General features: G+C 74.6%; 53 protein-coding genes, 1 tRNA gene and 1 pseudogene (2 of these 55 only partly in view). 13 read left to right on the top strand and 42 right to left on the bottom strand.

The window, feature by feature from the left end; genetic code table 11:
- On the bottom strand, positions 1-1,503 hold the 5' portion of the coding sequence (gene polA / locus BLT72_RS05360; protein WP_091410825.1) for a DNA polymerase I. It extends 1,260 nt beyond the left edge of the window; the window shows 1,503 of its 2,763 coding nt (coding positions 1-1,503); the start codon lies at positions 1,501-1,503; its stop codon lies off the left edge, out of view.
- A gap of 55 nt (positions 1,504-1,558) precedes the next feature.
- Here polA and BLT72_RS05355 point away from each other — a divergent pair, with 55 nt between their 5' ends.
- Positions 1,559-1,975 (top strand): PaaI family thioesterase, encoded by a 417-nt coding sequence (locus BLT72_RS05355; RefSeq protein WP_342587389.1) that lies wholly within the window; start codon positions 1,559-1,561, stop codon positions 1,973-1,975.
- 1 nt (position 1,976) lies between these two features.
- Here BLT72_RS05355 and BLT72_RS05350 read toward each other — a convergent pair whose 3' ends face one another.
- The 7 genes from BLT72_RS05350 to BLT72_RS05320 all read right to left on the bottom strand — a co-directional run bounded on the left by BLT72_RS05350 (position 1,977) and on the right by BLT72_RS05320 (position 9,155).
- The gene (locus BLT72_RS05350) at positions 1,977-2,750 is read right to left on the bottom strand and encodes a DUF427 domain-containing protein (protein WP_197677208.1); all 774 of its coding nucleotides are present in this window, start codon (positions 2,748-2,750) and stop codon (positions 1,977-1,979) included.
- 70 nt (positions 2,751-2,820) lie between these two features.
- Positions 2,821-3,528: an ABC transporter ATP-binding protein gene (locus tag BLT72_RS05345; protein ID WP_425349235.1), complete on the bottom strand. Its 708-nt coding sequence runs from the start codon at positions 3,526-3,528 to the stop codon at positions 2,821-2,823.
- A 5-nt stretch (positions 3,529-3,533) separates the two neighbouring features.
- Positions 3,534-4,370: an ABC transporter ATP-binding protein gene (locus BLT72_RS05340; protein ID WP_091410817.1), complete on the bottom strand. Its 837-nt coding sequence runs from the start codon at positions 4,368-4,370 to the stop codon at positions 3,534-3,536.
- Positions 4,367-6,079 carry a branched-chain amino acid ABC transporter permease gene (locus BLT72_RS05335; protein ID WP_091410814.1) on the bottom strand — a complete coding sequence of 571 codons (1,713 nt, stop codon included), beginning with the start codon at positions 6,077-6,079 and terminating at the stop codon, positions 4,367-4,369. Before BLT72_RS05335 ends, BLT72_RS05340 begins: the two co-directional genes overlap by 4 nt.
- A complete protein-coding gene (locus tag BLT72_RS05330) occupies positions 6,076-7,020 on the bottom strand; it encodes a branched-chain amino acid ABC transporter permease (RefSeq protein WP_091410812.1) in 945 nt (314 codons plus the stop codon). The genes BLT72_RS05335 and BLT72_RS05330 overlap by 4 nt, the downstream gene beginning before the upstream one ends.
- Before the next feature lie 154 nt (positions 7,021-7,174).
- The gene (locus BLT72_RS05325) at positions 7,175-8,383 is read right to left on the bottom strand and encodes a branched-chain amino acid ABC transporter substrate-binding protein (RefSeq protein ID WP_231930360.1); all 1,209 of its coding nucleotides are present in this window, start codon (positions 8,381-8,383) and stop codon (positions 7,175-7,177) included.
- A gap of 154 nt (positions 8,384-8,537) precedes the next feature.
- Positions 8,538-9,155 (bottom strand): ANTAR domain-containing response regulator, encoded by a 618-nt coding sequence (locus BLT72_RS05320; protein WP_091410807.1) that lies wholly within the window; start codon positions 9,153-9,155, stop codon positions 8,538-8,540.
- A gap of 130 nt (positions 9,156-9,285) precedes the next feature.
- Between BLT72_RS05320 and BLT72_RS05315 the strand changes: the two genes are divergently transcribed.
- Positions 9,286-9,371: transfer RNA gene (locus BLT72_RS05315), tRNA-Leu, on the top strand.
- 323 nt (positions 9,372-9,694) lie between these two features.
- On the opposite strand, the gene pyk is transcribed toward BLT72_RS05315, so the two are convergent.
- The 21 genes and pseudogenes from pyk to mraZ all read right to left on the bottom strand — a co-directional run bounded on the left by pyk (position 9,695) and on the right by mraZ (position 31,947).
- Positions 9,695-11,110 (bottom strand): pyruvate kinase, encoded by a 1,416-nt coding sequence (pyk, locus tag BLT72_RS05310; RefSeq protein ID WP_091410805.1) that lies wholly within the window; start codon positions 11,108-11,110, stop codon positions 9,695-9,697.
- Between the two features lie 70 nt (positions 11,111-11,180).
- Positions 11,181-12,110 carry an RluA family pseudouridine synthase gene (locus tag BLT72_RS05305; RefSeq protein ID WP_091410802.1) on the bottom strand — a complete coding sequence of 310 codons (930 nt, stop codon included), beginning with the start codon at positions 12,108-12,110 and terminating at the stop codon, positions 11,181-11,183.
- Positions 12,103-12,756: a signal peptidase II gene (locus BLT72_RS05300; RefSeq protein ID WP_231930358.1), complete on the bottom strand. Its 654-nt coding sequence runs from the start codon at positions 12,754-12,756 to the stop codon at positions 12,103-12,105. Before BLT72_RS05300 ends, BLT72_RS05305 begins: the two co-directional genes overlap by 8 nt.
- Positions 12,729-13,181: a TraR/DksA family transcriptional regulator gene (locus BLT72_RS05295; RefSeq protein ID WP_231930562.1), complete on the bottom strand. Its 453-nt coding sequence runs from the start codon at positions 13,179-13,181 to the stop codon at positions 12,729-12,731. Before BLT72_RS05295 ends, BLT72_RS05300 begins: the two co-directional genes overlap by 28 nt.
- A gap of 242 nt (positions 13,182-13,423) precedes the next feature.
- A complete protein-coding gene (locus tag BLT72_RS05290; RefSeq protein WP_091410797.1) occupies positions 13,424-14,332 on the bottom strand; it encodes a DivIVA domain-containing protein in 909 nt (302 codons plus the stop codon).
- Positions 14,333-14,442: 110 nt separating this feature from the next.
- On the bottom strand, positions 14,443-14,739 hold the full coding sequence (locus BLT72_RS05285; RefSeq protein WP_091410795.1) for a YggT family protein: 297 nt from the start codon (positions 14,737-14,739) through the stop codon (positions 14,443-14,445).
- Between the two features lie 129 nt (positions 14,740-14,868).
- Positions 14,869-15,153: pseudogene (locus BLT72_RS23475) on the bottom strand (cell division protein SepF); the annotation flags it as partial.
- Between the two features lie 473 nt (positions 15,154-15,626).
- Entirely contained in the window at positions 15,627-16,865 is a 1,239-nt protein-coding gene (gene ftsZ / locus BLT72_RS05275; protein ID WP_091410791.1) for a cell division protein FtsZ, read from the bottom strand.
- Between the two features lie 237 nt (positions 16,866-17,102).
- On the bottom strand, positions 17,103-17,864 hold the full coding sequence (locus tag BLT72_RS05270) for a cell division protein FtsQ/DivIB (RefSeq protein WP_091410789.1): 762 nt from the start codon (positions 17,862-17,864) through the stop codon (positions 17,103-17,105).
- Positions 17,861-19,309: a UDP-N-acetylmuramate--L-alanine ligase gene (gene murC, locus BLT72_RS05265; protein ID WP_091410787.1), complete on the bottom strand. Its 1,449-nt coding sequence runs from the start codon at positions 19,307-19,309 to the stop codon at positions 17,861-17,863. The genes BLT72_RS05270 and murC overlap by 4 nt, the downstream gene beginning before the upstream one ends.
- Entirely contained in the window at positions 19,309-20,412 is a 1,104-nt protein-coding gene (murG, locus tag BLT72_RS05260) for an undecaprenyldiphospho-muramoylpentapeptide beta-N-acetylglucosaminyltransferase (RefSeq protein WP_091410785.1), read from the bottom strand. Before murG ends, murC begins: the two co-directional genes overlap by 1 nt.
- Positions 20,409-21,734 carry a putative lipid II flippase FtsW gene (ftsW, locus tag BLT72_RS05255; protein ID WP_231930356.1) on the bottom strand — a complete coding sequence of 442 codons (1,326 nt, stop codon included), beginning with the start codon at positions 21,732-21,734 and terminating at the stop codon, positions 20,409-20,411. Before ftsW ends, murG begins: the two co-directional genes overlap by 4 nt.
- A gap of 23 nt (positions 21,735-21,757) precedes the next feature.
- Positions 21,758-23,257 (bottom strand): UDP-N-acetylmuramoyl-L-alanine--D-glutamate ligase, encoded by a 1,500-nt coding sequence (gene murD, locus BLT72_RS05250; RefSeq protein ID WP_091410783.1) that lies wholly within the window; start codon positions 23,255-23,257, stop codon positions 21,758-21,760.
- 82 nt (positions 23,258-23,339) lie between these two features.
- Positions 23,340-24,428, bottom strand: coding sequence for a phospho-N-acetylmuramoyl-pentapeptide-transferase (gene mraY, locus BLT72_RS05245; protein WP_091410780.1), 1,089 nt, complete (start codon positions 24,426-24,428; stop codon positions 23,340-23,342).
- Positions 24,425-25,900 (bottom strand): UDP-N-acetylmuramoyl-tripeptide--D-alanyl-D-alanine ligase, encoded by a 1,476-nt coding sequence (locus tag BLT72_RS05240; protein ID WP_091410778.1) that lies wholly within the window; start codon positions 25,898-25,900, stop codon positions 24,425-24,427. The genes mraY and BLT72_RS05240 overlap by 4 nt, the downstream gene beginning before the upstream one ends.
- A complete protein-coding gene (locus tag BLT72_RS05235; protein ID WP_091410776.1) occupies positions 25,897-27,507 on the bottom strand; it encodes a UDP-N-acetylmuramoyl-L-alanyl-D-glutamate--2,6-diaminopimelate ligase in 1,611 nt (536 codons plus the stop codon). The genes BLT72_RS05240 and BLT72_RS05235 overlap by 4 nt, the downstream gene beginning before the upstream one ends.
- Positions 27,501-29,498, bottom strand: a complete 1,998-nt coding sequence (locus tag BLT72_RS05230) for a peptidoglycan D,D-transpeptidase FtsI family protein (RefSeq protein WP_091410774.1) — start codon at positions 29,496-29,498, stop codon at positions 27,501-27,503. The genes BLT72_RS05235 and BLT72_RS05230 overlap by 7 nt, the downstream gene beginning before the upstream one ends.
- A complete protein-coding gene (gene ftsL, locus BLT72_RS05225; protein ID WP_091410772.1) occupies positions 29,498-30,148 on the bottom strand; it encodes a cell division protein FtsL in 651 nt (216 codons plus the stop codon). The genes BLT72_RS05230 and ftsL overlap by 1 nt, the downstream gene beginning before the upstream one ends.
- Positions 30,145-31,146 (bottom strand): 16S rRNA (cytosine(1402)-N(4))-methyltransferase RsmH, encoded by a 1,002-nt coding sequence (gene rsmH / locus BLT72_RS05220; protein ID WP_280949245.1) that lies wholly within the window; start codon positions 31,144-31,146, stop codon positions 30,145-30,147. The genes ftsL and rsmH overlap by 4 nt, the downstream gene beginning before the upstream one ends.
- 13 nt (positions 31,147-31,159) lie before the next feature.
- Positions 31,160-31,309, bottom strand: coding sequence for a hypothetical protein (locus tag BLT72_RS22070; RefSeq protein ID WP_157720304.1), 150 nt, complete (start codon positions 31,307-31,309; stop codon positions 31,160-31,162).
- Between the two features lie 212 nt (positions 31,310-31,521).
- Entirely contained in the window at positions 31,522-31,947 is a 426-nt protein-coding gene (mraZ, locus tag BLT72_RS05215) for a division/cell wall cluster transcriptional repressor MraZ (RefSeq protein ID WP_091416771.1), read from the bottom strand.
- Between the two features lie 344 nt (positions 31,948-32,291).
- Between mraZ and BLT72_RS05210 the strand changes: the two genes are divergently transcribed.
- Genes BLT72_RS05210 through BLT72_RS05200 form a run of 3 tightly spaced genes read left to right on the top strand, consistent with a single transcriptional unit; the run spans position 32,292 to position 36,696 of the window.
- Positions 32,292-33,212, top strand: coding sequence for an AAA family ATPase (locus BLT72_RS05210; protein WP_091416768.1), 921 nt, complete (start codon positions 32,292-32,294; stop codon positions 33,210-33,212).
- 2 nt (positions 33,213-33,214) lie between these two features.
- Positions 33,215-34,477: a DUF58 domain-containing protein gene (locus BLT72_RS05205; protein WP_091410770.1), complete on the top strand. Its 1,263-nt coding sequence runs from the start codon at positions 33,215-33,217 to the stop codon at positions 34,475-34,477.
- Positions 34,477-36,696, top strand: a complete 2,220-nt coding sequence (locus tag BLT72_RS05200; RefSeq protein ID WP_091410768.1) for a transglutaminase TgpA family protein — start codon at positions 34,477-34,479, stop codon at positions 36,694-36,696. The genes BLT72_RS05205 and BLT72_RS05200 overlap by 1 nt, the downstream gene beginning before the upstream one ends.
- 36 nt (positions 36,697-36,732) lie before the next feature.
- Here BLT72_RS05200 and BLT72_RS05195 read toward each other — a convergent pair whose 3' ends face one another.
- From BLT72_RS05195 to BLT72_RS05170, 7 genes are all read right to left on the bottom strand, one after another.
- Positions 36,733-37,662 (bottom strand): alpha/beta hydrolase family protein, encoded by a 930-nt coding sequence (locus BLT72_RS05195; protein ID WP_197677207.1) that lies wholly within the window; start codon positions 37,660-37,662, stop codon positions 36,733-36,735.
- Between the two features lie 43 nt (positions 37,663-37,705).
- Positions 37,706-38,122 carry a DUF3040 domain-containing protein gene (locus tag BLT72_RS05190; RefSeq protein ID WP_157720303.1) on the bottom strand — a complete coding sequence of 139 codons (417 nt, stop codon included), beginning with the start codon at positions 38,120-38,122 and terminating at the stop codon, positions 37,706-37,708.
- A gap of 181 nt (positions 38,123-38,303) precedes the next feature.
- Positions 38,304-39,488: a DNA polymerase IV gene (gene dinB / locus BLT72_RS05185; protein ID WP_231930347.1), complete on the bottom strand. Its 1,185-nt coding sequence runs from the start codon at positions 39,486-39,488 to the stop codon at positions 38,304-38,306.
- A 13-nt stretch (positions 39,489-39,501) separates the two neighbouring features.
- Positions 39,502-40,239 (bottom strand): methyltransferase domain-containing protein, encoded by a 738-nt coding sequence (locus BLT72_RS05180; protein ID WP_091410765.1) that lies wholly within the window; start codon positions 40,237-40,239, stop codon positions 39,502-39,504.
- A gap of 101 nt (positions 40,240-40,340) precedes the next feature.
- A complete protein-coding gene (locus tag BLT72_RS05175; RefSeq protein ID WP_231930345.1) occupies positions 40,341-40,796 on the bottom strand; it encodes an SAV_6107 family HEPN domain-containing protein in 456 nt (151 codons plus the stop codon).
- Positions 40,793-41,131 carry a hypothetical protein gene (locus BLT72_RS22480; RefSeq protein WP_172826025.1) on the bottom strand — a complete coding sequence of 113 codons (339 nt, stop codon included), beginning with the start codon at positions 41,129-41,131 and terminating at the stop codon, positions 40,793-40,795. The genes BLT72_RS05175 and BLT72_RS22480 overlap by 4 nt, the downstream gene beginning before the upstream one ends.
- A gap of 361 nt (positions 41,132-41,492) precedes the next feature.
- Entirely contained in the window at positions 41,493-41,834 is a 342-nt protein-coding gene (locus BLT72_RS05170; RefSeq protein ID WP_091410763.1) for an Rdx family protein, read from the bottom strand.
- A gap of 43 nt (positions 41,835-41,877) precedes the next feature.
- Here BLT72_RS05170 and BLT72_RS05165 point away from each other — a divergent pair, with 43 nt between their 5' ends.
- Positions 41,878-43,188, top strand: coding sequence for a phytoene desaturase family protein (locus BLT72_RS05165; RefSeq protein WP_157720302.1), 1,311 nt, complete (start codon positions 41,878-41,880; stop codon positions 43,186-43,188).
- A gap of 190 nt (positions 43,189-43,378) precedes the next feature.
- Positions 43,379-45,550, top strand: coding sequence for a HelD family protein (locus BLT72_RS05160; RefSeq protein WP_091416757.1), 2,172 nt, complete (start codon positions 43,379-43,381; stop codon positions 45,548-45,550).
- On the opposite strand, the gene metF is transcribed toward BLT72_RS05160, so the two are convergent.
- A complete protein-coding gene (gene metF / locus BLT72_RS05155) occupies positions 45,495-46,424 on the bottom strand; it encodes a methylenetetrahydrofolate reductase [NAD(P)H] (protein ID WP_091410760.1) in 930 nt (309 codons plus the stop codon). The two genes, BLT72_RS05160 and metF, sit on opposite strands and share 56 nt — an antisense overlap.
- A gap of 111 nt (positions 46,425-46,535) precedes the next feature.
- On the opposite strand from metF, the gene BLT72_RS05150 reads away from it, so the two are divergent.
- Positions 46,536-47,630: a polyprenyl synthetase family protein gene (locus BLT72_RS05150; protein ID WP_425349234.1), complete on the top strand. Its 1,095-nt coding sequence runs from the start codon at positions 46,536-46,538 to the stop codon at positions 47,628-47,630.
- 16 nt (positions 47,631-47,646) lie between these two features.
- On the opposite strand, the gene BLT72_RS05145 is transcribed toward BLT72_RS05150, so the two are convergent.
- From BLT72_RS05145 to BLT72_RS05130, 4 genes are read right to left on the bottom strand one after another with little or no spacing between them, the layout of a single operon-like run.
- On the bottom strand, positions 47,647-48,003 hold the full coding sequence (locus tag BLT72_RS05145; protein ID WP_091410758.1) for a barstar family protein: 357 nt from the start codon (positions 48,001-48,003) through the stop codon (positions 47,647-47,649).
- Positions 48,000-48,464, bottom strand: a complete 465-nt coding sequence (locus BLT72_RS05140; protein WP_091410757.1) for a guanyl-specific ribonuclease — start codon at positions 48,462-48,464, stop codon at positions 48,000-48,002. Before BLT72_RS05140 ends, BLT72_RS05145 begins: the two co-directional genes overlap by 4 nt.
- Complete coding sequence (locus BLT72_RS05135; protein WP_091410754.1) at positions 48,461-49,171, bottom strand: thiamine phosphate synthase; 711 nt, start codon at positions 49,169-49,171, stop codon at positions 48,461-48,463. Before BLT72_RS05135 ends, BLT72_RS05140 begins: the two co-directional genes overlap by 4 nt.
- Before the next feature lie 50 nt (positions 49,172-49,221).
- On the bottom strand, positions 49,222-50,244 hold the full coding sequence (locus BLT72_RS05130) for an LLM class flavin-dependent oxidoreductase (protein ID WP_091410751.1): 1,023 nt from the start codon (positions 50,242-50,244) through the stop codon (positions 49,222-49,224).
- 94 nt (positions 50,245-50,338) lie between these two features.
- Here BLT72_RS05130 and BLT72_RS05125 point away from each other — a divergent pair, with 94 nt between their 5' ends.
- The 5 genes from BLT72_RS05125 (at position 50,339) to BLT72_RS05105 (ending at position 56,510) form a co-directional block, all read left to right on the top strand.
- Positions 50,339-51,202 (top strand): NAD(P)-dependent oxidoreductase, encoded by an 864-nt coding sequence (locus BLT72_RS05125; protein WP_091410750.1) that lies wholly within the window; start codon positions 50,339-50,341, stop codon positions 51,200-51,202.
- Positions 51,203-51,423: 221 nt separating this feature from the next.
- Positions 51,424-53,493: a Stk1 family PASTA domain-containing Ser/Thr kinase gene (gene pknB / locus BLT72_RS05120; protein ID WP_091416750.1), complete on the top strand. Its 2,070-nt coding sequence runs from the start codon at positions 51,424-51,426 to the stop codon at positions 53,491-53,493.
- A 34-nt stretch (positions 53,494-53,527) separates the two neighbouring features.
- Positions 53,528-54,475, top strand: coding sequence for a DMT family transporter (locus BLT72_RS05115; RefSeq protein WP_231930344.1), 948 nt, complete (start codon positions 53,528-53,530; stop codon positions 54,473-54,475).
- Entirely contained in the window at positions 54,472-55,782 is a 1,311-nt protein-coding gene (locus tag BLT72_RS05110) for a hypothetical protein (RefSeq protein ID WP_091410749.1), read from the top strand. Before BLT72_RS05115 ends, BLT72_RS05110 begins: the two co-directional genes overlap by 4 nt.
- Positions 55,779-56,510, top strand: a complete 732-nt coding sequence (locus BLT72_RS05105; protein ID WP_091410748.1) for a VOC family protein — start codon at positions 55,779-55,781, stop codon at positions 56,508-56,510. The genes BLT72_RS05110 and BLT72_RS05105 overlap by 4 nt, the downstream gene beginning before the upstream one ends.
- Positions 56,511-56,514: 4 nt before the next feature.
- Here BLT72_RS05105 and BLT72_RS05100 read toward each other — a convergent pair whose 3' ends face one another.
- Positions 56,515-56,941, bottom strand: the 3' portion of a protein-coding gene (locus BLT72_RS05100) for an SDR family oxidoreductase (RefSeq protein WP_231930343.1). Its footprint extends 257 nt past the window's final position; only the last 427 of its 684 coding nucleotides appear in the window; its start codon lies beyond the right edge, outside the window; its stop codon occupies positions 56,515-56,517.

Here is a 56,941-nt window from a genome sequence, read left to right as displayed (position 1 = left end):
GGCGAGGTCGATGACGGCGCGCGCCCGGACCATGGCCGCCTCGGCGGCCAGCCGGGTGCCCGAGTCGTCGTCGCCGAAGTCGAGCACCAGCTGGTCGGTCTCCAGCGCGTCGGGCAGGCCCTCGACCTTCAGCTCGCGCTTGAGGTAGCGCACCGTGAGGTCGGCGAGGTCGAAGGTGCGCTGGTCGGGGCGGGTGAGGTAGGCGGCCAGCTGGGTGTCGGAGGTGAGCCCGTCCAGGTCCCAGCCGCGGGCCCAGATGGCCAGCAGCGGCCCCTTCGCGTCGTGCATGGCCTTGCGGTGCGTGGGATCGGCCAGCCAGCGGCTCAGGGCCTGGTCGTCGGCCGGCGTCAGCTGCTGGACGTCGACCTGCGCGGCGGCCCCGTCCGCGGCGGCGAGGGCCAGCGCGCTGATGTCGCCCGTCCCGGAGCCCCAGTGGCCGACGACGTCGACCCCGGTCCGCTCCCCGGCGGCGTGCTCGACCAGCCAGGCCGCCAGCGCGTCCTGCGCCAGCACCTCCCCGGTCAGCTCGAAGCCGCCCTCGGCCACGAGCTCCTCCTCGTTGGGCAGCGCCTCCAGCAGCCGGTCCCGCAGGACCCGGAACTCGAGCCCGTCGAACAGCGTGTGGGTGGCCTCGCGGTCCCAGGGCTGCCGCTCCAGGTCGTCCACGGTCAGGTCCAGCTCGAGGTCGCGGACCAGCGCGTTGATCTGCCGGTTCCGGAGCACGTCCTCGGTCCGGGCCTGGAACTCGGCGGCGGCCTTGCCCTTCAGCTCGCCCGCGTGCGCCACGAGCTCCTCCAGGCTGCCGTACTGCTGCAGCCACTTCACCGCCGTCTTCGGCCCGACGCCGGGGACGCCCGGCAGGTTGTCGCTGGTCTCCCCGACCAGCGCGGCCAGGTCGGGGTACATCGCCGGGGTCGCGAAGTACTTCTCCTCCACCGTCGCCGGGGTCATCCGGGCGAGGTCCGAGACGCCCTTGCGCGGGTAGAGCACGGTGACGTTGTCGGTGACCAGCTGGAAGGCGTCGCGGTCGCCGGTGCAGATCAGCACGTCGAAGCCCTGCGCCTCCGCCTGGGTGGCGAGCGTGCCGATCACGTCGTCGGCCTCGAACCCGGGCTTCTGCACGTAGGGGATGTTGAGGGCCTTCAGCACCTCCCGGACCAGGTCGACCTGACCCTTGAACTCGTCGGGCGTCGCGCTGCGGTTCGCCTTGTACTCGGTGTAGATCTCGGACCGGAAGGTCTGCCGGGAGACGTCGAAGGCGACGCCCACGTGCGTCGGGGCCTCGTCGCGCAGGACGTTGATGAGCATCGAGGTGAAGCCGAACACGCCGTTGGTGTGCTGGCCGGTCGCCGTCGAGAAGTTCTCCACCGGCAGGGCGAAGAAGGCGCGGTAGGCCACCGAGTGGCCGTCGATGAGCAGCAGCTTGGGGCGCGACGGCGGGGCCGCGGCCGCGGCGGCGGCGTTCTTGGCGGCTCGGGAGGAGGGAGCGGTTCGCGCGGGCACGGCCCGACTCTATCCGCGGCCGCTGACAACGCCCGGGCATGCTTAGGCTGAGCCGGTGAGCACCCCCGACCACCCGCCCGTCCCCGCCTGGTACGCCGGGATGACCAGCGCCCTGGACACCAAGATGGGACTGCAGGTGCTCGAGCTGACGCCCGAGCGGATCGTCGGGCGGATGCCGGTGGAGGGCAACACGCAGCCGATGGGGCTCTGGCACGGCGGTGCCTCGTGCGTGCTGGTGGAGACGCTCGGCTCGATCGGGGCCGCGGCGCACGCCCAGCCCGACCGGGTCGCGGTCGGCGTCGACCTCAACGCCACCCACCACCGCTCGGTCCGCAGCGGCTGGGTGACCGGCACCGCGACGGCGCTGCGGCTCGGCCGCTCCGTCGCCAGCTACGAGGTGGTGCTGGTCGACGACGAGGGCCGCCGGGTCTGCACGGCACGGCTGACCTGCCAGCTGGTCGACCCCCGCTGAGTCAGCTGGCGGGGCGGTGGGCGGCCGTGCTGAACGGGGACGTGGGCCGGGGCTGGCGGACCCCGTCGACGGTGACGTCGACCAGCTCGTCGTAGAAGGCCACCCGGTCCCGGATCCGCGCGACGGCCGGGTACGGGTCGGTGTACGACCAGGCCAGGCCGGCGCCGTCGGGGTGGTCGGTCACGTCCCAGTAGCGGTCCGCGTCACCCTTGTACGGGCAGTGGCTGCGGGTGCGGCTGGGGGTGAGGGCGTCGAGGTGGACGTCCGCCGGCGGCAGGTAGTACCGGGTCGGCAGTCCCGTCTCGAACAGCAGCACCGGCGACCGCGAGTCCGCCAGCACGACACCGTCGAGGCTCACGACCACGTGCCGGCTGCTCGGCAGCGCGTCGACCCGCTTGTGCGGGTCGCGCGGGTGGCCGGCCACCTCCTCGTCCTCCTCCAGCCAGCGGTCGAGCAGGCCCGGCTGCCAGCTCACCACCAGCCGGTCCGCCACCGCCGGGTCGTCCCGCGTCCAGGCGGCGTGCGGCAGGGTGCGGCCGTCGACCACCAGGTCGTACCAGACCGACACCGGGCCCTGGGGCAGGAAGAACCAGGGCTGCTCCGGCGGCGGGACGGTCGTCGGACGCAGCAGGTCCTCCCGGACGTCGGCCCGGTCGTAGGCGTAGCCCGGGACCGGGAACGCGTCCTCCCAGAACAGCAGCGGCGTCCGGGTGTCCACCACGGCGACGTCCCCGACGTAGCCCCGGACCCACCGCTGGCTCGGTTCCGTGCGCACGGCGTCCTCCCTCCCCCGCCGCCAGGCTCGCACCGACCGACGACGGGGACAAGGTGAGGGTTCGGCCCGCTCAGTCCTCGCCGAGGTAGGCCTTGCGGACGTTGTCGTCGGTCAGCAGCTTCGCCCCGGTGTCCTCGAGGACGATCGAGCCGACCTCGAGCACGTACCCGTAGTCGGCCAGGGACAGCGCCGCCTGCGCGTTCTGCTCGACGAGCAGGATGGTGACGCCCTCCGACTTCAGCTCGGTGATCGTCGACATGATCCGCTGCATCATCAACGGGGACAGCCCCATCGACGGCTCGTCCAGCATCAGCAGCTTCGGGCGGCTCATCATGGCCCGGCCGATGGCGAGCATCTGCTGCTCCCCGCCGGAGAACGTGCCGGCCGGCTGGGCGCGCCGGGCCCGCAGGATCTCGAACAGGTCGAAGACCCGCTCCAGGTCCTGGGCGATGCCCGCCTTGTCCTTGCGGGCGAACGCGCCGAGCCGCAGGTTGTCCTCCACCGTCAGCCGCGGGAAGATCCGCCGGCCCTCGGGTGAGTGGGCGAGGCCGCGCGTGGTGACCTCGTGGGCCGGCACCGCGTCGATGCGCTCGCCCTCGAACCAGATCTCGCCCTCCTCCGGGCGCAGCAGCCCGGAGATGGTGCGCAGGGTGGTGGTCTTGCCGGCGCCGTTGGTGCCGACGAGGGTCACCACCTGGCCCTGCTCGACGCTGAAGCTGATGCCCTTGACCGCGCGCACCCGGCCGTAGGCGACCTTCAGGTTCTTGACCTCGAGCATCGCGGTCACGACTCCAGCTCCTTCTCCAGCTCGGACGCGTCGTCCGGGCCCGTCCCGATGTAGGCCTCGATGACCCGCGGGTCGGACTGCACCTCGGCCGGCGTGCCCTCGATCAGCGCCTTGCCCTGCACCAGGCAGAGCACCCGGTCGCAGAGGGTGAAGATGAACCGCATGTCGTGCTCGATCACCACGATGGCCAGCCCCAGGTCGCGGATCTTGAAGATCAGCTCCTCGGCCTGCCGGGTCTCCTGCGGGTTCATCCCGGCGGTCGGCTCGTCGAGCAGCAGCAGCTTCGGGTCCGTCGCCAGGGCGCGGGCGATCTCGAGGCGGCGCTGGTCGCCGTAGGGCAGGTTGCGGGCCAGGCTGTCCGTGGTGTGGCCGAGCCCGACGAAGTCGAGCAGCTCCTGCGCCCGCTGCCGGGTCGCCGCCTCCTCGCGCCGGAACTTGGGGCCCCGGATGATGGAGGTGAACGGTCCCGCGGACGTGCGGCAGTAGCGGCCGACCATGACGTTCTCGAGCGCCGTCATGTTGCCGAAGAGCCGGATGTTCTGGAAGGTGCGGGCCATGCCGGCCAGCACCACCTTGCGCGGCTTCGGCGGCAGCACGGCCCCGTCGAACACGACCCGGCCGCTGGTCGGCAGGTAGAGCCCCGTGAGGCAGTTGAAGAACGTCGTCTTGCCGGCGCCGTTCGGCCCGATCAGGCCCATGATCTCGCCGCGGTTGACCCGGAAGTTGACCGAGTCGACCGCCGTGAGGCCGCCGAACCGCATCGTCACGTCCTCGGCCACCAGCATGGCCTCGCCGGTCCGGCCGTCGGCCGGGGCCGTGTCCACCGCCGTCATGTCGTCGCCCCCTTCAGGGTGCTGGGTTGGATCTGGTCGTCGATGCGCTCGGCGAGCTCGTCGTCGTCCTCGTGGAACTCCAGCTGCCGTCGGCGGCTGGCGATCAGCCCCTCGGGCCGGAAGCGCATCATGACGATCAGCGTCAGACCGAACAGCAGCAGCCGGAACTCGCTGACGAACCGGAGCTTCTCGGGCAGCAGGATCAGCAGCGTCGCGCCGACCAGCACCCCGAGGACCGTGCCCATGCCGCCCAGCACGATGGCCGCCAGCAGGAAGGCCGACTGCAGGAAGTTGTACTGGTCCGGCGTCACCGAGACGTCCTGGTGAGCCTTGACCGACCCCGCGACGCCGGCCAGGAACGCGCCGCCCGCGAAGGCGAAGAGCTTGAGCCCGAAGACGTTGACGCCCATCGCCTCGGCGGCCTTCTCGTCCTCGCGGATCGCGACCCAGCCGCGCCCGATGCGGGAGTTGTTGAGCCGGGTGAACACCAGGATGATCAGCGCGATCACCACGAGGAGCAGGAAGTAGTAGTTGGAGAACCGGCCCAGCGGGATCCCCAGCAGCACGTGCGGGTCGCCGAAGTCGAACCCGAAGAGCTCGAGGTCCGGGATGGCCGGGATGCCGTTGGAGCCGCGGGTCAGGTTCGGGCCCGCCTCCCCGTCCAGGTTGATCATGGTGATCCGGAAGATCTCCCCGAACGCCAGCGTGACGATGGCCAGGTAGTCACCGGACACCCGCAGGGTCGGGGTGCCGATGATGAGGCCGAGGGTCGCCGAGACCAGGCCGCTGATCAGCACCACGACGATGAAGGGCGGGTGCCAGTCCAGCGTCGAGAACGCCGACCGGGAGAGGATGGCGGCCACGAAGGCGCCCGCCCCCAGGAAGGCGATGTAGCCGAGGTCCAGCAGTCCGGCGAGACCGACGACGATGTTCAGGCCCATGGCGGCCGCCGCGAAGATGATCACCTGCGTGGCGATCGACATGTTGGCGTCCGAGCCGTCCTGGGTGAACGGGAACAGGAAGGCCACCAGGAAGGAGGCCAGGATCAGGACCTTCCGGTGCCGCTGCGACACCGCGGACAGCCAGCCCATCACGCCGAGCGCGAAGAGCGCGGCGATCACGGTGCCGGCGAAGGCGATGAAGCTGACGAAGGCCCCGGCGTCGTCGGTGTCCAGCGCGTAGGCGATGCCGAACAGCGCGGCCGCCATCACCACGACGATGGCGAGCAGCTCGAGCCAGTCCCGGGTCTGCGCGGTGTAGAGCGTCGGGAGCGGGTCGGGGGCGACGAGCCGGGTGCCGGCGAAGGCCAGCAGCGCGCCCACGAGGGCGATCCAGCCGCCGTAGTTGACGTTCACGAGCCCGCCGAGCTCGGCGGCGATCGAGGCGACGATGAGGAGGGTGAACACCAGGGCGCCGGCCGCGGCCGCCCGGGCGGCACGCAGCCAGCCGACGCGGGGTCGTCCGCGGCGGGCCGGCAGGAACCGCGGGCCGAGCAGGCCGGCGAGGACGAGCAGCCCCAGGACCATGCCCATGACCTGCAGGGGCGAGGGGTTGCCGAGCAGCGTCATGCCGTCGAGGGCGTCGAAGCTGTAGGCCCAGGGCAGCAGGCCCGACACGACCAGGACAGCGCCGCCGACGAGGGCGAGGAGACGGCCACGGGACCCGTGCCGTTCCTGCAGCGCGGGGGTGACCAGCACGGGACGCCTCATGCCCGGTCCACCACCCTCGCACCGAGCAGACCTTGCGGACGGAAGACCAGCACGAGGATGAGCAGCACGAAAGCCCACACGTCCTTCCAGGCCGAGCCGCCGAAGGTGCCGGGGATGTACGAGGTCGCGAGCACCTCGACCACGCCGAGCACCAGGCCGCCCACGACGGCGCCGTTGATGTTGCCGATGCCCCCGAGGACGGCGGCGGTGAACGCCTTCAGGCCGGCGAGGAAGCCGATCTTGAAGTCGATGTTGGTGTAGCGCAACCCGTACGCCAGCCCGGCCACCGCGGCCAGAGCAGCGCCGAGCGCGAAGGCGACCATGATGATCTTGTCGACGTTGATGCCCATCAGGCGCGACGTGTCCGGGTCCTGCGACGTGGCCTGCATGGCCCGTCCCAGCCGCGTCTTGTTGACGAAGAAGAACAGGATCGCCGCGCACACGACCAGCGAGATCAGGGTGAACAGGGCCGCCCGCTGGATGACGACGCCCCCGGGGGTGAACGCCGGGCCGGTCACGACGTCGATCTGCGGGAACGAGATGGCCCGCAGGGAGTCCGGGAAGGTCGGGATCCGGCCGAAGAAGAGCCGGACGAACTCCTGGAGGAAGATGGAGACGCCGATGGCGGTGATCAGCGGGGCCAGCCGCGGGGCGTTCCGCAGCGGCCGGTAGGCGAAGCGCTCGGTGAGCAGGGCCACCCCGACGGCGACGGCGATGCCGCCGATGAGCATCAGGGGCAGCAGCCAGAGGCCGGTCGACCCGCTCTGCCGGCCGAGGACGAGCCACACGGTGAGCGAGCCGAAGGCGCCCATCATGAAGATCTCGCCGTGCGCGAAGTTGATCAGCTGGACGATGCCGTAGACGACGGTGTAGCCCACCGCGATCAAGGCGTACAAGGCTCCCAGCGAGAGGCCGTTGATCAGCTGTTGCAAGACGTCCACCCGTGCCCCCTTCCGTTGCGTGGTTGTCGTGTGCAGCCGCGGCGGTGTCCGCCCCGGACAGAGCACGAGGAGGCAGCGAGCACGTCGACTGCCTCCTCGTCTGGTGCAGGAGTGAGGAAGGCGGATGGTGCTGGGCACCGTCCGCCGCTCCGGACTAGCTACCGGTCTTGTCGGCCTTCCACTTGCCGTCCGTCACCTTGTAGACGGTGAGGATCTTGGTCGTGTTGTCCCCGAACTCGTCGAACGCGACGGGGCCGGAGGCGCCGTCGAAGGACACCTTGCCGATCGCGTCGATCGTGGCCTGCCGGGCGGACTTGGCGTCGGCGGCACTGGCCAGCGACACCTTGAGGCCGTTGATGATGGCGTTGGCCGCGTCGTAGGCGTAGGCGCCGTACGCCTCGTAGGGCTGGTCGTAGCCACCGGCCGCGTAGTCGGTCACGAACTGCTTGGCCGAGTCGAGGGTCTCGACCGGGGCGCCGACGGAGGTGGCGAGGTCACCCTCGGAGGTCTTGCCGGCCAGCTCGATGTAGCTGGGGGTGTACATGCCGTCGCCGCCCATGACGGGGACGTCGAGGCCGGCGGCCCGGGCCTGCTGCGCCAGCGGGCCCGACTGCGGGAACTCACCGCCGTAGTAGACGGCCTCGGGGCCGGCGCCCTTGACCTTGCTGATGACCGCGGAGAAGTCCTTGTCGTCCGGGTTGATCGTCTCGGCCTGGACGATGGTGCCGCCGCCCGACTTGAACGCGTCGGTGAAGGCGGCGACGAGGCCCTGGCCGTAGGCCTTCTTGTCGTGGATCGTGGCGACCTTCTTGATGCCCTGGTCGAGGAGGTACCGGGCCGCGAACGGTCCCTGCACGTCGTCGGTGGTGCAGGTCCGGAAGTAGCCGGGGTACGAGCGCTTGGGGCTGGCCGGGTCGGCGCCCTTGGTCAGCGTCGGGTTGGTGTTGGCGGGCGAGACCTGCGCGATGTTCGCGCCACTGAGGACGGGCTGCACCGACTGGGCGACGGAGGAGTTCAGGGTGCCGACGACGCCGACCACCTCGTCGTCCCCGGCCAGCTTGGTGGCCGCGTTCTTGCCGGTGTCCGGCAGGGCCTGGTCGTCCTGGGGGTCGATCTCGAGCGTCCAGCCCGGGATGGTGCCCTTCTCGTTGGCCTGCTTGACCGCCAGGTCGACCGCGTTCTGGATGCCGAGACCCAGTGCGGACAGGTCACCGGAGAGCGGGGCGATGACGCCGATCTTCGCGACCTTGGTCGCGGTCTCGCCGCTGCCGCCGGTCGCCTCTTCGGCCCGGGTCCCGCAGGACGAGACGGCCAGGACGGTCGCCAGCAGTGTGGCCCCCGTGAGCACGAGTTGCTTACGCACATTTCCTCCAAGTTGAGCTGCTACGTGGCGCAGGGTCCGTCCGGGCAGGGCCCGGCGAACTGGACGGAACCCTACGTCCGCCTCCCCCTGTTGAGGGCCCTGATCCCCTCGTGTTGCATGTTCGTTACCTGCCTGCGCGGTGGCGGGCGGGGCGCTACTTCTTCTTGCCGCCGGACCCGTGCTCGATGACTCCTTCGGCCACCTCGCGCATCGACTTGCGGAGATCCATAGCCGTCTTCTGGATCCAGCGGAAGGCCTCGGGCTCGGTGAGACCCAGTCCGGTCTGCAGCAGACCCTTGGCGCGGTCGACCGCCTTCCGCGACTCCAGCCGCTCGGTCAGGTCGCTGACCTCGGCCTCCACCGCCTGGATCTCGGCGAACCGGGCGCGCGCCACCTCGATGGCCGGCACCAGGTCGGACTTGCTGAAGGGCTTCACCACGTAGGCCATCGCCCCGGCCGCGCTGGCCCGGTCCACCAGCTCCCGCTGGCTGAACGCGGTCAGCATGACCACGGGGGCGATCCGCGCGGTGGCGATCTGCTCGGCCGCGCTGATGCCGTCCATCTTGGGCATCTTCACGTCCATCACCACGAGGTCGGGCTTGAGATCGGTGGTGAGAGCCACCGCCGCCTCCCCGTCGCCGGCCTGGCCGACCACCTCGTAGCCCTCTTCGGTGAGCATCTCGACCAGGTCCAGACGGATCAGGACCTCGTCCTCCGCGACGACCACGCGCGTCTTCGCACTGTCCGTCGTACCAACTTCTGCGTTCGTCACGCAGGACACCTTAGCCAGGCCGTGTTACGGGTTTGTCGCGGTCGAGCCCGCCGGAGGACGCCGGAACGGTCCGTCCCGCTGTGGCAGAATGAGGCGCTCCCGCGTCGGCCACGGCCCGCGCGCTCCCCTCGCCGGGGTGGCGGAAGGGTATACGCGGACGGCTCAAAACCGTCTGTCTGCAAGGACATGGGGGTTCGAATCCCCTCCCCGGCACCAGATCGTGCACCGCGCTGCGTGGGTCATCTCCGCCGGCGGTGCGGACCACGAGGGCGCCCCGCCTGCTCGGGCCCCAGCGCGGCTTCGTGCCTGGGTGCCGGGGGTCGAACCTCCTGGTCTGCGAGGCTCCTCGGCCGCGACGAGCAGAACGCCCCCGGTCCCTGACGGGACCGAGGGCGTTCAGCGATCTGATCACTGCCGGGGCACACGGATCGGGCGCCCCTGTCGAGAGGAGGAGGGCGTGAACACGCTTTTCCGTTCACGCCCGACGACGTCGACAGGGGTCACGGCCCGATCCGCGTCCGAGCGGAGCGAGGACAGAATTACAGCGGAGCGCCGATCCGCCGCACCCGCACCATGTTGGTGTGCCCGGCGACGCCGGGAGGTGAGCCGGCGACGATGACGACCCGCTCGCCCTCGGCGATCATGCCGGTCTCGATGAGGGCCTTGTCGACCTGCCGGATCATGTCGTCGGTGTGGTTGACCATCGGGACCAGGAAGGACACGACGCCCCAGCTGAGGGTCAGGGCCGCCTGGGTCTGCTCCACCGGGGTGAAGGCCAGGACGGGGATCTCGGAGCGCAGCCGGGCCAGCCGGCGGGCCGAGTCGCCCGAGTGGGTGAAGGCCACGAGGAACTTGGCGTCGATCCGCTCCCCCACCTCGGCCGCGGCCTTGGTGATGACGCCGCTGGTGGTGTGCGGGTCCCAGTCGATGTCCTGCATCTGCTCCTGGCCGTGCGCCTCGGTGGTCGAGACGATCCGGGCCATGGTCTCGACGGTGACCACCGGGTACTCGCCCACGCTGGTCTCGCCGGAGAGCATGACCGCGTCGGCGCCGTCGAGGACGGCGTTGGCGACGTCGGAGGCCTCCGCGCGGGTGGGGCGGGGTGCGGAGATCATCGACTCGAGCATCTGGGTGGCCACGATGACCGGCTTGGCCCAGCGCCGGGCTGCGGTGACGATCCGCTTCTGGACCAGCGGCACGTCCTCGAGCGGCAGCTCGACGCCCAGGTCGCCGCGGGCCACCATCAGCGCGTCGAACGCGTCGATGATCTCGTCGAGGTTCTCGACGGCCTGCGGCTTCTCGATCTTGGCGATGACGGGGACGCGACGTCCCTCCTCGTCCATGATCTGGTGGACGATCTCGACGTCCTGCGCGCTGCGGACGAAGGACAGCGCGACCATGTCGACGCCGTGCCGCAGGGCCCAGCGCAGGTCGTCGCTGTCCTTCTCGCTCATGGCGGGGACGCTGACGGCCACCCCGGGCAGGTTGATGCCCTTGTTGTTGCTGACCGGACCGCCGACGATGACCTCCGTGACGACGTCGGTCGCGGTGACCGAGGTGGCCTGCAGCATCAGCCGGCCGTCGTCGATGAGGATCCGGTCGCCCGGGTTCACGTCGCCGGGCAGGCCCTTGAAGGTGGTGGAGCAGCGGGTCACGTCACCGGCGATGTCGTCGACGGTGATGGTGAAGGTGGCGCCGACCTCGAGCACCTCCTTGCCGCTGGCGAAGCGGCCGAGGCGGATCTTCGGCCCCTGGAGGTCGGCCAGGACGCCGACCGGACGACCGACGGCGGCCGCGGCCACCCGGACGTTCGCCAGGTTGGCCTCGTGGTCGGCGTACTCACCGTGGCTCATGTTCAGACGGGCGACATCCATGCCGGCCTGGACCAGCTCGATGAGGCGCTCGGGCGCTGAGGACGCAGGCCCCAGCGTGCAGACAATTTTGGCTCTACGCACGGCCTGACCCTAGCCGGACCCCCTGGGCCCGGCGAGACCAACCGGGGCACTGGTCCGTTGCGCGGTCGCGTCAGGCGGCGCGGACGACGTCGAGCGCGTGCTGCAGGTCCGCCGGGTAGGGCGAGGTGAACGCGACGGGCTCGCCGGTGGTCGGGTGCACGAACCCGAGCCGGACGGCGTGCAGCCACTGCCGCTGCAGGCCGAGCCTGGCGGCGAGCACCGGGTCGCCACCGTAGGTGGGGTCGCCGGCGCAGGGGTGCTTGATCGCCGCCATGTGCACCCGGATCTGGTGGGTGCGACCCGTCTCCAGCGTGACCTCGAGCAGCGTGGTGCCGACGAAGGCGTCCAGGGTCTCGTAGTGGGTGACGCTGTGCCGGCCGCCCTCGACGACCGCCATCTTGTAGTCGGCGCCGGGGTGCCGGCCGATGGGGGCGTCGACGGTGCCCGTGAACGGGTCCGGGTGGCCCTGCACCAGCGTGTGGTAGGTCTTGTCGACCGTCCGTGACTTGAAGGCACGCTTGAGCACGGTGTAGGCGCGCTCGCTCTTGGCCACCACCATGAGCCCCGACGTGCCGACGTCCAGGCGCTGCACGATCCCCTTCCGCTCGGGCACACCGGAGGTGGAGATGCGGAAGCCGGCCCCGGCCAGGTGCGCCAGCACGTCCGGGCCGTCCCAGCCCACGCTGGGGTGGGCGGCGACGCCGACCGGCTTGTCCACCACCACGATGTCCTCGTCGTCGTGCACGATGCCGACGCCCTCGACGGTCCGGGGGACGACGCGAGCGGTGCGCTCCTCCTGGTCGTCCAGCTCGACCTCGAGCATGGCACCGCCCAGCACGCGGTCGGACTTGGCGACGGTCGTGCCGTCGACCCGGACCTGACCGCGACCGATCAGGTCGGCCGTCCGGCTGCGCGAGAGGCCCAGCATCCGGGCGACGGCTGCGTCGACGCGCTCCCCCTCGAGCCCGTCGGGGACGAGGACCACGCGGGTCTCAGGCATCCTCGACCTCGCGCCGCGGCCCGTCGTCGACGACGGCCCGGCCGGCCGACGGGGCGGTGGCCGCCGACTGGGCGGGGGTGGCCCCGCGCGGGTAGCGCTCGCCGCCGATCCCCACGTTCTTGACCACGGCCAGCACCATGATCAGCACCGCGGCCGCGGTGATGCACATGTCGGCCACGTTGAAGATGGGCCAGTGCGGCAGCTGCAGGAAGTCGACGACGTGGCCCCGCAGCGGCCCCGGCTGCCGGGCGAACCGGTCGACGAGGTTGCCCGCCACGCCGGCGGAGAGCAGCCCGAGGGCCACCGACCAGGCCGGGTGGCCGAGCTTCGGGACCAGGCGGGCGACGACGAAGACCAGCACCGCGCAGGCGGCGAGCGCGAACACCGGGGTGATCCCCTCCCCGGTGCTGAAGGCGGCGCCCGGGTTGCGGATCAGCAGCAGGGTCAGCAGCCCACCGAGCAGCGGGACCGGCCGGCCCGGCTCGAGCTGGCCGACGGCGACGACCTTGGTCACCACGTCGAGGACGAGCCCGGTCAGGGCCACGACGGCGAACAGCCCCCGCAGCCGGCGGCGGTGCGCCGCCGTCAGGACGGGGGCCGCGGGCTGCGGCGGAGGCGCTACCGTCGCTCCTCGCGCTGCTTGCACTTCACGCACAAGGTCGCGCGGGGGAACGCCTGCAGACGCCCCTTGCCGATGGGCTGGCCGCAGTTGTCGCAGCTGCCGTAGGTGCCCAGCTGGATGTGCCGCAGGGCCAGCTTGGACTGGTCGAGCATCTCGCGGGCGTTGTTGGCCAACGACATCTCGGCGTCCCGCTCGAAGTTGGCGGAGCCGACGTCGGCGGGGTCGCGGCCGGCGCCCTCGGTGCCGTCGCGCAGCAGCCCGACCAGCTCGGCGGTGGAGGTCGCGAGCTGCTCGCGGAAGCGGACGATGTCGGCCTCGAGCACCTCGATCACCTCGGCGAGCTCCGCCTCGGTCCAGGGGTCCTCACCCTCGCGCACCGGCAGCTCGGCGGCGTTCGCAGCCTCGACGTGGTCGGCGATCACGGTCTCGTTGACCGGGAGTGCGTGGATCGCGGGGGCCTGCCGCGCACCGGTGCGGGTCGTGGTCGCAGCGCCGTCGCCGGCGGTGGTCGCCTTGGCGGTTGACATGGGGTTCCCCCTGAGGGTTGGAGTGACGCAGAGACAGTAGGCGGTGATCGGCCGCAACTCAATGTCCGGAGGACCCGCGGGACCACCGGAGGGCGAAGAATCTGCTGAGCGGGACACCGGGCAGCGCACAGGGCCCGTGGTTCCGGGCCGTGTGCGTGCCGGGGTCAGCGCTGGTCGCCGAGCAGCGCGTCCAGGCGCGGGGTGTCGCTGCTGGTGGCCGATCCCCCACCGGCGGTGGGGGCGTCGTCCGCGGCCGGGTCGGCCCCCGGCTCCGCGCCGTCGGCGGCGGACGCGCCACCGGTGGTCCGCGGAGCGGTCGGGGCGGCGTCCAGCGCGGCCGGCGGGTCGGCCGGCTCCTCGTGGCCGCTGGCGAGCACCTCGATCTGGCTCTGCAGGTGGCGGGTGAGGTTGCTGCGGTAGGTCGCCTCGAAGCTGCGGAGCGCCTGCACGGTCGCGGTGAGCTCGTCGCGCTGCTTCTCCAGCTCCCCGAACATCTGGGTGCGCCGCGTCTCGATCTCCCGGTCGAGCGACTCCGCGCGGCCCAGCGCGTCGGCCTGCAGCCGCTCGGCGTGGGCGCGGGCCTCGGTCTCGACCTTCTGGGCGCGGGCGTGGGCCTCGGACGTCTCCTCGGCGGCGGCCGTCGAGGCCTGCTCGCGGATCTGGGCGGCCTCGGCGGCGGCCTCGGCCACCAGCCGCTCGGCCTGGTCCGTCGACAGCTCGACCAGCCGGACGACCGCGGAGCTGGCCTCCTTGCTGGCGGTGACGACGAGCCGCTCGACGGGCTGCGCGGGGGCGCTGACGACCGGCGCGGGAGCCGTGCCGGGGGCCGGGCTGCTGGCGGCCGGCTGGCGCTCGGCCACCACGGGCTTCGCGTCCTCGGCGGGCGTGCTGGCGGCCGAGCCGGTCGACTTCAGCGACTCGACCTGCTTCTTGAGGTTCCGGTTCTCCTCGAACAGCTGCTCGAAGGTGGCCTCCACCTCGTCGACGAACTCGTCGACCTCCAGGACCTCGTAGCCGGACTTGCGGGCCATCCGGAAGCGCTTGTTGCGCACGTCGTCCAACGACAGAGTCATCGTCCACCTCGCGATCTCACAGGGGCGCTGGGCAGGTTCACCCAACCGGGTCACCCTACCGGCTGGCTCCGGGGATCACGCAGCAACGGGCCGCGCCGGGCGCGGCCGGGTCACAGACCGAAGAAGACCAGCGCGACGACCCGCATCAGCAGGCTCACCAGGATGAACAGCCCGATGAAGGCGAGGTCGAGCATGACCGTCCCGATCCGGACGGGGCGCAGCACCTTGCGCAGGGCGCGCAGCGGGGGGTCCGTGACGGAGTAGACGAACTCGGCGGCCACGAGGAGGGGGCCGCGGGGCTCCCAGTCGCGGACGAGCACGGGGACCCAGGAGAGGATCATCCGCGCGAAGAGGAACACGAGGAAGATCCTCAGCACCACGAGGATGAGCGATCCGACGATTACCACGGTGAGGAACCCTGTTCTGCTACGGCCAGTCGAGGTCGAGCGGCACTCCGTTGCTCCCAGGGTAGGCCCCCGGGCAACGGGTGGCACGGGTGCGCGCCGGCCGGGCGGACCGGACCGGCCGCGGCCGGCTCAGCTCTGGTTGAAGAAGCCCCCGGCGGCGATCCGCTCCTTGTCCTCGGCGGTCACGGTGACGTTCTGCGGGGACAGCAGGAACACCTTGCTGGTGACGCGCTCGATGGTGCCGCGCAGGCCGAAGATCAGCCCGGCGGCGAAGTCGACGAGACGCTTGGCGTCCACGTCCTCCATCTCGGTCAGGTTCATGATCACCGGGACGCCGTCGCGGTAGTGCTCGCCGATGGTCCGCGCCTCGTTGTAGGTGCGCGGGTGGACGGTGATGATGCGGGACACGTCGGCCGTCCGGGGGGTCGGGTTGGGCGCCGGGGCGGCGCTCGGGATCGAGACGGGGGTGGAGCCGTGGGCCGCCGGCGGGGTGGTGCGCCGGGTCTCGAGGGGCGTGACGCTGGCGGGCCGCTTCTCCTGCGCCCCCAGCAGCTCCTCGCGGCTGATGCCCTCGGTGCGCTCCGTGGCGTCGGCGTCGTCGTAGTCCGCGTACCGGTCGTCGGTGACCAGACCCAGCCACGCGGCTGCCCGCTTCAGTTTCTCCGCCATGTGGTCGTCCTGCCTCTGCCGTCTCGAAGGTGCTCGTGCTGGACCAGCCCTCGCGGGCCGGTCGGGTGGGGGACGGGTCCGGCGTCGCCGGCCGGGTCCCCCGCGTCGCTGCCGCCGACGCTACCGGCCGGTGGCCGCGAAGCGAGCCAGGTCCTCCCCGACACGCGGGTCCACCCCGGTCCGCCGGACCGGGGTGGGCGCGCCGCCGGGCGACCGGCTCACTTCATGAAGTCGGGGATGTCCAGGTCGTCGTCGTCGGCCGGACGGGTCGACCGCGGGGCGGCCGCCTGCTGCTGCGGCGTCGGCCGGAACACGGGTGCACCGGCGGGGCCGGTGGGGGCGTGGCCGGCGGGCGCTGCGGCCGGGGCCGGCTGCGGGGCGGGGGCGGGGGTCGGGGCACCGCCGTTCTGCGGGGCGGTGGGCGCCGGGCCGCCGCCCGGGCGCGCGCCCTGACCGCTCGGTCGGAGGTCGGCGTTCCGGCTGATGCCCGGCTGCCGGCGCGGCGGCTGGCCGCCCTCGAAGCCCGCCGCGATGACCGTGACCTTGACCTCGTCGCCGAGGGCGTCGTCGATGACCGTGCCGAAGATGATGTTCGCGTCCTCGTGCGCGGCGGCCTGGATCAGGTTGGCCGCGGCCGAGACCTCGAACAGGCCGAGGTCGGAGCCACCGGCGATCGAGAGCAGCACCCCGCGGGCACCGTCGATGCTCGCCTCCAGCAGCGGGGACGAGACGGCCATCTCGGCCGCCGCCCGGGCGCGGTCCTCGCCCCGGGCCGAGCCGATGCCCATCAGCGCGGACCCGGCGTTGGACATGACCGCCTTGACGTCGGCGAAGTCCAGGTTGATCAGGCCGGGGGTGGTGATGAGGTCGGTGATGCCCGAGACACCCTGCATCAGCACCTGGTCGGCCTGCTTGAAGGCGTCGAGGATGGCGATCTGGTGGTCGACCATCTGCAGCAGCTTGTCGTTCGGGATGACGATGAGGGTGTCGACCTCTTCGCGGAGGCCGGCGATGCCGGACTCGGCCTGGGTGGCGCGGCGCTTGCCCTCGAAGGAGAACGGCCGGGTGACCACGCCGATGGTCAGGGCGCCGAGGGCGCGGGCGATGCGGGCGACGACGGGCGCCCCTCCGGTCCCGGTCCCACCCCCCTCGCCGGCGGTGACGAAGACCATGTCGGCGCCCTTCAGCGCGTCCTCGATGTCCTGGGCGTGGTCCTCCGCGGCCTGGCGGCCCTTGTCCGGGTCGGCGCCGGCCCCGAGGCCGCGGGTGAGCTCGCGGCCGATGTCCAGCTTGACGTCGGCGTCGCTCATCAGCAGCGCCTGGGCGTCGGTGTTGACGGCGATGAACTCGACTCCCCGAAGTCCGGCCTCGATCATCCGGTTGACGGCGTTGACGCCGCCGCCGCCGACCCCGACGACCTTGATGATGGCCAGGTAGTTCTGTGATGCAGAGACCACGGGTATTCCGCCTCGACTTCCGTGCTGACGACATGGGGGGCGCGCGGAGAAGTCTCGACCTTCAGTCAACGGGGAAGGGGCCTGGGACGGACGGACCGGCGTGGCACGAGGCTATCCGAGACCGGCGGGCGGCTGTCCACCCGCAGGCGCCAGACACGCCCGGCATCCGCCAAAACGCCCCGAATGCTCGACCTGAGGTATACCTTCACGCCCGCTCGCGCAGGACGCTCCCGCGGCTCAGCGGACGGCGGGCGTGTGCGGGGCCGAGACGTCGATGGTGCGGGTGGTCTTCGTGCGGAGCGCGTCGACGATCTGCGCCTTGAGCGGGGACTCCCGCGCGTCACCCCAGCGGACGGTGGTCCCCGACCGCAGCTCCAGCACGATGTCGTCGGCGGAGGTCGCCCGGATCCGCTGCACGTCGTCGCGCAGCTCCGTGGGCAGCGACTCGGCGACCACGGCGAGGTCGGTGAGCAGGGGCACGGCGCCCGGGTCGGCGTCGGCGCGCAGCACCCCGTCGGGCACCGCGGACCGCGTCTCGTAGGCGACGCCGCGGAGGTCGACCAGGGCGAAACCGTCCGGCTGCCGGATCGCGAGCAGCGGCTCGCGCTCGACGACCGCCACCTCGACGGTGTGCGGCCAGCGGCGCTCCACGGTGGCCGAGGCGACCTGCGGCAGCGTGGTGGCCCGGCGGGCGATGGCGTCCACGTCCTGGCGGGCCAGCGGCACACCGAGCGGGACGGCGACGGCGTCGCGCACCTGGGTCTCGGTCAGCTCGCGCTGCCCGGTGACGGTGACCTCCCGGGCCGCGAGCACGGACGAGGCGGTGACCAGCCACACCAGCACGCCGGCGAGGACCACGACCAGGGCCACCACCCCGGCGGCCACCAGCCGCCGTCGGGTGGCCCGGCGCCGGTCGAGCTCGCGCCGCAGGTCGGGCCGGGGCCGTGGGGTCGGCGGGCTGGACGGCCGGGCCGGGGTCCCGGTGGCGGTCGGGCTCATCGGCCTCCTCCTGCGCGCTGCTCCAGCTGGGCGACGATCTGCGGGGCCACCTTCGTGACGTCCCCGCAGCCGACGGTGATGACCAGGTCGCCCGGCCGGGCGAGGGCGGCGACCGTCGGCGCCGCCGCGTCCCAGTCGGGCACGTAGGTGACGTGCGCCGTGCCCGGGCTGACGGCGTCGGCGACGAGGGCCCCGTCGACGCCGGCGATGGGGTCCTCCCGGTCGCCGCAGACGTCCATCACGACGGCCTCGTCGGCCAGCTCGAGGGCCGCGGCCAGCTGGGGCCAGAAGTCCCGGGTCCGGGTGTAGAGGTGGGGCTGGAAGCAGACGACGACCCGGCCGTGCTCCCCCACCCCCGTCCGCGCCGCGACCAGGGTGTGGTGCACCTCGGTCGGGTGGTGGGCGTAGTCGTCGTAGACCCGGACGCCGTCGACGGTGCCGACCAGCTGGAAGCGGCGGTTGGTGCCCGCGTAGCCGCCGAGCTCGGTCCGGACCCGGGCCTCGTCGGCGCCCAGCCAGGTGGCGACGGCGTAGGTGGCGGCGGCGTTCAGCACGTTGTAGTGACCGGGCACGGCCATCGCCACGGGACCGCCCGCCCCCCGCCGGTGCAGGCTGAACTGGGAGCCGGTGCCGGCGAAGGCGGTGCCCGCGATCCGCACGTCGGCGTCCGGCGACACGCCGAAGGTGACGACCTCCAGCCCCTCCGGGGCCCGGCCGTCGGCCTGGGCGCGGCGGACGCGCTCGGTCAGCAGGACCGCGCCCGGGTCGTCAGCGCTCACCACGAGCAGCCGGACGGCCGGGCCGGTCGCGAAGCGCAGGAAGCCGTCGGCGTAGTGCTCCGCGGTCCCCCAGTTGCTGAGGTGGTCGGCGTCGACGTTGGTGACGACGGCCACCTCGGCCGGGTACTGCAGGAACGAGCCGTCGCTCTCGTCGGCCTCGACCACCATGACGTCGCCGCCGCCGAGGTGGCCGCCCGTCTTGGTGCCCGTCAGGGCGCCGCCGATGACGAAGGACGGGTCGAGCCCGCAGCCGGTGAGGACGTGCGCGAGCATGCCCGTCGTCGTCGTCTTGCCGTGGGTGCCGGCGACGGCGACCCCGCGGCGGCCGAGCATCAGCGAGCCGAGGGCGGCGCTGCGGTGCAGCACCCGCAGCCCCCGGCGCCGGGCCTCGGCGAGCTCCGGGTTCTCGGGCCGGATGGCGGAGGAGGCGACGACGGTGCGCGCGTCGCCCAGCTGCTCGGCCGCGTGGCCCACGTGCACCCGGGCGCCGGCCGCCTCCAGCGAGCGCAGGTAGGCGGAGTCGTTGCGGTCGCTGCCGCTCACCTCGACGCCCAGCTGGACCAGCATCGAGGCGATGCCGTTCATCCCGGACCCGCCGATGGCGATGAAGTGCACCGGACCCAGCTCCTGGGCCGGCACCAGCTCGACCGGTTCCACCAGCGCCATCAGGCCACCACCTCCAGGGTTCTGCGCGCCAGCTGCGACGCGGCGTCCACCCGGGCAACGCCGCGGAGGGCGTCCGTCATCCCGCGCAGCCGCGCGGCGTCGGCCAGCAGGGCCGGCACCGTCCGGGCGACCCACGTCGCCGTGCACGCGGCGTCGGGCAGCAGCAGGCCGCCCCCCGCGTCGACGACGAGGGCCGCGTTGCGAGCCTGCTCACCGTTGCCGTGCGGGTAGGGCACGAACACGGCGGGCAGGCCGACCACGGCGGTCTCCAGCACCGTGCTGGCCCCGCAGCGCCCGAGCATCAGGTCCGCGGCCGCGTAGGCGTCCTCCATGGCGTCGACGTAGCCGACGGGGTGGTAGCCCGCGCCGGTGGCGAGGTCGACCGTCGGCCGGGTCTCGTCGGTCAGGTTCTTCGGCCCCAGCACGTGCAGCACCTGGATGCCCGCGGCCAGCAGGGAGTCGCGGGCGCCGAGCACGGCGCGGTTGATGCTCGCCGCACCCTGCGAACCGCCGCTGACCAGCAGCGTCGTCCGCTCGGGGTCCAGCCCGGCCCGGCTGCGGGCGTCGGAGCGCGCGGCCGCGCGGTCCAGCTCGGTGATCCCCCGCCGCAGCGGCAGGCCCAGGTAGCGGGCGTGCGGCAGCGGGGTGTCCGGGAAGGCGGTGTACACGTGCCGGGTGAGCCGGGCGGCCAGCTTGTTGGCCAGCCCCGGCACCGCGTTCTGCTCGTGCAGCACGATCGGCAGGCCCAGCCGGCGGGCGGCCAGGTACACCGGGGTGGAGACGTAGCCGCCGAACCCGAGCACGACGTCGGCCTCGACCCGCCGGAGCAGGGTGACGGCCGCGGCCACGGCCTGCCAGAGCCGGACGCCGACCAGGGCCTGGTCGACGCCGGGCCGGCGGGGCAGCGGGACGGGCGGGATGAGCTCGAGGGTCAGGCCAGCGGCGGGTACGACCCGGGTCTCGAGCCCGCGGGCCGTGCCCACGGCGGTGACCCTGACGCCGGGCCGCAGCCGCTCGAGCTCGGCGGCGGTCGCGATCAGCGGCGAGGTGTGCCCGGAGGTCCCGCCGCCCGCGAGGACGACCGAGGGCGCGGCGGAGGTCACCGGGGACCCCGCGAGCCGACGACGGTGCTCACCCGCGGGCGGTGCCGCTCGGGCCGCTGGGCCAGCAGGGCGCGGGCCCCGGGCTCCCGGCGCGCGCAGGCCAGCAGCACGCCGACGGCCAGCAGGTTGGCCACCAGTGCCGAGCCGCCGTAGGACACCAGGGGCAGCGGCACCCCGGCGATCGGGACCAGCCGCAGCACGACGGCCAGGTTGATCAGCGCCTGGATCATGAACCAGGCGGTGACCCCTCCGGCGGCGTAGCGGGCGAAGGGCTCGTCGGAGCGGGTGGCGATCCGCACGCCGGCGTAGCCGAGGACGAGGAACAGCCCGAGCACGACGAGGCTGCCGAACAGCCCGAACTCCTCACCGAGCACGGCGAAGATGAAGTCGGTGTGCGCCTCGGGCAGGCTCCCCCACTTCTGCCGGCTGGCGCCCAGGCCGACGCCCCACCAGCCGCCCGAGGCGATGGCGTACATGCCGGCCTGCGACTGGTCGTTGGCCCCGCCCAGGTCGGCGGTCGGGTCGAGGAAGGCGGCCAGCCGGCGCATCCGGTTGGGGCTGGAGGCGAAGAGGCCGACCACCCCGAGGACGCCGACGCCGGCCAGCGCGCCGAGGACGCGGAGCGGGGCCCCGACGATCCACAGCACCCCGGCGACGATCCCGGCCATCACCACGGCCGTGCCGGCGTCGCCCTGGAAGACGACGAGCAGGATGAGCAGCCCGCAGACCGGCAGGTAGGGCACCAGCAGGTGCTTGGGCTGGTCGAGCAGCCGCTGCTTGCGCGCCAGCACGTCCGCGCCCCACACGATCATGGCCAGCTTCGCGAACTCGGCCGGCTGGATGGAGAACGACTCCGACCCCAGGTAGAGCCAGTTCCGGTTGCCGTTGATGGTCTTGCCCAGCCCGGTGTAGGTGAGGGTCAGCAGCACGGCCGCGAGACCGACGCCGGCCCAGCCGAGCATCCGCAGGGTGCCGAGCGGCAGGCGGGCGATCACGACGGCGGCGACCAGCCCGGCGACGAGGAAGATCGCCTGCCGCTTGACGTAGTAGTAGGAGTCGCCCTCGTTGAGGTAGGCGCTGACGCTGGACGCCGACAGCACCATCATCAGCCCGAGGACGAGCAGCAGGGAGACCGAGGCGAGGACGAGGTGGTAGCTGGTCAGCGGCCGGTCGAGCACCGCGCGGAGCCAGCCGAGCGTCTCGTGCAGGGCGCCGGCACTGCGGCGGCCGGTGGCGAGCCGCTCCCGCTTGACGGAGCTGCGCGGCGTCCCCGCGGTGCGGGGGGCCGGAACGCCACCCCGGGAGGGAACTGTTGTCGCCACGCCTGCTGCTCCTTCGTGCTCGCCTACGCCGCGCCACCCGTCCCGCCCGACCCGGAGGTCAGGTGCCGGATCGCCCGGACGAACGCGTGGCCGCGCGCGGCGTAGTCGGTGTACATGTCCTTGCTGGCGCACCCCGGGGCGAGCAGCACCGTGTCACCGGGCCGAGCCATCGAGGCAGCCGCCGTGACGGCCTGCACCATGGCACCAGTGTCGGTGGCCCCGATCATCTCGACGGGGACATCGGGGGCGTGTCGAGCCAGCGCCCCGGCGATCACGTCGCGGTCGACGCCGAGCAGCACGGCAGCGCGCAGCCGGCCGGCGTGCGCGGTCACGAGCTCGTCGAAGCTGGTCCCCTTGGCCTGCCCGCCGGCGATCCAGACCACCTTGCCGGCCGGGTCGTCCGGGGTGGTGGAGCCGAACGCCCGCAGCGCCGCGTCCGCCGCGTGGGGGTTGGTGGCCTTGGAGTCGTCGACCCAGCGGATCCCGTCCCGCTCGGTCACGGTCTGGATCTTGTGCGAGCCCAGGGTGACGCTGCGCAGCCCGTCGCGGACGGCCAGCGGCAGCACCCCGAACGAGCGGGCCAGCGCGGCGGCGGCCAGCGCGTTGGCGACGTTGTGCGGGGCCAGCGGGGAGATGTCGGACAGCTTGGCCAGCTCCAGCGCCGAGTCCCGGCGCTGCTCGATGAACGCCCGGTCGACCAGCAGGTCGTCGACGACGCCGAGCATCGAGGGTGCGGGCGTGCCGAGCGTGAAACCGATGGCGCGGGCGCCCTCCACCACCTCGGCGTCCTCGACCATCCGCTCGGTGGCCGGGTCCTGCACGTTGTAGACGCAGCTGGTGGAGACGCGCTCGTAGATCGAGGCCTTCGCCGCGGCGTAGGCCTCGAAGGAGCCGTGCCACTCGAGGTGGTCGGGCTGCAGGTTGAGGACGGCCGCCGAGTGCAGGGCCAGGGAGTTCGACCAGTGCAGCTGGTGGCTGGACAGCTCGACCGCCAGCACGTCGTAGGGCTCGGGGTCGAGGACGATCTCCATGATCGGACGGCCGATGTTGCCGACCGCCGCCGTCCGCAGCCCCGAGGCGGCGAGCATCGCCTCGAGCATCTGCGTGGTGGTGGTCTTGCCGTTGGTGCCGGTCACGCCCAGCCAGGGGATGACCTTGGCGGGACGGCTCAGCCGCCAGGCCAGCTCGACCTCGCTCCAGATCGGCACGTCCCGCGCGGCGGCCGCCACGAGCAGCGGGTTGCCGGGCGCCCAGCCCGTGGTGATGACCAGGTCGGCGTCCTCGGGCAGCGCCGCCGTCGAGCCGGGCCCCAGCCGGACCGTCCCGCCGAGCACCTCCAGCAGCGCACCCTTGTCGGTGCCGACCTCGTCGGCCCGCTCGTCGAGCACGGTCACCCGGGCGCCGAACTGCAGCAGCCCGTCGGCCGCGGCGAACCCCGACACCCCGATCCCGGCGACGACGACGTGCGCCTGCTCCCAGGGCGACGCCCCGTCCGCAGCGGGGAGCCAACCCGGCCGGGTCATGCGACGACCCCGACCATCTCGGCCCTCGCGCCGCTCGGGAGCGGTCCGACGGTCCTCGCCCCCCGTGACGACCCAGGAGACCTCATGTCCCGGCCACCCACTCCGCGTAGAACAGGCCGAGCCCACCGGAGACGAAGAGCCCGGCGATGATCCAGAAACGCATGACGATGGTCACCTGGGCCCAGTTGAGCAGCTCGAAGTGGTGGTGGAACGGGGTCATCTTGAACAGCCGCCGCGGCGTGCCGTACATCCGCCGGGTCAGCTTGAAGTAGCTGGTCTGCAGGATGACCGACCCGACCTCGATCACCAGCAGGCCGCCGATGATCAGCAGCAGCAGCTCGGTGCGGGTGAAGATGGCCATGCCGGCGAGCGCGCCGCCCAGGGACAGCGAGCCGGTGTCGCCCATGAAGATCTTGGCCGGCTCGGCGTTCCACCAGAGGAACCCGAAGCAGGCGCCGGCCAGGGCGATCGCCACCACCGCGAGGTCGTAGGGGTCGCGCACCTCGTAGCACTTGGGTCCGGCGGAGGCCGTGTAGGCGCAGGACTGGTTGTACTGCCAGATGTTGATGAGGGCGTAGGCGCCGAAGATCATCACGCAGGTGCCGGCGGCGAGGCCGTCGAGCCCGTCGGTGAGGTTGACGCCGTTGCTGGCCGCGGCGATCAGCAGCATCACCCACAGCACGACGACCACCACCGGCAGCGCGTCCAGGCCCTTGATGTCGCGCAGGAACGAGATCGCCGGTGAGGCCGGGGTGACGCCCCGCTCGTCGGGGAACTGGAGGGCGAGCAGGGCGAAGATGATCGCGACGACCGACTGGCCGATGATCTTGGCCTTGCTGCGCAGGCCGAGCGAGCGCTGCTTGCTGATCTTGATGTAGTCGTCGAGGAAGCCGACGACGCCGAGGCCGGTGAACAGGAACAGCACCAGCAGGGCCGAGGCCGACGGGAGCGTCCAGGTGAGCAGGTGCGCGCCGAAGTAGGCGACCAGGACGGCGGCGATGATGACCAACCCGCCCATCGTCGGGGTGCCGCGCTTGACGTGGTGGGTGGTGGGCCCGTCGTCGCGGATCAGCTGGCCGTAGCCCTTCTTGACCAGCAGCGTGATGGCGAGCCGCGTGCCCAGCAGGGTGCCCAGGAGGGCGAGCGAGCCCGCGAAAACGATGGTCTTCACGCGGGTTCCTCACTGGCGGCGGACGGGTGCTCGAGCGCGCCGGGGACCGCGTCGGGAGCGACGAGGGCCTCGGCCACGGTGTCCAAGGCTAAGCCACGGGACGCCTTCACCAGCACCACGTCGCCGGGACCGAGCTCGGCCCGGAGGACGGCGAGGGCCTCCTCCTTGTCCTGCGGGGCGGTCGCGGCGCCGGGCGGGAGCCCGGCCTCCACGGCGGCCCGGACGACGGTGCCGGCGTGCTCGCCGAGGGCCAGCACGCGGCCGACCTGGTGCTCGGCGAGGTGCCGCCCGAGGTCGGCGTGCTCGGCCTCGGCGCTGTCGCCGAGCTCGAGCATGTCGCCCACGACGGCGACGGTGCGGCCGCCGGTGGAGCGGCCCAGCTCGACCAGGGTGCCCACCGCGGCCCGCATGGAGTCGGGGTTGGCGTTGTAGCTGTCGTTGACCACCACGACGCCGTCGGCGCGCTCGTGCAGCTCCATCCGCCAGCGGGAACGGGGGCCGGCCGCGCTCAGCGCGGCGGCGACGACGTCCAGCGGCAGCCCGAGGGCCACGGCCGCCGCGGCGGCGGCCACCGCGTTGGGCACCTGGTGCCGGCCGGTCAGCCGCAGCACCACCGGGGCGGCCGCGGTGGCGCCGGCGGCGTCCCGTGCGTGCAGGGCGAAGGCGTGGCGGCCGAGCCGGTCGGCGGTCAGGTCCTCGGCCCACAGCGCCGGCCCGCCGGGGGGCGGTGGGCCGCCGGAGCCGGCGAAGGCCAGCACCGGGGCGACGGTGCGGGAGCGCATGGCCCAGACCCGCGGGTCTTCGGCGTTGAGGACGGCCACGCCGGTGGCGGGCAGCGCCTCGACCAGCTCCCCCTTGGCGCGGGCGATGGCGTCCTGGCCGCCGAACTCGCCGACGTGCGCCTGGCCGACGTTGAGCACCACCCCGACCCGGGGCGCGACGACGTCGCACAGGTAGGCGATGTGCCCGACCCCACGGGCGCCCAGCTCGGCCACGAGGAAGCGGGTCCCCGGCTCGACCCGGCAGACGGTCAGCGGCACGCCCAGCTCGTTGTTGAGGTTGCCGACCGGGGCGACCGTGGGCCCGACGCCCTCGAGCACCTGCGCCAGCAGGTCCTTGGTGGAGGTCTTGCCCTGCGACCCGGTGATGCCGACGACCTGCAGGCCGCCCGCGACGCCGCGGTCGACCACCCGGCGGGCCACCCGGCCGAGCGCGGTGACCTGGTCGTCGACGGGCAGGCAGGGGGCGGGCGGCACGTCCCGGCCGGTCAGCGCCGCGACGGCACCGCCCCGCCACGAGCTGACGACGAGGTCGTGGCCGTCCACGCGCGAGCCGGCCAGCGCGACGAACAGCGCACCGGGGACGACGGCGCGGGAGTCCGCGACCACGGAGGTGACGAGGGCGTCCGGGTCCCCGGCGGTCAGCTCGGCGCCGACGACCTCGGCGACCTCGGCGACGCTCAGCCCGATCACCGCGGACCTCCGGCGGGGGCGGCGGGCGGGCCGCCGAGCGCGGCCCAGGCCGCGCGGGCCACGTCGGCGTCGGCGAAGGGCAGCACGGTGCCCGCGACCTCCTGGCCGGTCTCGTGGCCCTTGCCGAGCACGGCCACCACGTCGTCGGGGCCGGCCAGCGACAGGGCGAGCCGGATGGCCGACGCGCGGTCGCCGCCGTCGTGGACCTCCGCCGGGCCGCCGGCGGCGCGCGCGCCCGCCAGCACCTCGGCGCGGATGGCGGCCGGGTCCTCCGAGCGCGGGTTGTCGTCGGTGACCACGACGACGGCGGCCCCCCGGGCCGCGGCCTCACCCATGGGGCGCCGCTTGGCCGGGTCGCGGTCGCCGCCGCAGCCGAGGACGGCGACCACCCGCCGGTCGCGGACCGCACCGAGGGCGGCGGCGACGGCCTGCGGCGTGTGGGCGAAGTCGACGACGACGGTGGGGGCGCCGGGACCCAGCGCGACCCGCTGCATCCGGCCCGGCACGTCGACGTCGGCCAGGCCGGCGGCGGCCGCGGCCACGTCGCCGCCGGCCAGGGCGACCATGGCCAGCGCCGTCAGGGCGTTCCGCACGTTGAAGTCGCCCGGCAGCGGCAGCACCAGGTCGAGCCGGCGCCCGTCGGCGCGGGCGGTGACGGCGGTGCGGCCGTCGGGAGCCGGGCGCGCGTCGAGCAGCAGGTAGTCGGCGTCCGGGTCGGACAGGCTGACCGTGCGCAGGGTGAGCTCCGGGGTGCGGCGGACCTGGTCGAGCATCCGACGACCACCCGCGTCGTCGACGCTGAGGACGACCTGCCGCGTCCGCTCCGGGGTGAACAGCTGGGCCTTGGCGGCGAAGTAGGACTCCTCGTCGCCGTGGAAGTCGAGGTGGTCCCGGCCGAGGTTGGTGAAGGCGGCGACGTCGAAGGTGATGGCGTCGGCCCGGCCCAGGACCAGGGCGTGCGAGGACACCTCCATCGCGACGCTGTCCGCGCCGGCCTCCAGCAGGTGGGCGAGCAGGGCCTGCAGCTCCGGCGACTCCGGCGTGGTGATGGTGGTCCGGCCGGCGGGCAGCGGTCGGCCGTCGAGGAGGAAGCCGATGGTGCCGACCGTGCCCACCCGGTGCCCCGCGGCCCGGAGCGCCGCGTCGAGCAGGAACGTGGTGGTCGTCTTGCCGTTGGTGCCGGTGACGGCGTGCATGGTGAGCCGCTCGGCGGGGTGCCCGTAGACCGCGGCCGCGGCGTGCGCCATCAGCGGCCGGGCGCGGGCCGTGACCAGCACCGGCAGCCCGGCCGCCTCGGCGTCGGCCCGGCCGGCGGGGTCGGTCAGCACGGCGACGGCTCCGGCGGCCCGCGCGGCGGCGGAGAACGCCGCGCCGTGGTGGTGCTGGCCGGGCAGGGCGACGTACAGGTCGCCCGGCAGGACCAGCCGGGAGTCCAGGGTGATGCCGGTGACCGCGGGGTCGGCGCCGGCCGGCGCCACCAGCCGCGGCTCCTCCCCCAGCTCGGCGGCCAGCGCGCGCAGGGGCAGCGGCCGGCCGAGGCGGGGACGCAGAGTCGGGACGGGTGGCACGGCCCCGACGCTACCGAGCGTCCCGGTGTCCCTCACCATTCCGTCGGCAGCGCCTTGCGCTTCGTGTCGCCGTCCGGCGCCACCGAGTAGCGCGGCAGCGCCTGGTTCATGATGTCCTTGAAGACGGGTGTGGCGACGCTGGTGCCGGTGTCGCCGTTGCGCGGGTTGGTCAGCACGACGTAGGTCAGCAGCCGGGGGTCGTCCAGGGGGGCGAAGCCCACGTAGGACGTGACGTAGCCGCGGTAGCAGCCGCACTTCGGGTCGGCCCGCTGGGCCGTGCCGGTCTTGCCGCCGCTGGTGTAGGCGTCCAGCCGCAGGTTCTGCACCCCGTTGGGGCTGTCGGTGACCGAGGCCATCAGGTCGCGGACGGCGGCCGAGCTGGCGCTGGAGATGACCCGCCGCGGCGCCTCCTGCGGGTTCGGCAGGACGGCGCCGGCCGCGTCGGTCTTCTGCTTGACGAGCGTCGGCGGGTTGTAGACGCCGTCGTTGACGATGCCGGCGATCGCCGCGGCCTCCTGGATCCCGGACACCGACAGCGCCTGGCCGAAGGCGATCTGGTCGCGCTGGGAGTCGCTCATGTCCCCGCCGGGCAGGATGCCCGAGGCCTCGCCGGGCACCTCGATGCCGGTCGGGCGGCCCAGCCCGAAGCTGGCGAGGTAGTCGTGCAGGGTCTGCTTGTCGAGCTGGCGGGTCAGCAGCGCCGTGCCGATGTTCGAGGAGTTGGCGATGATGCCGCGCATGTTGAGGCGGATGTCGCCGTGCACGAAGTGGTCCTTGATCGAGGCGCCACCGGACGGCAGCCGGCCCGGGATCTCGACCCTGGTGGCCGGGTTCGCGGTGCCCGAGTCGATCAGCGCCGCCGAGGTCAGCACCTTCTCCACGCTGCCGGGCTCGTAGGGCGCCAGCACGGCGCGGTTGCCGCGGTCGTCCGCGTCGGCCTTCTGCGGCGCCGCGGAGTTGAAGGTCGGCGCGTTGGCCAGCACCAGCACCTGGCCGGTCTTCACGTCGAGGGTGATGGCGAAGCCGGAGTCGGCGCCCATCTTCTGCACCTGCGCCGCCAGCCGCTGCTGGGCCATGAACTGCAGCTCGGAGTCGAGCGTCAGCTGCACGTCGACGCCGTTCTGGGCCGGGGTGGTGGAGCTCTCCCCCAGCGGGATCCGGCTGCCGTTCGGCGCGCTCTCGTAGGTCTCGGTGCCCTCGACGCCGGCCAGCTCGCGGTCCAGCTCCAGCTCCATGCCGGCCAGGCCCTTGCCGTCGGCCCCGACGAAGCCGACCACCGACGAGCCCACCGTGCCGGCCGGGTAGGTGCGGATCGGGTCGCTCTCCCGGAAGACGCCGTAGACGCCCTTCTGCGCCAGCGCCGACGACAGGGCGCTGTAGGTGAGGGCCGGGACCTTCTTCTTCAGGTAGACGAAGTGGGTGTCGGGCTTGGTCAGCAGCGGTACGAGGTCGGCCGCCGGCATCTGCAGGTAGCCGCTCAGCACGTCGGCGATCTCCGCGGCCCGGGGGGTCGTCAGCGTCGGGTCAGCGGTCACCGCGACGGCGGGCTGGGTGGAGGCCAGCACCTCGCCGTTCCGGTCGGTGATGGTGCCCCGCGAGGGCAGCAGGGGCAGCTTGCGGGTCAGCAGGTCCGCCGAGGTCGCGGCGTAGGCCGCGGAGTCGAAGCCCTGCAGCTGCAGCAGCCGGCCGCCGCAGAGCGACAGGCCGACGGCGATGACGATGAGCACGGCGTGCAACCGGCGCGGGGAGGACGCCAGCGGCAACCGCAGCGGAGTGCGCGGGGGCGCCGGCGGGCCACCCCTGCGACTGCTGGGCCGGGCGCCGGGACGACCTCCGGCGGAGCGGCGGGTCGCGGGCGCCCGACGGTCGTCCTGGGGGCGGCGGACGGGGCGCTCGGAGCGTGCGTCGGCCCGGGCGGCGGCCGGGCGGGGGGCGCCGCCGCGGGCACCGGGGGTCGCGGTCCGCTGGCTGGTGGCGGGGTGCCGGGGCGCGCGGCCGGCTGCGGTGGGGTGCGGTCGGCGCTCGGCCATCAGCCCTGCCCCTCCTCGTCCTGCCCGCGTGGCTTCTCGGCGGCCTTCTCCTTCTTCGCCGCCTCCTGGTCCGCGGCCGCCTTCTTCTCGGCCGCCTTCTTCTCGGCCGCCTTCTTCTCGGCCGCGGCCTCGGCGGCCGCCCGCTCCGCCTTCGCCTCGGCCTTCGCGGCGTCGGCCTTCGCCTTGGCCCTGGCCGCGGCCTTCTCGGCGGCGACCTCGGCCGGGGTCTTGATGACCATGCTCGGCACCTCACCGCCCGCCACCGGCCGCGGGTCACCGATCACGTCGCCGCTGGGCAGCTCGAGGAGGGCCGGGTAGGGGTTGGGCCGCATGCCCAGCGCGGAGGCCTGGCGGGCCAGCTCCGGCGGTGCGGTCAGCACGTCGATCTGGCTCTCGAGGTCGGCCTGGGTGTAGGCCAGCTCGGTCGCCTGGCGGTCCAGCGCCCGCGAGGAGAACGCCTGGTTCTGCAGGGTGGTGTTCAACATCAGCAGACCGGCCATGCCCAAGCCGAACACGGCGATCAGCACGAGCAGGAAAGGCGCGCGGGACAGCCGCGGCGCCGGTCGTCCGACGGCCCGCAGACCCGGGTCGCGACGACCGCCGGCCTGGGTCTCCCGGGGATCGTCAACGGGTGCCCACAACGCGCTCATGCGCCTACCTCCTGTCGGGCCCGGCGCAGGCCGCCGGGCTCGTCGATGCGTACGGCGGCCCGGAGCCGCGCCGAGGCGGCTCGCGGGTTGGTGGCGGACTCGGCCTCGCCGGGCCGGACGGCGCCGCGGGTGAGCAGCCGGAGCTCGGGTCCGAGGCCGGCCGGCACGACGGGCAGGTCGCGCGGGGCGCGGTCGCTGGCGGCGGCCGCGAGCACCTGCTTGACCGGCCGGTCCTCCAGCGAGTGGTAGGCCAGGACGGCGATGCGGCCGCCGACGGCGAGGGCGGCCACGGCGCTGGGCAGCACGGACTCCAGGGCGGCGAGCTCGCCGTTGACCTCGATCCGCAGCGCCTGGAAGGTGCGCTTGGCGGGGTGCCCGCCCGTCTTGCGGGTCGCGGCCGGGATGGCCGCGTAGAGCAGCTCGACCAGCCGCGCCGAGGTGGTGAACGGCTCGCGCTCGCGCTCGCTGACCACCCGGCGGGCGATCCGGTCGGCGAAGCGCTCCTCGCCGTAGCGGCGCAGCACGGTGGCCAGCGCGGGCGCGCTGTAGGTGTTGAGCACCTCGGCCGCGGTGAGCTCCTGGCGGCCCATCCGCATGTCCAGCGGCGCGTCCTGGGCGTAGGCGAAGCCGCGGGCGGGGTCGTCGATCTGCAGGGAGGACAGCCCCAGGTCCAGCAGCACCGCCTGCACCCGCGGCCGGCCGAGCCCGGCCAGCACCGCCGGCAGCTCGTCGTAGACCGCCTCGACGAGGGTGACGCGGTCGGCGAACGGGGCCAGCCGCTCCCGCGCCCGGGCCAGCGCCTCGGGATCACGGTCCAGCCCGACCAGGTGGGCCTGCGGGCACGCCTCGAGGAGGGCGGACGCGTGCCCGGCCAGGCCGAGGGTGCCGTCGACCAGGACGGGGTGCGGGTGCTCCGGGGTGGGCTCGAGGGCCGGCGTCAGCAGCGCGAGGATCTCCTCCAGCATCACGGGGACGTGGACGGGGCCGGCCGCGCTCACCGGCGACCCCGGCTCATCCGACCCACCGGAGGACCAGCGCCAGGGCGAGGGTCAGGGCCACCGAGCCGGCGAGGGACACCGCGGCCGCCGACAGGCCGTCGCGGGCCGCGTGCCGGACGCGCCGGTCCGTGCTCGGGACGTCCTCGATCTCGGACTGCGCCATCTCGACCCTTCAGTTCGCGCGATCCGTGCGCAGGGGTTTCAACCCGAGGTCCGAGCGTCACTACCTGGCACCGGGGAAGGTGCGCCAGGGAGTCGGACGCTCGGGTTGAAGCCTCTGCGCACGCGTCGCGTGCTCGGTGCTGCCGTGCTCGTCGTGCCGTCCTGCTGGTGGTGCTGTGCTGCCGGGTCGTGCTGTCCTGCTGGGAGCGGGGCTCAGGCGCCGGGGAAGACGCCCTCGTCCAGGTCGGCGAACGCCGACTCCTTGGCGTTCGCGTACTGCTCCCAGGCGGCGGCGTCCCACACCTCCACCCGGTTGATGGCCCCCACCACCACGCAGTCCTTCTCCAGCGACGCGTAGGCCCGCAGGTGCGGCGGGATGGTGATCCGCCCCTGCTTGTCCGGCGTCTCGTCCGAGGCTCCCGACGCGAGCATGCGCTGGTAGTCCCGGACCTGCTGGCTGGACGACGTCCCCCGCACCGACTGGGCCACCTCGACGAACGTCGCGATCGGCCAGATCGCCAGGCAGCGCTCCTGGAACCGCGTGATCACCAGGCCGTCCGCCAGCTCGTCTCGGAACTTCGCCGGAAGGATCAGTCGTCCTTTCTCGTCGAGCTTCGGGGTGTGCGTGCCGAGGAACACCGCCACTCACCCACCCTTCGCTCCACTTTCCGCCACTCTACTCCACTTCGCTCCACTTTGACCTCCAGGCGCTCCCCTGGCAACCCCGGAGCGTGTCCGCACCCCCCGAGCGGGTAGCACGCGGGGGCCGGAGGAACGGGCGCCACTCCTTCCCGTCGGCGCATACGATGACGACGACCGCGACACGGCCACCGGGCTGCGCGCGGGCGCGGGGACAGCGACGACCGGGGGACCCACCCCGGCCACGTCCCGGTCCGGACGGAGGCAGAGTGAGTCTGAGCTACGAGAACACCGACCTCGACGACGTGACGACGACGTACTCCCTGGGAGACGTCGTCAGCGTCATGGGCGAGGTCCGGTCGGCCATCGAGAGCGTCATCGAGGGCAAGCGGGCCTCGGTCGACCTCGCCCTGGTGGTCCTGCTGGCCGAGGGCCACCTCCTCGTGGAGGACGTCCCCGGGGTCGGCAAGACGATGCTGGCCAAGGCCCTCGGACGTTCGATCGCCTGCTCGGTCCGCCGGGTGCAGTTCACCCCGGACCTGCTCCCCTCCGACATCACCGGCGTCTCGATCTTCAACCAGGAGACGCGCGACTTCGAGTTCAAGCCCGGCGGCATCTTCGCCAACATCGTGGTGGGCGACGAGATCAACCGCGCCTCGCCGAAGACGCAGTCCGCGCTGCTGGAGTCGATGGAGGAGCGGCAGGTCAGCGTCGACGGGACGACCTACCTGCTCGAGGCGCCGTTCATGGTGGTGGCCACCCAGAACCCCATCGAGATGGAGGGCACCTACCCCCTCCCCGAGGCGCAGCGCGACCGCTTCATGGCCCGCATCCAGATGGGCTACCCCACCCCGACGGCCGAGCTCGACATGCTCGACTCGCACGGCACCACCGACCCGCTCGCCGCGCTCACCCCCGTCACCGACGCCGAGACGCTGCGGGGCCTGATCGACGCCGTCAAGACGGTCTACGTCAGCCCGGCGGTCAAGCAGTACCTCGTGCAGGTGGTGAACGCGACCCGCAGCTCGCGCGAGCTCCGGTTGGGCGCCTCGCCGCGCGCCACCCTGCAGCTGCTCCGGGCCACCCGCGCCTACGCCGCGCTGGCCGGCCGGGACTACGTCACCCCCGACGACGTGGCCGCCCTCGGGGTCGCCGTGCTGGCCCACCGGGTGCTGCCCTCCACCGATGCCCAGCTGGCCCGGCGCACGGTGACCGACATCATCGCCCAGGCCATCTCCTCGGTGCACCTGCCGGACCGGCGCTGACCGTGGGCCGCCCCTGGCGCCTCCTCACCGCCCGCGGCCGGCTGTTCGTCGTCGTGGGCGTGCTCGCCCTGCTCACCGCGATGGTCGCCGGGCAGCGCGACGTGATGCGGCTGGCGCTGCTGGTGCTGGCGCTGCCGCTCGTCGCCGCCCTGCTGGTCTCCCGCGCGCGGCTCCGGCTCTCCTGCGAGCGCTCCGTCGAACCGTCCCAGGTCCCGCTCGGCTCGCCGATGCGCGGCCGGATCACGCTGGGCCAGGACGGCCGGCTGCCCGCCGGCATCCTCATGCTCGAGGACGACGTCCCGCGCGAGCTGGGCCCGCGGCCCCGCTTCCTCGTCGACAAGGCCGGGCTCAGCTGGCGGCGCGAGGTCGAGTACCCGCTGCTCGGCCGGGTGCGCGGCCGGTTCCACACCGGCCCCCTGCTGGTCCGCACGACCGACCCGTTCGGGCTGGTCCAGCTCGACCGACAGTTCGTGGCCACCAGCGAGGTGATGGTCACGCCGCAGGTCGTGCCGCTCTCGCCGATCCGCTCGACGGGCGGCGGGGGCAGCACCGGTGAGGCCCGGCCGCACCGGATCGGGGTGGTGGGCCAGGACGACGCGCTGGTGCGCGAGTACCGCCAGGGCGACGAGGTCCGCCGCATCCACTGGCGCTCCACCGCCCACCGCGGGCAGCTGATGGTGCGCCGCGAGGAGCAGGCCTGGGACCCCAGCGCCAGCATCATCCTCGACTCGCGCTCGACCGCCCACGCCGGCGCCGGGCTGCAGAGCTCCCTGGAGTGGGCGGTCTCGGCGGCCGCGTCGGTGGCCCTGCACTTCCTCGACGAGGGCTACACCGTCGAGGTGTTCGAGGCCGACGGCCCCCTGCACGTCAGCAGCGTGCTCGGCCAGCACAGCGCCGCCTCCGCCGAGGCGGTGATCAGCCGGCTCACCGACCTGACCCCGAAGATCACCTCGAGCCTGCACTACGCGATCGAGTCCGCCGCGGCGGACCGGCCCGGTCAGCTGGTGGTCGCCGTCCTCGGCCGGCTGGACGCCGAGGACGCCAACGGGTTGCTGCGGCTGCAGCGCAACCGGGCCCAGGGCCTGGCGCTGCTGCTGGACGTCGACACCTTCGCCGACACCCCGGCCTCCCCGCGCCGTCGCGAGGAGCAGGAGCTGGCGGCGCGGATCCTCCGCGAGAACCAGTGGCGGGTGGTGCAGGTGCCGCGCGGGATGGGGGTGGCCGACGCCTGGGCCGCCCTGGAGAACACACCGGTGGGGGTCTGATGCGCGCGACCGACCGGATGACGCTGGCCGTCGTCCTCGCCCTCTTCCTGGCCGGGTTCACCCTGGCCCCGCTCACCTCCGACCTCTCCTACCTCGGTGCGGCCTGGTTCTTCCTGGCCGTGCTGGGCGTGACCACCGCCCTGCTCCGCCGGGCCCGGCTGGGCAGCGGGGTGGTGCTGGCCGCCCAGCTGTTCGGCACGGCGCTGCTCAGCGTCGGGCTGAGCCTGACCATGGCCGGCCTGGGGCTGCCCTGGTACCAGCACTACGCCGGTCTGTGGCAGGGCGGCGTGCTGCACATGCAGACCCAGGGCACGCCGATGGACCCGGACGACGGCGTGACGCTGATCTTCGCCACCATCGTGGCCGCGCTCTTCGTGCTCACCGACCTGCTCGCGGCCGGGCTCGCCCGGCCGGCCTGGGCCATCGCGCCGACGGCCACCCTCTTCCTCGTGCCCGCCCTCGCGCTCGGGACCGACACCGGCGTCACGAGCTTCCTGCTGGTCGCGCTCGGCTACCTCGGGGTCCTCGTCGCCGACGGGCTCAACAGCTCCGGCCGCTGGACGCGCGGGCTCTCCCGCGACACGGCGGAGTCGATCGGCGCCACCCCGGTCGTCTGGCGGGCCGCGGCGCTGATCGGCGTCCCCGCCCTGGTCGGCACCCTGCTGCTCGGCGGGCTGCTGCCGACGCTGAGCCTGCCCGGCTTCGGGTTCGGCAGCGGGACGGGCGGGAACGGACCGCTGCAGCTGACCGACCCCGCCCTGGACCTGCGGCGCAACCTGAACCAGCCGCAGGACCAGGAGGTCATCACCTACCAGACCAGCGAGTCCAGCGGGGTCTACCTCCGGCTCGCGTCGCTGCCGCAGTTCGACGCCGGCGGCTGGAGCAGCGTGCCGATCCGGTTGAACTCCGGCACGGACCTGCCCGCGGTGCCGGGGCTGACGGACCAGCCCGACGAGCTGCGCAGCACGCGCATCACCGTCAAGGACTTCCGCTCCCAGTACCTGCCGCTGCCCTACGCGCCGCGCAGCTTCCAGGCCGAGGGCGACTGGCGCTACGACGCGAACTCGCTGACCGTGGTGAACGGCGAGAACGAGGCGCAGGCGCTGGCCGACCTCAGCTACAGCGTGCAGAGCGTCGACCTGGCTCCGAGCCGCGAGCAGCTGGAGGGGGCCATCGCCGGCACCCCGCTGGACGACGCCATCACCGACGCCATCCCCGAAGACCTGCCGCAGGACCTCATCGACCTCTCCCGGAAGGTGACCGAGGGCGCCGACAGCCCGGCCGACCAGGCGGCGGCGATCCAGACGTACCTGCGCGGCAGCACCTTCACCTACAGCACGGAGCCGCTGCCGGGCAGCGGCTACCGGGCCCTGCAGAACTTCCTGCTCCGCGACCGGCGTGGGTACTGCGAGCAGTTCGCGGCGTCGATGGCCATGATGGCCCGCGTGGTCGGCATCCCGTCGCGGGTCTCCGTCGGCTTCCTGCCCGGCCAGCGCGAGGGCAACAGCTGGCGGGTCTCGATCCGCGACATGCACGCCTGGCCGGAGCTGTACTTCTCCGGCTACGGGTGGGTCCGCTTCGAGCCGACCCCCGGCAGCGTGACCGGGTCGGCCCCGCCGTGGACCCTGCAGGGTGCCGACGACCCGAGCGACTCCGCGAGCGCCGAACCGACCGCCGCCCCCAGCGCCAGCACCGCAGCGCCGACCGCTGCCCCCCAGGACGTGCCGGCCGACCAGCAGGGCACCGGGGACACGGCCGTCGGCTTCCCCTGGGCCCGGACGCTGCTGGGCTCGGGGATCGGCCTGCTGGCCCTGGTGGTGCTCGCGCTGCCGGCGACCGTGCGGCTCCGCCGCCGCAGTGCCCGGCTCGCCGGTGACCAGCTCGGCGACGAGCAGGTGGAGGCGGCGTGGGCCGAGATCCGCGACACGGTGCTCGACCACGGCGGGACCTGGCCCTCGGGCTCCCCGCACGCCATCGGCCGCCAGCTCGGGGACCGGCTGGACGCCGAGGAGTCGGCGGCCATGGGGCAGGTGGCCACCCTGGTGGAGCGGTCGCGCTACGCGCGCACGCTCGACGCCGACACCGCCACCCTGCCCGCCCTGACCCACGAGATCCGCCGCGGCATCGTCGCGCCGCTCAGTCGCCGGCGCCGGCTGCTGGGGCTGCTGGTGCCCCGCTCCCTGTTCCGCCGGGCCGGCCGCGAGGACCCGGACGCCTGACCCGGGCTCGGTGGAGCTCCCGCCGGCGCCGTTTCGTCAGCCGGCCAGCAGGCCGTCGAGCGCGTCCGTGCACAGCGCCCAGGCGTCACTGCCGACGGTGACGGGCTCGAAGTGGTCGCCGGCGCAGGAGCGCAGCTCGCTGACGTCGCCGGCCGCCCGCGCCGCGGCGACGAAGGCCGCCGACTGCCGGTGGGGGACGGTGCTGTCGGCGGTGCCGTGCACGCAGACCGACGGGACGCCGAGCGGCAGCCGGGCCGTCGGCGAGGCCAGCGCGTAGTCCGCGGCGCGGGCGTCCGGACCGCCCCCCATCAGGTCGGGCACCGCGGCTCCGCCGACCCCTTCGCGCGCGGCGGTCACCAGGTCGAGGACGCCGGCCTGCGCCACGAAGCCGCGGAGCCGGACGGCGGGACCGGCCCCGGGCGCCCCGGCGGGGAGGCCCGGCCGGGCGGCCAGCCAGCCGGCCAGCTGGCCGCCGGCCGAGTGGCCCAGCGCGACCACGCGGTCCAGGTCCAGCCGACCGCCGGCCCGCTCCTGCCCCGGTCCGGCCAAGCCGTCGACGGCGGCGGCGACGTCGAGCGCGGTCTGCGGCCACCCGCCCCCGCCGTCGGTCGGGCTGCTGCCGACGCGGCGGTACTCCACCACCAGGGCGGCCCAGCCGCGCGGCACGAGGTCGGCGGCCAGCGGGCGACCCAGCTCGGCGTCGTAGGCGTCCCGCCAGAAGCCGCCGTGGACGACCACGACGACGGGGACACGACCCGTGCCGGCCGGCAGGCTGAGCTCGGCGTACTGGCTGGGGTGGTCGCCGTAGCGGTAGCGGGGCACCGGGCTCTCCTCGTCGGTCGGGGTGGGACGGGCACGGCAGCCCGCGGACAGCCCGAGCGCGGCCGGGCCGACCCCGGCCAGGCCGAGGCCGAGGACCCGGCGACGGCTCGTCACCGGGGCGCGGGCGGAGACGCGACGACGCACCTGCTCGAGGAGCAGGTGCGTCGGGTGGTTCCTGGAGGTCGGGTCAGAACCCCGACTCGTCGCGGCGCTTGCGCCAGCGCTCCTCCATCTTGTTCATGAAGCCCTGGTCGCCCGCGGAACGGGAACCCTGGGCGGTGGTGGCCCGGTCGGGGGTCTGCGCCGGGTCGGCGCCCACGCCCCCGACGTGCTGCCAGGAGTAGATGGCCACGACCGAGGCGGCGACCATGACGACGAAGCCGAGCACGCTCACGACGACACCCAGCACCTCGCGGTCCAGCGTGATGCCGACGACCAGGAGGGCCAGTCCCACGAAGAAGCCGACGCCCGCGACCGCGGCTCGACGACGGTGGACCCGGCGCACCCCGGTCCCGCGCAAGGCGTTGACCAGCTTGGGGTCCTCGGCCGCCAGGGCGGCCTCCATCTGCGCCAGGAGCCGCTGCTCCTCGTCCGAGAGGGCCATCGGACCCACCTCCCGCCGGTCTCGTCGTTGACTCCCCGCCATCGTACGTCGCCTCCGGCGCCGGGCCAGGAGGTACCCCTGGACCTGCAGCCCGGACGTCTCGTGCATCCAGCGCCGCCCTGCTGGGCGAGTCGAGTTCAGTTTAGGTGGCAGATCCGCTAAGGGAAACGGAATCGACCGATCAGTGTCGGCGCTTGAGCGCCAGTCGCTGGACGGCGGCCGGCCCGAACCTGGCGACGGCGGCGTCGACGGCCTGGTCGGCCTCCTGCCAGCCGTGCTCGGGGTCGGTCAGCTGCGGCTGCCGGTAGGCCTGCCCGGCGGGGGCGACGCCCTCCACCCGCACCCCCACGCGGCGGATCCGGGCACGGTCCAGGCCCAGCTTGTCGTGCAGGGCCACCGCCGCCTCGTAGATCTCCTCGGTGACGTCGGTCGGGGTGGGCAGCGTGGTCGAGCGGGTCACCTCGGTGAAGTCGGAGAACCGCAGCGAGACCGCGACCACCCGGCCCACCAGGCCGGCCTTGCGCATCCGGCCGGCCGTCCGGTCCGCCATCCGCAGCAGCTCCCGGCGGACGACGTCCGGGTCGTCGGTGTCCCGGCCCAGGGTCTCCTGCGAGCCGACGCTGCGCTCGGGCTCGGTGGGGACCACCCGCCGGCGGTCCCGCCCGTGGGCCAGCTCGTGCAGCACCCGGCCGCTGTGCGGACCGAAGGTCTGCCGCAGCGTCGACACGGGGGTGCCTGCGAGGTCCCCCACGGTCTCCAGCCCCAGGCCGTGCAGCCGTCGGGCGGTCGACGGGCCGACACCCCACATGGCCTCCACCGGCAGCGGGTGCAGGAAGGAGGCGACCGCACCCGGCGGGACCTCCACCAGACCGTCCGGCTTGGCGGCGCGGCTGCCCATCTTGGCCACGAACTTGGTGGGACCGATGCCGACCGAGCAGGTGATGCCCTGCTCGTCGGCGACGACGGCGCGGACGTGCTCGCCGATCTCGGCGGGCGGGCCGAACATCCGCACCGAGCCGGTCAGGTCGAGGAAGGCCTCGTCGATCGAGGCGGACTCGACGACGGCGGACACCGTGCCGAACACGGCGACGATGGCGCGGGAGACCTCGCTGTAGCGGTCGAAGTCGGGCGGCACGAAGGTCGCCGCGGGCGCCAGCCGCCGGGCCTGCGTCGACGACATGCCCGACCGCACGCCCAGCGCCCGGGCCTCGTAGGTGGCCGACAGGACGACGCCGCGGTGCTCCCCGCCCACCACGACGGGGGTGCCCCGCAGGTCGGGGCGCTCCCGCAGCGCGACGGAGGCGTAGAAGGCGTCCATGTCGACGTGCATGATGATCGGACCGGTCGAGGGGCCCGCGCTGCTCACCGCCGCACCGGGCTCAGTCGACGGCGGCGGGGGTGGTCAGCCCCACCCGGGCGAACAGGTGCACCTGCGGCGCCAGGGCCCGGAAGGCCGGGTCGGTGCTCACCTCCGCCTCCAGCGCGCTCAGCTCGGCGAAGGCGCCGGGCTGCGCCTCCAGCACCGACTCCGCGACGTGGTCGGCCAGCGCCCCGATGCCGTGGCTGGCCTGCAGGGTGAAGCCGGCACCGTCGAGCAGCGCGACCAGGCCGTCGTGGTCGAAGCGCTGGGTGTCGGCCCAGGCCCGGCGGGCCAGGCCGATGTGCCCGGCCAGGGCGTGCCCGAGCACGGCGGCCTTGCGCTGCGAGGCCAGCAGGCTGAGCGCGCCACCCGGCCGCAGCACCGACGCGACGGCGGCGAGCGCCTCCGGCGGCGACTCCACCACCTCCAGCACCCGGTGGCAGACGACGACGTCGACCGAGCGCTCGCCGACCACGTCGACCAGGTCGGCGGCGTCACCCTGCCGGGCGCGGATGCGGTTCCCGAGCCCGGCCTCGGCGGTGCGTCGTCCGAGCGAGGCGAGGGCGTCCGGGCTGGGGTCGATGACGGTGACGCGGTGGCCGTAGCCGGCCAGCGCCGTGGCCACGCCCCCGGTGCCGCCCCCGAGGTCGACGACCTCCAGGGGGCTCCCGGCCGGGTCGAGCCCGCGGAGCTGACCGGCCAGCAGCTCCAGCAGGAACGTCGCCGAGACCGACCGCCGGCGTCGGGGCTCGGCCATCGTCTCCTCCTGCGTGCCGGGTGGGCGGGATCCGGGAGAGCCCGCCGTCGAGCGGCAGCCTAGGGCATGCCCCCGCGTCGGGACGGGCGCGCGAGCGGCGGTCACGACGACTCCGCACCCGGCCGGGCGGCCGCCGGTCCGGGCGGGGCCACCGCGTGCTGGACCAGGGCGAGGAATCCCTCCGTGTCGCGCAGCAGGTCGTCCGCCTCACGCGTGCTGACCGCGCCGGTCGAGCCGGCGAGCAGCGCGTCCCGACGCGACCCGGTGGCGGCGTAGAAGGCGGCCCACTCCCCCAGCTCGGGCGCCACCTCGGCCAGCAGCCACCAGGCGTTGCGCGGCCGGGCCCCGGGCGCGGGCCGGGCCCGCACCGCGAGCACGACGGCCGCCACGCGGAGGGCCGCGGCGTGGGTCGCCAGGTACCGCTCGGCGGGGCTGGCGGCCGCCGCCGCCTCGTCGAGGGCGGCGCGGGCGCGCGCCAGGTCCGTCGCGACGGCCCGCCGCCCCTGGGCCCGGGACGCCTGCCGCTCGGCCAGCCGGACCGGTGCCACCACGCTCACGACCACGACGGCGACCCGGTCCCCGCGGCGGACACCTCGACCAGCGTCCAACGTCCGTGCTGATCGCTGAGCTCCAACGGCACGGCCGGCACCCCGGGCCCCGGGGTCGCGTCGACCCGCCAGCGGACCAGGGGTCCCGGCAGCGCCGCGGCCGCGCGGACGACCCACAGCCGCCCGTCGCGCAGCAGCTGGGTGGGGGTCACGACCCCGTCGACCGCTTCGGTGCGGACCTCGACGGGCTCCCGGTCGTCGGCACCGACGGGGCGGCTCGGGACGGGCAGGCGGGCGGCGGACGCGGACGGGTCGAGCACGGCGACGCTCCTCAGAGCAGGCACGGAGGCTCCTTCAGCAGGCTTGGTGGACGGGGCGGGCAGGACGAACGGACGGGGCGAGCGGCAGGGCGGGGGCACGACCGGACGCCGGCAGGGGCCGGTGGCACGGTCGGGTGGGTCGCGGACGGACGGGCCACCCCGACGCGGACGGGGGTCGAGGTCCGTCCGCGTCGAGGCGTGCCAGGAGCGCGTGCCGCGAACACGACGCCGCATCCTGCAGGCGGTCGACCCGTCCGCCGCTGCTTCCCCAAGAGCGGAGGGTGGAATCGAACGCCTGTTCGATCTGGGGAACAATCTACACCGCGGCTCTGACACGTCAAGGGGTGCCGGCGCCCGCGTCGGCGGCCGGGTCAGCCGGCCGGGGTCAGCCGGCCGGGGGTGTCGCCCGGGCGGCGGCCGCCCGGTCCGTGTGCCCGAGGCTCCGGCCGGGCGCCACCCGGTCCCGCACGACGCGCTTGAGGTCGGCCAGCTCGGGGAAGCCGCCGTCGACGGCCCGGTCCCACACCACGTCGTCGTCGAGGCGGACCCGGAAGACACCCCCGGTGCCGGGCACCAGGGCCACCTCCCCGAGGTCCGTCGTGAAGGTGGTCAGCAGCTCCGAGGCGAGCCAGGTCGCCCGGAGCAGCCAGCGGCACTGGGTGCAGTAGGTGATCTCGACCCGCGCCCCCGCCCGGGGGGCGGTGGCGGGCGGCTGCTCGGGGTCCATGCGCCCAGCCTGGCAGCCCGCGCCACCGCCTACGCTCGTGCCCATGTCCGCCCCTCCCGCGCCGGTGGTCGTCGTCGGCGGCGGCGTGGCCGGGATGGCCGCCGCGGCGCGCCTCGCCAAGGCGGGCCACCCCGTCGAGCTGTTCGAGCGGGCGGACGTCCTGGGCGGCCGCTGGGCCCCCGGCGACCTCCCCGGGGTCGGCCCGGTGGACGCGGCACCCGGGCTGCTCCCCTTCCCCGCCCCGTGGCGGGACCTGTTCCGCAAGAGCGGCCGGCCGCTGGAGGCGGAGCTGGCCCGGTCGGGGCACGCGCTGGTGCCCGCCCCGCCCGTCCGCTACCGCTTCGCCGACGGCAGCCTGCTGGACCTGCCCACCGAGCGGGGCGCCCAGCAGGCCACCCTCCGGGCGGCCTACGGCGCCGCCGCCGCCGACCGTTGGCGCGACCTGCTCGACGAGCTCGACGAGGTGTGGCAGACGCTCCGGCCGCTGGGTCTGGAGTACCCGCTGCAGGAGCGCCGCCAGCTCTCCCGGCCGGTGCTGGCCCGGCTGCACGCCCGTCGCAGCCTGGCCTGGCTGGCCGCACGGCTGCAGGAACCGCACCTGGAGGCGCTCGTCCGCAGCCTGGCCCACCGGCACGGGTCCCGCCCGGAGCGGACGCCGGCCTTCGTCGCGGTCGACCTCAGCGTCAGCCGGCGGTTCGGGCACTGGCACGTGGCGGCGAGCGACCCCGCCGCCCGGCCCTCCGACACCGGGCGCTCGTCGGTGCTCGTCGAGGTGCTGGCGGCACGGCTGGCCACCCGCCGGGTGGTGGTGCACCGGGGCACGCCGGTCACCGGACTCGAGGTCGAGGACGGCCGGGTGGTCGGCGTCCGGGTGCCGGACGGCCTCCGCCGGGCCGCGGCCGTCGTCGTGACCACCGACCCGTGGCAGCTGGTCGACGCGCTGCTGCCACCCGACGCCGCACCGGCGCTGCGCCGGCGCACCCACCGGCTGCACCCCGCCGCGGCGCCGGCCGTCGAGCACGGCCGCCTCGACCGGCCCGCGCGGGCGGTCACCGAGACCGTCGAGCTGGACGTCGACGGCACCCCCGTCGTCAGCTGGGCCCGGCCGGTGGGGGACGGGACGGTCGACGGGGCCACGGTGGTCAGCCGGCACGACTTCGGCCGGGCCGGGCCGAACCCGTCCGCCGGCGCGGCCTGGCGGGGCTGGCGGAGCTGGCTGCAGCGCCCGCCCGTCACCCCGGGCCTGCCCGGGCTGCACCTGGCCAGCGCCGCCTCCGCCGGCGGGAACGGTCCGTCGCAGGTCGTGCTGTCCGGTGCCCTCGCCTCCTACGCGTGCCACGACGCCCTCGGGTGAGCGACGCGGTCGTCACTCCAGCCACTCCAGCGCCTCCGGAACGCGCCCCGTCCCCGTATAGTGAGACGTTCGCTTTCCTGACTGAGGACGAGACTCTTTGACTTCCGTGCACCGAGTGACCGCTCCCGACGAGCCCGAGGACAGCCGGCGTCCCGCCGACGAGTCGGGCGGGCCGGCCTCCCCGGACCTCGTGGAGCGCGAGGTGGCGGCCGAGCAGGCGCACGTGGACCTGGTCTACGCGCGGCTGGCCGACGCCACCCGCACCGCCCAGGAGGTGGCCTCCGCGGGCCGCTCGCTCTACCAGTCCGACCGCGGCTCCTACGTCCGCGAGGAGGACGGCACCGGCCTCTACGAGCGCGACGTCTTCGCCTTCCAGGCCGCCAAGCGGCTCGCGGTGCTGGACGCCGAGCACGAGGGCCTCGTCTTCGGCCGGCTGGACCGGACCGACGGCGAGGTCCGCTACGTGGGCCGGATCGGCGTGCGCGACGCCGACTACGAGCCGCTGGTGATCGACTGGCGTGCCCGGGCCGCGGAGCCGTTCTACCGGGCCACCCCGCACGACCCGATGCAGGTGGTCCGCCGCCGCGTGCTGCGCTGCCAGGGCCAGCGGGTGGTCGGCATCGAGGACGACCTGCTGGACGGCGAGAACGCCCGCGACGACCTGGCCGTCGTCGGCGAGGGTGCCCTGATGGCCGCGCTCTCCCGCGCCCGCGGGCACACGATGCGCGACATCGTCGCCACCATCCAGGGCGAGCAGGACGAGGCGATCCGGGCCCCCTACCAGGGCTTCACGATGATCTCCGGCGGTCCCGGCACCGGGAAGACCGTCGTCGCCCTGCACCGCGCGGCCTACCTGCTCTACTCCAACCGCCGCCGCTTCACCTCGGGCGGCGTGCTCGTGGTGGGGCCCAGCCTGGTGTTCATGAACTACATCGAGCGGGTGCTGCCCTCCCTCGGCGAGGAGTCGGTGACCCTGCGCCCGGTCGGCACGGTGGCCGCGGACGTCGTCCGGCTGGCCGGTGACCGGGTGGACGACGCCCCGACGTCGGCGGTCAAGGGCAGCCTGCGGATGGTCCGGGTGCTCCGCCGGCTCGTGCAGGAGCCGCCGCAGGCGGTCCCGCTCGAGCTCCGGTTGACCCTCAAGGGGCACGTGCTGGTGCTGCGGGTGGACGCCCTGGAGCGGATCCGCGCCGACGTGCTCGCGCACCACAAGCTGAACGCCGGCCGGGAGGCCGCCGAGAAGGCGCTGCTGCAGGCGCTGTGGCGGGGCCGGCCGGCCGAGCTGGACCTGGAGCGCGACGAGTTCGACGACGCGGTCACCGACACGGCCGCCTTCACCATGTTCCTGCTGGCCTGGTGGCCCGGGGTGAGCGCGCCGACCGCCCTGGCCCGGCTGGGCGACCGCGGGCTGCTGGCCCGGCTCGCCGGCTCCACCCTCAGCGAGGCCGAGCAGGACCGGCTGGCCGCCTCCTACCCGCGGACGGCCGACCTCGCCCGCACGGCCGACTGGACCGTCGCCGACGGCGCGCTGCTCGACGAGCTGGTCAGCCTGCTGGGGCCGGTCACGGAGACCGAGGACCGCGACGAGCCGCTCTTCCTGCCCGACGACGCCGAGTACGCCGAGGTGGTGACCACCGCCGACCGGCTGACCCCGGTCCGCGAGGTCGACCCGTTCGCCGAGCCGCACGAGACCTACAGCCACGTGCTGGTGGACGAGGCGCAGGACATCACGCCCATGCAGTGGCGGATGCTCCGCCGCCGGGGGGCGGGGGCCTCCTGGACGATCGTCGGCGACCCGGCCCAGAGCTCGTGGCCGGACGCGGCCGAGACCGACCGGGCGCTCCAGGAGCTGGTCGGGACGGCCCCGGTCCGCCGGTTCCGGATGAGCACCAACTACCGCAGCCCGGCCGAGGTCTTCGACCTGGCCGCCTCCGTCGTCGTGCAGGCCTACCCGGAGGCCGACCTGCCCAAGGCCGTCCGCTCCACCGGCGTCGCACCGCTGCTGCTGGTCGCCGACGAGCGGGGCGTCGAGCCCGCCGCCGTCGACGCGGTGGCCGACCTGCTGACGCAGGTGGAGGGCACCGTCGGCGTCATCTGCCCCCCGACCGCCCGGGACGGCGTCCGCGCCGCCCTCGACGCGGCCGCCCTCCCCGGGGCCGAGCGGCTCGCCGTCGTGACCTCGCTCGAGTCCAAGGGCCTGGAGTACGACGGGGTGCTGGTGGTGGACCCGGACCGGCTGGTGGCCGAGTCGCCCGGTGGGGTGCGGTCGCTCTACGTGGCGCTGACGCGGCCGACGCAGCGCCTGGTCACCCTCGACGCGGCAGGAGCCGGCTCGCCAGGTTGGCGTAGATCTCTCGGGTAGCCCGGGAGCGGTTCTGGGTGTAGAAGTGCAGACCCGGGGCGCCGCCGTCGAGCAGCGCCTCGGACAGCTCGGTGCCGATCGCCGTGCCCACGCGGCGGACCGCGTCGTCGTCGCCGGCGACGGCCTCGACGCGGTCGACCACCGCCTCGGGCAGCGCGGCCCCGGAGAGCTCGGCGAACCGGGCGACCTGGCGGACGTTGGTGATGGGCATGATGCCCGGGATGATCGGCAGGTCGCAGCCCAGGGCGCGGACCCGGGCGACCAGCGCGAAGTAGTCCTCGGGCCGGAAGAACAGCTGGGTGATGGCGTAGCTGGCGCCGGCCCGGGCCTTCTCGACCAGGATCCGCGCGTCGAGGTCGGCGTCGCAGGACGACGGGTGCGGGTCGGGGAACGCGCCCACCCCGACGCAGAAGTCCCCCAGCTCGCGGACCAGGCGGACCAGCTCGGTCGCGTTGTCGAGGCCGTCCGGGTGCTTCACCCACGGCTCCCGCGGCCCGCCGGGCATGTCCCCGCGGATGGCGAGCACGTGCCGGACCCCGGCCGCGGCGTAGGCGCCGACGACCCGGCGCAGCTGCTCGCGGCTCTGGCTGGCGCAGGTGAGGTGGGCGACGGTGCGCAGCGTGGTGGTGAGCGCGATCTGCTCGGTCGCGCCGATCGTCCGCTCGCGGGTGGAGCCGCTGGCCCCGTAGGTGACGGAGACGAAGTCCGCCCCCAGCGCCTCGAGCTCCCGGACCGTCTGCCACAGCTGGCGCGAGCCGGCCTCGTCGCGGGGCGGGAACAGCTCGAAGGAGAACAGGGGCCGGCCGGCGGTGGCCAGCAGCTCGGCCACCGTGGGGGTCCGCGGACGCGGTGGTGACGCAGTCCGGCCCGGCATGCGAACACCATAGGTCGGCCCCCGGCACCCCCTCCGTAGGCTCAGCATGTGGTCACCCGATCCCCTGCCCGGTCCGCCGCTGAGCACCACCCACCCGGCCCCGCCCCGCTGCTGGACGCGGACGCGCCGCTCGGGCCGTCCTTCCGGGAGGCGGTCGGCTCCACGGTGACGGCCTTCCTGGCCGGGCAGGAGCCGGTGCTGGCGGGGATGGGACCCGAGCTGGCGCCGCTGCGCACCCTGGCCGCGGAGCTGCTGGACGGGGGCAAGCGGCTGCGGCCCGCGTTCTGCGTCTGGGGCTACGTCGCCGCCGCCGGGCTGCCGGACGCCGCGACGGCGGAGCCCCTGCTGCGGGCGGCCGCGAGCCTGGACCTGCTGCACGTCTCCGCCCTCGTGCACGACGACGTGATGGACTCCTCCGACCTGCGCCGCGGGCGACCGGCCGCCCACCGCCAGTTCGAGGCCCAGCACACCGCCGCCGGGCGGCTGGGCGACGCCGGCGCGTTCGGCCGGGCCGCGGCGATCCTGCTCGGGGACCTGCTGCTGATGTGGTCCGCCGAGCTGCTGCTGCGCTCCGGGATGGCCGCCGACGCCCTGGCCCGCGCCACCCCGGTCGCCGAGGCGATGCGCACCGAGGTCACCTGCGGGCAGTACCTCGACATCGTCGCCCAGGCGCAGCCGCTGCGGGCCGACCCCGCGGCCGCGCTCGCCGAGGCGGGCCGGGTGGTGGAGTACAAGTCCGCGCGCTACACCGTCCAGCGGCCCTGCCAGCTGGGCGCGGCCCTCGGCGGCGCCGACCCGGGGCTGCAGGACGCACTGGCCGCGTACGGGTCGCCCGCGGGCCGGGCGTTCCAGTTCCGCGACGACCTGCTGGGCGTCTTCGGCGACAGCGCCGTGACCGGCAAGCCGGCCGGCGACGACCTGCGGGAGGGCAAGCGGACCGTGCTGGTCGCCCACGCCTACGCCGGCGCCGACGCCGCCGGCCGCGCCCTGCTGGCCGCCCGGCTCGGCGACCCGGACCTCGACGCCGACGGCGTGGCCGCGCTGCAGGACGTCATCGTCAGCTCGGGGGCGGTGGACGCCGTGGAGGCGATGATCGCCGACGGCCTCGCGCGGGCGCTGGCCGCGCTGGGGACCGCGCCGGTCACCGACGAGGGCCGTCGCGGGCTCACCGCGCTGGCCGAGGCCGCGGTCCGCCGGCAGTTCTGAGGGGCCGGCCGCCGGCTCAGCCGGCCGCGAGCACCACGACGAAGGGCGGGTCCTGGGCAGCGCGCTCGGCGAACAGCTCCAGCAGGCGGCGGGCCTGGCGCGGCTGGGCGCGGGCGAAGCCGTCCCAGCCGGCCAGCACCAGCGCGGTCGGCCGGTCGAGGTCGGCCAGGCAGTCCCAGAGGGCGTCGAGGTTGGCGCCGAACCAGGACGGCAGCGCCAGGGCGGCGGCCAGCGACGCGTAGAGCGCGGGCGTCGTGCGGGCGGCGCCCACCGGGCGGGCGTCCCAGCCGCTCGAGGCCAGCCGCTGCGCCACCGTCGCGGCGTCGGCCATCCGGTAGACGCCGGGCGTCAGCGGCGGCCGGTCGCCGGTCACCGCTGCACCCGGGCGAAGGAGGCGTAGTGGTCGTCGGTCCAGAACAGCTGGCGGCCGTCGTCCCCGGCGACGATCCGCCGGGCGCCGCGGTCGTCCTCGCCCGGCGTGGGGACCGTGTACTCGCGGTAGTAGCCGCGCGGCCGGCTGGGCAGCAGCGCCTCCCGGTTGCCGAAGGTGACGCCGTCGCGGTCGTAGGGGAACGGGCCGCCGGCGTCGATGAGCCGGACGGTCTGCTGCGCCTCCCGGGGCAGCGACGCGAGGGCGACCAGCGGCAGCCCGGACTCCCGGTCCGTGCCGCCGCCGGTCGGGGCGGGGGTGGCGCCGCCGGTGGCCGTCCCCCGACCGGCGGTGCCGGCGGCCGGCGGCTCGGCGGTCTGGGTGCCGGTGCTGCCCCAGAGGGCGAGCAGGACCAGGACGAGCAGCGCGCCGACGGCGGCGACGGCCCTGAGCCGACCGGTCACCGCGGGCGGCCGCGGCTGGCCGCGGCGGCGAACCCGTAGCGCGCCGCGGCCGGGTCGGCGCGCCAGGCCTCGGCCAGCGGGCGGGCCAGCCGGGCCGCGGCCTCCTGCGGGTCGTCGGCGGCCGTCAGCGCCGTCTCGACGCAGACCCGGCGGGCGCCGGCGTCCAGCACCCGCACCAGGGAGGCCTCGGTGACCCCGCCGACGGCGAACCAGGGCTTGGCAGCCACGTCGAAGACGGGGGCCACCCGGGCCGCGTGGCGGACCAGCTCCAGTCCCGGGGCGGCGTGCACCGGTCCGACGGAGAAGTAGTCGAGCGCGTCGTCCGCGAGCGCCGCGCCGACGTCCGTGGCGCGCCGGGTGGAGCGGCCGAGCAGGGCCGAGGCGTGCAGCGGCGCGCGCGCCTCCGCGGAGCTGCCCCCGGCGGCCCCGACGTGCAGCAGGTCGGCCTGCAGGGCACCCGCCCAGGCGGGGTCGCCCAGCACCCCGACGACAGCCTGGGCGGACGCGGCGGCTCGACGCGCCGTCTCGAGGACCTCGCGGCCGGTCACCACGTCCAGACCGTCCTGCCTGATCTGGACCACGTCGACCCCGCCGGCGAAGGCGGCCGTCAGGAACGCGGCCAGGTCGCCCTGCCGGCGGCGGGCGTCGGTCCGCAGGAACAGCCGGGCCAGCCGCAGCCGCGCCTCGAGGCCCATCAGTGCGCTCACGCGGTCACCCTAGCGAGCGGCGCCGGGCGACCGACGGCGCGCGCGGCCCCTCAGACGGTGGCCGGTACCGCCAACCGGGCCTGGACCAGCGGGACCACCTCGGTCGCGAAGAGCTCGATGGAGCGCATCGTCCTCGCGTGGTCGACGTGGCTGACGTGCATCTCGAAGCGGTCGAGACCCAGCAGGTCGTGCAGGGCGACGATCTTGTCCGCCACCCGCTCGGGGTGACCGAAGAAGAGGGCTCCCTCGGGGCCGATCAGGCCCTCGATCTGGGCGCGGGACATCGGGGCCCAGCCGCGCTCCCGGCCGAGCTTGTCGAAGGTGGCCTTGTAGCCGGGCAGGAAGTCGGCGCGGGCGGCCTGCTCGTCGCCGGCGACGTAGCCGTGCGCGTGCACCGCCAGCGGGGTGCTGGCCGGGTGGCCGCCGTGCTCGAGGGCGCGCCGGTAGAGGTCGGCGTGCGGGGCGAAGCCGGCGGGCTGGCCACCGATGATCGCCAGCGCCATGGGCAGACCCAGCGTGCCGGCCCGGACGATCGAGTTCGGGGTCCCCCCGACGGCGACCCAGACCGGGAGCGGCCGGCCCTCGGGCCGCGGGTGCACGACCACGCCGTCCAGCGGGGCGCGGAACTGGCCCGACCAGGTGGTGGGGCCCTCCGCCCGGAGCGCCAGCAGCAGGTCGAGCTTCTCGGCGAACAGCTCGTCGTAGTCGCCGAGGGAGTAGCCGAACAGCGGGAAGGACTCGGTGAAGGAGCCGCGGCCCGCCATCAGCTCCGCCCGGCCGCTGGAGAGGAGGTCGAGGGTGGCGAAGTTCTGGAAGGCGCGCACCGGGTCCGCCGAGCTGAGCACGGTCACCGCGCTGCTCAGGTGGATCTTCTCGGTGCGGCCGGCGATGGTGGCCAGCACGATCTCGGGGGCCGACGCGGCCATGTCGGGCCGGTGGTGCTCCCCGATCCCGTAGACGTCGAGGCCGAGCTGGTCGGCCAGCACCGCCTCCTCGACGACCTCGCGGAGCCGCTCGCCCGGCGACACGGCCGGGTCGTTGATCTCGGCGAAGGTGGTGAGTCCGAACTCCATGTCTGTCTCCTCCTGGTTGCCGACGCAACGACGATTGAGCGTTCAATTATTCCCGGATGCGGGCGCCGCGGGGCCAGCGGGTAGAACAGACACCATGACAGACGTGGCCGTGCTGGGGACCGGGACGATGGGCGCGCCGATGGCCGCCAGCCTGCTGGCGGCGGGGCACGCCGTCCGGGTCTGGAACCGCTCACCCGGGAGGACCGACGCCCTGGTCGCCGCCGGCGCGACCGCGGCGCGCTCCCCCGCGGAGGCCGTGGCCGGCGCGGACGTCGTGCTGACCATGCTGTTCGACCTCGAGGCCACCCGCGCGGTGATGGCGGAGGCCGTCGGGGCCGTCGGCCTGGGCGCCGTGTGGCTGCAGACGGGGACCGTCGGCCCGGTGGGGACGGCGGAGCTGGCCGCCCTCGCCGCCGAGCACGGGCTGGCCTTCCTCGACGCCCCCGTCCTCGGCACCCGGAAGCCCGCCGAGGACGGCACCCTCGTCGTGCTGGCCAGCGGCGACCCGGCGCTGCGGGCCCGGGTCGCGCCGGTGCTGGACGCCGTCGCGGCGCGCGTCGTCTGGGCCGGCGACCGCGCGGGGGCGGCGTCGGCGCTCAAGCTCGCCGCGAACACCTGGGTGCTGACGCTGACGGCGGCGACGGCGCAGTCGCTCGTCCTGGCCCAGGCGCAGGGCGTCGACCCGGAGCTCTTCCTCGAGGCCATCCGCGGCACGGCCACCGACAGCGCCTACGCGCAGACGAAGGGGCCGGCCATGCTGCAGGGCGCCTTCTCCCCCGCCTTCGGGCTGGACGGCGGGCTCAAGGACCTCGGCCTCATCCTGGCCGCCGCCGAGGCCCGGGGGCTCCCGTCGCGGCTGCTCGGCGCCGTCCGCGACTGCTACGCCACCGCGTCGGCCGCCGGGCACGGCGAGGACGACATCGCCGCGGTCGTGACCGCGCTGCGCGGTGAGGACTAGCCCGGCCCGTCGGGGGTGACCCGGACCGCCGGGCCGGTGACCCCGGTCCTCCCCCGAGAACGCCCGGGACGCACAGGAGCGTCCGGCATCCTCGACCGGTGGACGGCGACGGGCGGACGGGCGACGGCGTGCCCTCCCCGGGCGAGCGCCCCGACCGGCCTATGCTCGCGGCCGAGGCCCACACGGCCATCGTCCCCACCGTGTCTGGAGCAGGCGTGACCATGACGAGCGTCGGCGACCCCCTGGTCGGCCAGGTCCTCGACGGTCGCTACCAGATCACCCAGCGTCTCGCCCGGGGCGGCATGGCCACCGTCTACCAGGCCGTGGACACCCGGCTGACCCGCACCGTCGCCGTCAAGGTCATGCACGTCGGGCTCGGCGACGACGTCGAGTTCGCCAAGAAGTTCGACCGCGAGGCCCGCGCCGCGGCCCGGCTCTCCCACCCGAACGTCGTCTCGGTGTTCGACCAGGGCCAGGCCGTGCTGGACGGCCACACCCTGCGGCCCTACATCGTCATGGAGTACGTCGAGGGCCCCACCTTGCGCGACGTCATCCTGCGCGAGGCGCCGATGGCGCCCACCCGGGCCCTGGAGGTGTTCGAGCCGGTGCTCGCCGCGCTGGCCGCCGCCCACGACGCCGGGCTGGTGCACCGCGACGTCAAGCCCGAGAACGTGCTGATCAGCGACCGCGGGCAGATCAAGGTCGCCGATTTCGGCCTGGCCAAGGCCGTCTCCGCGCAGACCTCGACGGCCACCCAGGGGATGCTGATCGGCACGGTGTCCTACCTGCCGCCCGAGCTGGTGCTCTCGGGCCGCGCCGACGCCCGCTCCGACGTGTACAGCGCAGGGGTCGTGCTGTTCGAGCTGCTCACCGGCCGCAAGCCGCACACCGGCGAGACCCCCATCCAGGTCGCCTACGCCCACGTCCACAACGACGTCCCGGCGCCGTCGGCGGTGAACCGCTCCGGCCGGATCCCGCCCTACCTCGACGCCCTGGTCGCCGGGGCCACCGCCCGCGACGCCGACAGCCGCCCGCACGACGCCCGGGTGCTGCTCACCCAGGTGCGCCGGGTCCGGGCGGCCCTGCGCGACGGCGTCGTCGACGACCCCGAGCTCACCCAGGACCTCAGCGTGCTGCGCACGCAGCCCGTGGACGACGCCGACGGCGAGCCCACCCAGTGGGTCGCGGCGGCGCCGCTGACCACCGGTGGCGCCCCGGCCACCCCGCGCTCGCCGGCCGCCGACGCCCCGCCGCCCGCCCCGGCACCGCCGACGGCCGGACCCGGACCGGCCCACGTCGAGGCCCTCCGGCCCACCGCGGCCTCGGCCCCGCCGCCCGTCGTGCCGGTGGCTCCCCGCCCCTCGGGGCTCGGCCGGGCCGCCGCCCAGCGGGAGCGGCAGGCCCGCCGCCGCCGCCGCGGCTGGTTGGCCGTGCTGCTGGTGCTGCTGCTCACCACCCTGGCGCTGCTGGCCGGCTGGTACCTGACCGAGGGCCGCTTCACCACGGCGCCCGCGCTGGCCAGCCTGACCCGCGCCGACGCCGAGCAGGTCGCCGACCGGGCCGGGCTGGACCTGCGGGTCGACGAGGCCTACAGCGAGTCGGTTCCCCGCGGCGCCGTCATCTCGACCGAGCCGGGCCCCGGCGCGAAGATCCTCGACGGCGGCCCGATCGACGCCGTCGTCTCCCGGGGCCCCGAGCGCTACCCCGTGCCCACCCTCGTCGGGCTGCCGCGGGCCGAGGCCGCGGCGGCCCTGGCGAACGGGCGGCTCAGCGCCGGCGAGGTCACCGAGGCCTGGAGCGACACCGTGCCGGCCGGCACCGTGACCGGGGCCTCGGCCGCGGCCGGGACCCCGGTCAAGCCCGGCACCGCCGTCGCGCTGACGGTGTCCCGCGGCCCGAAGCCGGTCAAGATCGCCGACTGGACCGGCAAGGGCGTCGACGACGCCGTCGCGGCGCTCGAGAAGGCCGGCTTCCTGGTCACGGTCACGACCGCCCACTCCGACGAGGTGCCGGTCGGCCGGGTCATCAGCCAGTCGCCCGGGCCCGGCACCGGGCAGAAGGGCGACGAGGTCGAGCTCGCCCGCTCGCTCGGACCCGTCCTGGTCACCGTGCCGAACGTCCGGGCGATGGGGGTCCGGGCCGCCGAGAAGGTGATGCAGGACGCCGGCTTCCGGACCCGGGTGCAGGCGGCGGCGGTCAACTACATCGGCGTCGGCTTCGTCGTCTCCACCGACCCGAAGGCCCGCTCGCAGGCACCGAAGGGCTCGACGATCACCCTCTACGTCGTCTGATCCCGGGCCGGCACCCCACCCCTAGGCTGGGCGGGTGCCGTCCCCCCTCCGTCGCCGGTCCGACCTCGCCCCGCTGCTGGCCCTGCTGGCCATGACCGCGGCCTGGGGGTCGACCTTCTTCCTGATCAAGGACCTGCTGGTCCGGCTGCCCGTCGCGGACATGCTGGCCCTGCGGTTCGGGATCGGCAGCCTCGCCCTCGTGCTGCTGGCCGGGCGCCGGCTGCGGATGAGCCGGGCGACCCTGCGCTCGGGCCTGCTGCTGGGACTGCTCTACGGGGTCGCCCAGATCCTGCAGACCGCCGGGCTCGCCCTGACCTCGGCCAGCGTCTCGGGCTTCATCACCGGCCTCTACGTCGTGGCGACGCCCCTGCTGGCCGCGCTGCTGCTGCGGACCCGGGTCAGCGCCACCACCTGGGCGGCCTCCGGGCTGGCCACCGTCGGGCTCGGGGTGCTGAGCCTGAACGGCTTCGCCCTCGGCCCCGGCGAGCTGCTCACCCTGCTGTCGGCCCTGGTCTACGCCGGCCACATCATCGCGATGGGCCGGCTGTCCACCCCCGGCGAGGCGCTGCCGCTCAGCCTGGTGCAGATGGTCGTCATCACCGCGGTCTGCACGGTGGCCGCGGTCTGGCCCGGCGCGGGCAGCCCGGGCCTGCAGCTGCCCGCGTCGACGGGCGACTGGCTGGCCGTGCTGTACCTCGCCGTCGTCGCCGGCGCGCTCACCATGGTGCTGCAGACCTGGGCCCAGGCCCGGGTGGAGGCCGCGCGCGCCGCCGTCGTGATGGCCATGGAGCCGGTGTGGGCCGCGGCCTTCGCCGTGACCCTCGGCGACGACCGGCTGACGTCCAGGATGGTGGCCGGTGGGCTCGCTATCCTCGCCGCCATGTACCTCGTGGAGCTCGCCCCGCGGCGCCGCCGCGGCCGTGCCGACGCCGGCCCGACCGGCCCGGCGACCCCCGTCGACGTGGGCCGCGAGACGTCGTGAACGGGGGCCCGGTGGTCTACGTCCTGCTCGGCCTGCTCCTGGTGGGCGTGGTCCTCGGGGTGCTCCTGCTGGTCCGCCGGCACCGCTACGTCGCCAGCCTCCGGGAGCGCGGCTGGGCCTTCGAGAGCGCCCCGTCCCTGGAGTCGGTGCTCGACCACCACGCCCCGCCCTTCGGTCTCGGCCTGGTCCGGGCCGTCGACGAGGGTATCGCCGGCACCACGCGCGCGGGCGTGCCCTTCCGGGTCTTCGAGTACGAGGTGAAGAGCGGCGGACCCCGCTTCGACGCCCGCCTGGCGAGCCTGCGGCTGCCCGCCACCCTGCCCGACCTGTTCGTCAGCGCGGGACCCGTCCGGGCCGGCGTCCGGCTGCCCGCGGTCCCTCTCGACCCGGCCCTGCAGGTGCACGCCGCCGACCCCGGCTACGCCCGGGCGCTGCTGAGCCCCGCGGTGCTCGCCGCCCTCGCCGCCTTCGGCCGGGCCGGTCACCCGGTCGACGTCAGCGTCGACGGTGCCCAGCTGGTGGCGGTGGGCGCCCCGAAGGACCCCGACGCCCTGCAGGCGTACCTCGAGGCGCTGGCCCCGGTGGTGCTGGCCGTCGACCCCGCCGCCGTCGCCCCCTGGTCCCGGCCCCCGGTGGCCCCCGGGTTCACCTTCCACGGCCGGCCCGACTGGGTGCTGGTGGGCTCCGACGACAGCGCGATCGCCCGCTTCGGCCTGACCACCGCCGGCTTCGGGCACACCACTGAGCAGGTCGTCCGCGGCGACAACGGCGGGCTCCCCGTCGAAGGGCTGGTGCACCGCTGGAAGACCCACCGCACCGAGACCAGCACCGACAGCCAGGGCCGCAGCCAGACGCGGACCGTCACCGAGCACCACGACGAGGTCGTCGCCGGGGTCTGGCTGCCCTTCGCGCTCCCGCAGCTCAGCGTCGACGGCGGCTGGGGCGGCGAGCGCATCCGGTTCGAGAGCGAGGAGTTCAACGACCGGTTCAAGGTCCGCTCGGCCAGCGCCCGGCTCGCCTACGACGTCATCCACCCGCGCACCATGGAGTTCCTGATGGCCGTCCGGCCGCCGGGCCTCCGGATCGAGGGGAACCTGATGCGGTTCCTCGTCTCCTCCCACGACACCGAGACGCTCGCCTTCTGCGCCGACTTCGCCCACGACTTCCTCGCCCGGGTGCCCTCCTTCGTGTGGAAGAACCTCCAGATCTCCCCGCCGGCCTTCCGCGTGGACGCGCTGACCGCACCGCTGCCCCCGGCACCGGCGCACGCCCCGCTCGGGGCGCAGCCCACCCCGGAGCTCCGGTGACCGCCGGCTGGCTGCACGTCGTGCTCGACGTGCCGGCCGCCGAGCCCACGGGCGGCTTCTGGGCCACCGCCCTCGGCTGGCCGCTCGGCGGCCCGTGGCCGGACCACCCGGAGCTGCGCAGCTTCAGCCCACCCGACGGCGACGCGTACGTGCACCTCCAGCAGGTCGACGGCCCGGCCGGCCGGCACCTCGACCTCGAGGTCGACGACGTCGACGCCGAGCACGCCCGGCTGCTGGCCCTGGGGGCCACCGACGTGCGCCGGACCGCCGACTGGTGGACCGTGCGCTCCCCCGGCGGGCTGGAGCTCTGCCTGCTGGCCGCCCGTCCCCGGACCCGGCCGGCGCCGGTCACGGGACCCTCGGGCACCCGCCGACGGCTGGTGCAGGTCTGCCTGGACCTGCCGCCGCGGCTGGTGGACGTCGACGCCGCGTTCTGGCGGGCGGCGCTGGCCTGGCGAGAGGTGCCCGTCGACGACCCCGAGTTCCTCGGCCGGCTGGTCCCGTCGCCCGGCCACCCCCTGCAGGTGCTGCTGCAGCGGCTGGACGACGACGACGGCGGCCCGACCCGGCTGCACCTCGACCTCGGCTCGGAGGACCTCGCGGCCGACGTCACACTGCTCCAGGACCGGGGCGCCGCGCCGCTGCACGAGGGCGACGGCTTCGTCGCCCTGCGCGACCCGGCCGGGCAGGTCTTCTGCGTCACGCGCAACGCCCCCGACGCGCCCTGAGGGGTCAGAGCGCAGCGACGGCCTCCGCCACGGGCGTGTCCCCGCTGACCAGCTCGAACTGTGCGCCGACGCCCGCCCCCGTGCTCAGCAGGGCGGCGAGCACCGCGGCCACGTCGGCCCGCGGCACGGTGCCCCGCCCGGTCTCGACGGCCACCCGGACGCGACCGGTCGGCGCCTCGTCGGTCAGCCCGCCCGGCCGGACGACGGTCCAGTCCAGGTCGCGGCGGCGGAGGTCGGCGTCCGCCTCGCTCTTGGCCCGCTGGTAGACCTGGAAGACGTCCTCGGAGCCGGCGTCGAAGGTGTCGGCGCCCATCGAGGAGACCATCACGTAGCGCCGGACCCCGGCCCGCTCGGCCGCGTCGGCCAGCAGGACGGCACCGTCCCGGTCGAGGGTGAGCTTGCGGGCCGCCCCGCTGTTCGGGCCCGCCCCC

Origin of the sequence: Friedmanniella luteola, assembly GCF_900105065.1 — a bacterium.
GTDB classification, from domain to species: domain Bacteria; phylum Actinomycetota; class Actinomycetes; order Propionibacteriales; family Propionibacteriaceae; genus Microlunatus; species Microlunatus luteolus.
The sequence above is the reverse complement of the archived record's forward strand: the minus strand, read 5'-3'. Positions and strand labels throughout refer to the sequence as shown.

What these genes read in the sequence shown, in the direction of transcription:
- BLT72_RS05345 (WP_425349235.1), bottom strand. Translation starts at nt 3,528, where the DNA reads ATGCTCGAGGTCAAGAACCTGAAGGTCGCCTACGGCCGGGTGCGCGCG.
- BLT72_RS05340 (WP_091410817.1), bottom strand. Translation starts at nt 4,370, where the DNA reads ATGACGGCGGTGGACACGGCCCCGGCCGACGGCCGGACCGGCGAGGCC.
- BLT72_RS05335 (WP_091410814.1), bottom strand. Translation starts at nt 6,079, where the DNA reads ATGAGGCGTCCCGTGCTGGTCACCCCCGCGCTGCAGGAACGGCACGGG.
- BLT72_RS05305 (WP_091410802.1), bottom strand. Translation starts at nt 12,110, where the DNA reads ATGCCTGAGACCCGCGTGGTCCTCGTCCCCGACGGGCTCGAGGGGGAG.
- BLT72_RS05290 (WP_091410797.1), bottom strand. Translation starts at nt 14,332, where the DNA reads ATGACTCTGTCGTTGGACGACGTGCGCAACAAGCGCTTCCGGATGGCC.
- BLT72_RS05270 (WP_091410789.1), bottom strand. Translation starts at nt 17,864, where the DNA reads ATGAGCCCGACCGCCACCGGGACCCCGGCCCGGCCGTCCAGCCCGCCG.
- murC (WP_091410787.1), bottom strand. Translation starts at nt 19,309, where the DNA reads ATGGCGCTGGTGGAACCGGTCGAGCTGGTGCCGGCCCAGGAGCTGGGT.
- murD (WP_091410783.1), bottom strand. Translation starts at nt 23,257, where the DNA reads ATGACCCGGCCGGGTTGGCTCCCCGCTGCGGACGGGGCGTCGCCCTGG.
- BLT72_RS05235 (WP_091410776.1), bottom strand. Translation starts at nt 27,507, where the DNA reads ATGGTGAGGGACACCGGGACGCTCGGTAGCGTCGGGGCCGTGCCACCC.
- BLT72_RS05230 (WP_091410774.1), bottom strand. Translation starts at nt 29,498, where the DNA reads ATGGCCGAGCGCCGACCGCACCCCACCGCAGCCGGCCGCGCGCCCCGG.
- ftsL (WP_091410772.1), bottom strand. Translation starts at nt 30,148, where the DNA reads ATGAGCGCGTTGTGGGCACCCGTTGACGATCCCCGGGAGACCCAGGCC.
- BLT72_RS22070 (WP_157720304.1), bottom strand. Translation starts at nt 31,309, where the DNA reads ATGGCGCAGTCCGAGATCGAGGACGTCCCGAGCACGGACCGGCGCGTC.
- BLT72_RS05210 (WP_091416768.1), top strand. Translation starts at nt 32,292, where the DNA reads ATGGGCGAGGTCCGGTCGGCCATCGAGAGCGTCATCGAGGGCAAGCGG.
- BLT72_RS05200 (WP_091410768.1), top strand. Translation starts at nt 34,477, where the DNA reads ATGCGCGCGACCGACCGGATGACGCTGGCCGTCGTCCTCGCCCTCTTC.
- BLT72_RS05190 (WP_157720303.1), bottom strand. Translation starts at nt 38,122, where the DNA reads ATGGCCCTCTCGGACGAGGAGCAGCGGCTCCTGGCGCAGATGGAGGCC.
- BLT72_RS05180 (WP_091410765.1), bottom strand. Translation starts at nt 40,239, where the DNA reads ATGGCCGAGCCCCGACGCCGGCGGTCGGTCTCGGCGACGTTCCTGCTG.
- BLT72_RS05170 (WP_091410763.1), bottom strand. Translation starts at nt 41,834, where the DNA reads ATGGACCCCGAGCAGCCGCCCGCCACCGCCCCCCGGGCGGGGGCGCGG.
- BLT72_RS05165 (WP_157720302.1), top strand. Translation starts at nt 41,878, where the DNA reads ATGTCCGCCCCTCCCGCGCCGGTGGTCGTCGTCGGCGGCGGCGTGGCC.
- metF (WP_091410760.1), bottom strand. Translation starts at nt 46,424, where the DNA reads ATGCCGGGCCGGACTGCGTCACCACCGCGTCCGCGGACCCCCACGGTG.
- BLT72_RS05130 (WP_091410751.1), bottom strand. Translation starts at nt 50,244, where the DNA reads ATGGAGTTCGGACTCACCACCTTCGCCGAGATCAACGACCCGGCCGTG.
- BLT72_RS05125 (WP_091410750.1), top strand. Translation starts at nt 50,339, where the DNA reads ATGACAGACGTGGCCGTGCTGGGGACCGGGACGATGGGCGCGCCGATG.
- pknB (WP_091416750.1), top strand. Translation starts at nt 51,424, where the DNA reads ATGACGAGCGTCGGCGACCCCCTGGTCGGCCAGGTCCTCGACGGTCGC.